This is a genomic window from Mycolicibacterium pallens (assembly GCF_019456675.1).
Classification (GTDB): domain Bacteria; phylum Actinomycetota; class Actinomycetes; order Mycobacteriales; family Mycobacteriaceae; genus Mycobacterium; species Mycobacterium crocinum.
This window is the reverse complement of sequence record NZ_CP080333.1, coordinates 4044041-4100972: the sequence shown is the minus strand read 5'-3', so window position 1 is coordinate 4100972 and position 56932 is coordinate 4044041. Positions and strand designations below refer to the sequence as shown.

The 56932-nt window shown below is 66.5% G+C and carries 53 protein-coding genes and 3 tRNA genes (2 of these 56 cut by a window edge); 38 read left to right on the top strand and 18 right to left on the bottom strand.

From position 1 onward, the window contains the following. Window positions 1-1394, top strand: partial view of a MobF family relaxase gene (gene mobF / locus K0O64_RS20070; RefSeq protein ID WP_096311869.1) — the final stretch only. 1411 nt of this gene lie to the left of the window's left edge; the window shows 1394 of its 2805 coding nt (coding positions 1412-2805); its start codon lies off the left edge, out of view; its stop codon occupies window positions 1392-1394. 223 nt (window positions 1395-1617) lie between these two features. Here mobF and K0O64_RS20065 read toward each other — a convergent pair whose 3' ends face one another. Together K0O64_RS20065 and K0O64_RS20060 are read right to left on the bottom strand one after the other, a co-directional pair. Continuing rightward, window positions 1618-2082, bottom strand: a complete 465-nt coding sequence (locus K0O64_RS20065) for a GNAT family N-acetyltransferase (RefSeq protein WP_096311868.1) — start codon at window positions 2080-2082, stop codon at window positions 1618-1620. Window positions 2083-2234: 152 nt separating this feature from the next. Continuing rightward, complete coding sequence (locus tag K0O64_RS20060; protein ID WP_096311867.1) at window positions 2235-2879, bottom strand: hypothetical protein; 645 nt, start codon at window positions 2877-2879, stop codon at window positions 2235-2237. 301 nt (window positions 2880-3180) lie between these two features. Here K0O64_RS20060 and K0O64_RS20055 point away from each other — a divergent pair, with 301 nt between their 5' ends. Together K0O64_RS20055 and K0O64_RS20050 are read left to right on the top strand one after the other, a co-directional pair. Continuing rightward, entirely contained in the window at window positions 3181-3393 is a 213-nt protein-coding gene (locus K0O64_RS20055) for a helix-turn-helix transcriptional regulator (protein ID WP_096312938.1), read from the top strand. A gap of 76 nt (window positions 3394-3469) precedes the next feature. Further along, the gene (locus tag K0O64_RS20050; protein WP_096311866.1) at window positions 3470-4651 is read left to right on the top strand and encodes a site-specific integrase; all 1182 of its coding nucleotides are present in this window, start codon (window positions 3470-3472) and stop codon (window positions 4649-4651) included. 58 nt (window positions 4652-4709) lie between these two features. Here the strand turns inward: K0O64_RS20050 and K0O64_RS20045 are convergent. Together K0O64_RS20045 and K0O64_RS20040 are read right to left on the bottom strand one after the other, a co-directional pair. After that, window positions 4710-4783, bottom strand: a tRNA-Arg gene (locus K0O64_RS20045). Window positions 4784-4878: 95 nt separating this feature from the next. Then, window positions 4879-5118: a hypothetical protein gene (locus tag K0O64_RS20040; protein ID WP_125477460.1), complete on the bottom strand. Its 240-nt coding sequence runs from the start codon at window positions 5116-5118 to the stop codon at window positions 4879-4881. A 362-nt stretch (window positions 5119-5480) separates the two neighbouring features. Here K0O64_RS20040 and K0O64_RS20035 point away from each other — a divergent pair, with 362 nt between their 5' ends. Beyond that, window positions 5481-6686, top strand: a complete 1206-nt coding sequence (locus K0O64_RS20035) for an alpha/beta hydrolase (protein WP_096311864.1) — start codon at window positions 5481-5483, stop codon at window positions 6684-6686. A gap of 2 nt (window positions 6687-6688) precedes the next feature. On the opposite strand, the gene K0O64_RS20030 is transcribed toward K0O64_RS20035, so the two are convergent. After that, window positions 6689-7363, bottom strand: coding sequence for an SDR family oxidoreductase (locus K0O64_RS20030; protein WP_096311863.1), 675 nt, complete (start codon window positions 7361-7363; stop codon window positions 6689-6691). Window positions 7364-7476: 113 nt separating this feature from the next. Beyond that, window positions 7477-8694 carry a cytochrome P450 gene (locus K0O64_RS20025; protein ID WP_096311862.1) on the bottom strand — a complete coding sequence of 406 codons (1218 nt, stop codon included), beginning with the start codon at window positions 8692-8694 and terminating at the stop codon, window positions 7477-7479. Window positions 8695-8851: 157 nt separating this feature from the next. Here K0O64_RS20025 and K0O64_RS20020 point away from each other — a divergent pair, with 157 nt between their 5' ends. After that, the gene (locus tag K0O64_RS20020; protein WP_096311861.1) at window positions 8852-9457 is read left to right on the top strand and encodes a TetR/AcrR family transcriptional regulator; all 606 of its coding nucleotides are present in this window, start codon (window positions 8852-8854) and stop codon (window positions 9455-9457) included. A gap of 6 nt (window positions 9458-9463) precedes the next feature. Here K0O64_RS20020 and K0O64_RS20015 read toward each other — a convergent pair whose 3' ends face one another. Continuing rightward, window positions 9464-9766: a hypothetical protein gene (locus tag K0O64_RS20015; RefSeq protein WP_096311860.1), complete on the bottom strand. Its 303-nt coding sequence runs from the start codon at window positions 9764-9766 to the stop codon at window positions 9464-9466. Next, window positions 9763-9987 carry a hypothetical protein gene (locus K0O64_RS20010; protein WP_047331514.1) on the bottom strand — a complete coding sequence of 75 codons (225 nt, stop codon included), beginning with the start codon at window positions 9985-9987 and terminating at the stop codon, window positions 9763-9765. Before K0O64_RS20010 ends, K0O64_RS20015 begins: the two co-directional genes overlap by 4 nt. 99 nt (window positions 9988-10086) lie before the next feature. Here K0O64_RS20010 and K0O64_RS20005 point away from each other — a divergent pair, with 99 nt between their 5' ends. The 11 genes from K0O64_RS20005 (at window position 10087) to K0O64_RS19955 (ending at window position 26834) form a co-directional block, all read left to right on the top strand. After that, the gene (locus K0O64_RS20005; RefSeq protein ID WP_096311859.1) at window positions 10087-10347 is read left to right on the top strand and encodes a hypothetical protein; all 261 of its coding nucleotides are present in this window, start codon (window positions 10087-10089) and stop codon (window positions 10345-10347) included. Window positions 10348-10461: 114 nt separating this feature from the next. Then, window positions 10462-11946 (top strand): wax ester/triacylglycerol synthase family O-acyltransferase, encoded by a 1485-nt coding sequence (locus K0O64_RS20000; RefSeq protein WP_096311858.1) that lies wholly within the window; start codon window positions 10462-10464, stop codon window positions 11944-11946. Then, a complete protein-coding gene (locus K0O64_RS19995; protein WP_096311857.1) occupies window positions 11946-13535 on the top strand; it encodes an HAD-IB family hydrolase/lysophospholipid acyltransferase family protein in 1590 nt (529 codons plus the stop codon). The genes K0O64_RS20000 and K0O64_RS19995 overlap by 1 nt, the downstream gene beginning before the upstream one ends. Continuing rightward, complete coding sequence (locus tag K0O64_RS19990) at window positions 13532-15859, top strand: glycerol-3-phosphate 1-O-acyltransferase (protein WP_096311856.1); 2328 nt, start codon at window positions 13532-13534, stop codon at window positions 15857-15859. Before K0O64_RS19995 ends, K0O64_RS19990 begins: the two co-directional genes overlap by 4 nt. 15 nt (window positions 15860-15874) lie before the next feature. Further along, entirely contained in the window at window positions 15875-17872 is a 1998-nt protein-coding gene (locus tag K0O64_RS19985; protein ID WP_220045703.1) for a bifunctional copper resistance protein CopD/cytochrome c oxidase assembly protein, read from the top strand. A 124-nt stretch (window positions 17873-17996) separates the two neighbouring features. Next, on the top strand, window positions 17997-18449 hold the full coding sequence (locus tag K0O64_RS19980; protein WP_220045702.1) for a single-stranded DNA-binding protein: 453 nt from the start codon (window positions 17997-17999) through the stop codon (window positions 18447-18449). A 118-nt stretch (window positions 18450-18567) separates the two neighbouring features. Beyond that, window positions 18568-20241 carry an energy-dependent translational throttle protein EttA gene (gene ettA / locus K0O64_RS19975; RefSeq protein WP_071949695.1) on the top strand — a complete coding sequence of 558 codons (1674 nt, stop codon included), beginning with the start codon at window positions 18568-18570 and terminating at the stop codon, window positions 20239-20241. Window positions 20242-20294: 53 nt separating this feature from the next. After that, window positions 20295-25112: an NAD-glutamate dehydrogenase gene (locus K0O64_RS19970; protein WP_220045701.1), complete on the top strand. Its 4818-nt coding sequence runs from the start codon at window positions 20295-20297 to the stop codon at window positions 25110-25112. After that, a complete protein-coding gene (locus K0O64_RS19965; protein WP_220045700.1) occupies window positions 25105-25518 on the top strand; it encodes an acyl-CoA thioesterase in 414 nt (137 codons plus the stop codon). The genes K0O64_RS19970 and K0O64_RS19965 overlap by 8 nt, the downstream gene beginning before the upstream one ends. Then, the gene (locus tag K0O64_RS19960; protein WP_220045699.1) at window positions 25515-26150 is read left to right on the top strand and encodes a DUF8185 domain-containing protein; all 636 of its coding nucleotides are present in this window, start codon (window positions 25515-25517) and stop codon (window positions 26148-26150) included. Before K0O64_RS19965 ends, K0O64_RS19960 begins: the two co-directional genes overlap by 4 nt. Before the next feature lie 9 nt (window positions 26151-26159). Then, window positions 26160-26834 carry a DUF1345 domain-containing protein gene (locus K0O64_RS19955; protein WP_220045698.1) on the top strand — a complete coding sequence of 225 codons (675 nt, stop codon included), beginning with the start codon at window positions 26160-26162 and terminating at the stop codon, window positions 26832-26834. On the opposite strand, the gene K0O64_RS19950 is transcribed toward K0O64_RS19955, so the two are convergent. Continuing rightward, on the bottom strand, window positions 26831-28387 hold the full coding sequence (locus K0O64_RS19950) for a glycoside hydrolase family 13 protein (RefSeq protein WP_096311851.1): 1557 nt from the start codon (window positions 28385-28387) through the stop codon (window positions 26831-26833). The genes K0O64_RS19955 and K0O64_RS19950 overlap by 4 nt on opposite strands. A gap of 9 nt (window positions 28388-28396) precedes the next feature. Further along, window positions 28397-28792 carry a globin gene (locus K0O64_RS19945; RefSeq protein ID WP_071942980.1) on the bottom strand — a complete coding sequence of 132 codons (396 nt, stop codon included), beginning with the start codon at window positions 28790-28792 and terminating at the stop codon, window positions 28397-28399. 130 nt (window positions 28793-28922) lie between these two features. On the opposite strand from K0O64_RS19945, the gene K0O64_RS19940 reads away from it, so the two are divergent. From K0O64_RS19940 to K0O64_RS19930, 3 genes are read left to right on the top strand one after another with little or no spacing between them, the layout of a single operon-like run. Further along, window positions 28923-29555: an HNH endonuclease gene (locus K0O64_RS19940; protein WP_071949697.1), complete on the top strand. Its 633-nt coding sequence runs from the start codon at window positions 28923-28925 to the stop codon at window positions 29553-29555. A gap of 17 nt (window positions 29556-29572) precedes the next feature. Beyond that, window positions 29573-29809: an aa3-type cytochrome oxidase subunit CtaJ gene (gene ctaJ, locus K0O64_RS19935; RefSeq protein ID WP_071942982.1), complete on the top strand. Its 237-nt coding sequence runs from the start codon at window positions 29573-29575 to the stop codon at window positions 29807-29809. After that, window positions 29796-30272: a DUF5130 domain-containing protein gene (locus tag K0O64_RS19930; protein ID WP_071942984.1), complete on the top strand. Its 477-nt coding sequence runs from the start codon at window positions 29796-29798 to the stop codon at window positions 30270-30272. The genes ctaJ and K0O64_RS19930 overlap by 14 nt, the downstream gene beginning before the upstream one ends. On the opposite strand, the gene K0O64_RS19925 is transcribed toward K0O64_RS19930, so the two are convergent. Genes K0O64_RS19925 through K0O64_RS19915 form a run of 3 tightly spaced genes read right to left on the bottom strand, consistent with a single transcriptional unit; the run spans window position 30273 to window position 33573 of the window. Next, window positions 30273-30620: an HNH endonuclease gene (locus K0O64_RS19925; protein ID WP_071942986.1), complete on the bottom strand. Its 348-nt coding sequence runs from the start codon at window positions 30618-30620 to the stop codon at window positions 30273-30275. 23 nt (window positions 30621-30643) lie between these two features. Next, window positions 30644-33202, bottom strand: coding sequence for an aminopeptidase N (gene pepN / locus K0O64_RS19920; RefSeq protein ID WP_071942988.1), 2559 nt, complete (start codon window positions 33200-33202; stop codon window positions 30644-30646). A gap of 23 nt (window positions 33203-33225) precedes the next feature. Beyond that, window positions 33226-33573 (bottom strand): DUF732 domain-containing protein, encoded by a 348-nt coding sequence (locus tag K0O64_RS19915; protein WP_083542572.1) that lies wholly within the window; start codon window positions 33571-33573, stop codon window positions 33226-33228. A gap of 188 nt (window positions 33574-33761) precedes the next feature. Between K0O64_RS19915 and K0O64_RS19910 the strand changes: the two genes are divergently transcribed. The 7 genes from K0O64_RS19910 (at window position 33762) to K0O64_RS19880 (ending at window position 40321) form a co-directional block, all read left to right on the top strand. Continuing rightward, entirely contained in the window at window positions 33762-34370 is a 609-nt protein-coding gene (locus K0O64_RS19910) for a mycothiol-dependent nitroreductase Rv2466c family protein (protein ID WP_071942992.1), read from the top strand. A gap of 57 nt (window positions 34371-34427) precedes the next feature. Further along, window positions 34428-35837: a purine-cytosine permease family protein gene (locus K0O64_RS19905; protein WP_071942994.1), complete on the top strand. Its 1410-nt coding sequence runs from the start codon at window positions 34428-34430 to the stop codon at window positions 35835-35837. After that, on the top strand, window positions 35834-36280 hold the full coding sequence (locus K0O64_RS19900; protein ID WP_071942996.1) for a nucleoside deaminase: 447 nt from the start codon (window positions 35834-35836) through the stop codon (window positions 36278-36280). Before K0O64_RS19905 ends, K0O64_RS19900 begins: the two co-directional genes overlap by 4 nt. Beyond that, window positions 36277-37230: an isopenicillin N synthase family dioxygenase gene (locus K0O64_RS19895; protein ID WP_071942998.1), complete on the top strand. Its 954-nt coding sequence runs from the start codon at window positions 36277-36279 to the stop codon at window positions 37228-37230. The genes K0O64_RS19900 and K0O64_RS19895 overlap by 4 nt, the downstream gene beginning before the upstream one ends. A gap of 88 nt (window positions 37231-37318) precedes the next feature. Beyond that, window positions 37319-37798 carry a ribose-5-phosphate isomerase gene (locus tag K0O64_RS19890; protein WP_071943000.1) on the top strand — a complete coding sequence of 160 codons (480 nt, stop codon included), beginning with the start codon at window positions 37319-37321 and terminating at the stop codon, window positions 37796-37798. A 3-nt stretch (window positions 37799-37801) separates the two neighbouring features. Then, window positions 37802-38593: an Fpg/Nei family DNA glycosylase gene (locus K0O64_RS19885; RefSeq protein ID WP_220045697.1), complete on the top strand. Its 792-nt coding sequence runs from the start codon at window positions 37802-37804 to the stop codon at window positions 38591-38593. A gap of 36 nt (window positions 38594-38629) precedes the next feature. Beyond that, window positions 38630-40321: a cation:proton antiporter gene (locus tag K0O64_RS19880; protein ID WP_220045696.1), complete on the top strand. Its 1692-nt coding sequence runs from the start codon at window positions 38630-38632 to the stop codon at window positions 40319-40321. On the opposite strand, the gene K0O64_RS19875 is transcribed toward K0O64_RS19880, so the two are convergent. Both K0O64_RS19875 and K0O64_RS19870 read right to left on the bottom strand, forming a co-directional pair. Further along, window positions 40318-41166 carry a DUF1542 domain-containing protein gene (locus K0O64_RS19875; protein ID WP_220045695.1) on the bottom strand — a complete coding sequence of 283 codons (849 nt, stop codon included), beginning with the start codon at window positions 41164-41166 and terminating at the stop codon, window positions 40318-40320. The two genes, K0O64_RS19880 and K0O64_RS19875, sit on opposite strands and share 4 nt — an antisense overlap. A 54-nt stretch (window positions 41167-41220) precedes the next feature. Next, window positions 41221-42402 carry a serine hydrolase domain-containing protein gene (locus K0O64_RS19870; protein WP_220045694.1) on the bottom strand — a complete coding sequence of 394 codons (1182 nt, stop codon included), beginning with the start codon at window positions 42400-42402 and terminating at the stop codon, window positions 41221-41223. Window positions 42403-42668: 266 nt separating this feature from the next. On the opposite strand from K0O64_RS19870, the gene K0O64_RS19865 reads away from it, so the two are divergent. The 4 genes from K0O64_RS19865 to K0O64_RS19850 are packed head-to-tail and all read left to right on the top strand — an operon-like array spanning window position 42669 to window position 47853. After that, window positions 42669-44297, top strand: a complete 1629-nt coding sequence (locus tag K0O64_RS19865; protein WP_220046516.1) for a metallophosphoesterase — start codon at window positions 42669-42671, stop codon at window positions 44295-44297. Between the two features lie 57 nt (window positions 44298-44354). Next, entirely contained in the window at window positions 44355-45938 is a 1584-nt protein-coding gene (locus K0O64_RS19860; RefSeq protein WP_220045693.1) for a S53 family peptidase, read from the top strand. After that, window positions 45935-47119 (top strand): zinc ribbon domain-containing protein, encoded by a 1185-nt coding sequence (locus tag K0O64_RS19855; RefSeq protein ID WP_220045692.1) that lies wholly within the window; start codon window positions 45935-45937, stop codon window positions 47117-47119. The genes K0O64_RS19860 and K0O64_RS19855 overlap by 4 nt, the downstream gene beginning before the upstream one ends. Beyond that, window positions 47116-47853, top strand: a complete 738-nt coding sequence (locus K0O64_RS19850) for a hypothetical protein (protein ID WP_220045691.1) — start codon at window positions 47116-47118, stop codon at window positions 47851-47853. The genes K0O64_RS19855 and K0O64_RS19850 overlap by 4 nt, the downstream gene beginning before the upstream one ends. 7 nt (window positions 47854-47860) lie before the next feature. Here K0O64_RS19850 and K0O64_RS19845 read toward each other — a convergent pair whose 3' ends face one another. Beyond that, the gene (locus K0O64_RS19845; RefSeq protein WP_220045690.1) at window positions 47861-49231 is read right to left on the bottom strand and encodes a flavin monoamine oxidase family protein; all 1371 of its coding nucleotides are present in this window, start codon (window positions 49229-49231) and stop codon (window positions 47861-47863) included. Between the two features lie 85 nt (window positions 49232-49316). Between K0O64_RS19845 and K0O64_RS19840 the strand changes: the two genes are divergently transcribed. The 4 genes from K0O64_RS19840 (at window position 49317) to K0O64_RS19825 (ending at window position 53044) form a co-directional block, all read left to right on the top strand. Beyond that, the gene (locus tag K0O64_RS19840) at window positions 49317-50678 is read left to right on the top strand and encodes a hypothetical protein (protein ID WP_220045689.1); all 1362 of its coding nucleotides are present in this window, start codon (window positions 49317-49319) and stop codon (window positions 50676-50678) included. Beyond that, window positions 50678-51031 carry a hypothetical protein gene (locus K0O64_RS19835; RefSeq protein ID WP_071949699.1) on the top strand — a complete coding sequence of 118 codons (354 nt, stop codon included), beginning with the start codon at window positions 50678-50680 and terminating at the stop codon, window positions 51029-51031. Before K0O64_RS19840 ends, K0O64_RS19835 begins: the two co-directional genes overlap by 1 nt. A gap of 144 nt (window positions 51032-51175) precedes the next feature. Further along, window positions 51176-52450: a PGRS repeat-containing protein gene (locus K0O64_RS30185; RefSeq protein ID WP_220045688.1), complete on the top strand. Its 1275-nt coding sequence runs from the start codon at window positions 51176-51178 to the stop codon at window positions 52448-52450. A 66-nt stretch (window positions 52451-52516) separates the two neighbouring features. Continuing rightward, window positions 52517-53044 (top strand): MBOE_33420 family protein, encoded by a 528-nt coding sequence (locus K0O64_RS19825; RefSeq protein WP_096311844.1) that lies wholly within the window; start codon window positions 52517-52519, stop codon window positions 53042-53044. Between the two features lie 6 nt (window positions 53045-53050). On the opposite strand, the gene K0O64_RS19820 is transcribed toward K0O64_RS19825, so the two are convergent. Continuing rightward, complete coding sequence (locus K0O64_RS19820) at window positions 53051-53710, bottom strand: hypothetical protein (RefSeq protein WP_125477459.1); 660 nt, start codon at window positions 53708-53710, stop codon at window positions 53051-53053. Window positions 53711-53783: 73 nt separating this feature from the next. Between K0O64_RS19820 and K0O64_RS19815 the strand changes: the two genes are divergently transcribed. Continuing rightward, entirely contained in the window at window positions 53784-54491 is a 708-nt protein-coding gene (locus K0O64_RS19815) for a hypothetical protein (protein WP_096311842.1), read from the top strand. A gap of 162 nt (window positions 54492-54653) precedes the next feature. Continuing rightward, the gene (locus K0O64_RS29955) at window positions 54654-55445 is read left to right on the top strand and encodes an SHOCT domain-containing protein (RefSeq protein WP_225933490.1); all 792 of its coding nucleotides are present in this window, start codon (window positions 54654-54656) and stop codon (window positions 55443-55445) included. A 98-nt stretch (window positions 55446-55543) separates the two neighbouring features. Here the strand turns inward: K0O64_RS29955 and K0O64_RS19805 are convergent. Further along, a tRNA-Gly gene (locus tag K0O64_RS19805) sits at window positions 55544-55614 on the bottom strand. A gap of 133 nt (window positions 55615-55747) precedes the next feature. Here K0O64_RS19805 and K0O64_RS19800 point away from each other — a divergent pair. Then, window positions 55748-55821: transfer RNA gene (locus tag K0O64_RS19800), tRNA-Pro, on the top strand. Window positions 55822-55870: 49 nt separating this feature from the next. Beyond that, window positions 55871-56932, top strand: the 5' portion of a protein-coding gene (tig, locus tag K0O64_RS19795) for a trigger factor (RefSeq protein ID WP_164520107.1). The gene runs 366 nt beyond the window's last position; only the first 1062 of its 1428 coding nucleotides appear in the window; its start codon is at window positions 55871-55873; its stop codon lies beyond the right edge, outside the window.

Below are 56932 nucleotides of genomic sequence, written 5' to 3'. Positions count from 1 at the left end.
CGGCCGGAGCGGGCAAGACCACCTCCCTACGCGCGCTTGCGAGCGCGACGCACCACCGGTTCGGTGCGACTGTTCTGGTTCTTGCGCCGACCGGTCAGGCTGTCGACGTCGCGATGCGCGAAGGCGCAGGAGACGACGGCCTGACGGTCGCCAAAGCACTGCAGTTGCTGCGCGACAACATGTTGACGCTCGAGGAGTCGACCCTCGTAGTGATCGATGAAGCCGGCATGGTCGGGACCGATGATTTGCGACAGCTCCTGACCGCCACCACGCGGGCGGGCGCGAAGACGGTACTTGTTGGTGACGCAAGCCAGTTGGCGCCGGTCAAGGCCCGCGGCGGCATGTTCGCGCAACTCTGCACCGACCTTCCGTGGACGCAACGACTCTCCGAGGTGTGGCGGATGAGAGACCCGGAAGAGCGCACCGCGTCCCTCGGGTTGCGCGATGGCGAACCGCCTGCGCGCCGCGATGCGGTGGAGTGGTATCGCAGCCACGATCGGCTGCACTGCGGCGACGCGATCTCCATGGCCGCCGACGCGCTTGCCGCGTATACGGCCGACACCGAGCTCGGCCGCGACGCCTTGCTGGTATGCGACACCACCGAGATGGCCGATGTGCTCAACCTCCGGATTCACAACGAGCGAATCGACCCGGACGCCGCCTCCGTCCTGGGCGCCCGCGGCCAGCGCCTCAGCGTTGGAGATCTAATTATCAGCCGCCGCAACGACCCCACTATCGCCTTCCACCACTCAACACCCAACGCAGGTTCGGTACCTTCCGTGCGCAACGGCAACCGATGGCGGGTCGCCGCAATCGACATCAAGACGAATCGTGTTGCCGCCGAACGCCTCGACGACAAAGCCCGAGTCGTCTTCGAAAACGACTACGTCCGGGAACACGTTAACCTCGGCTACGCGGTCACCGTGCACTCCGCCCAAGGGGTTACGGCCGACGCCAGCATCGCTGTCCTTCGCGAGGACACAAGCCGTAACTTGCTCTACGTCGCAATGACCCGAGGACGCCAAGCCAACCACGCGTACATCTACGAACGCAGCACCGAAGCGGGCGAATTTGGCCATGTGCTACCTGCTGAAACTCACATCGCCCAGCGGGGTGACCTTGGCGAAGCCGCCACCCTCATCCACGGAATCCTCGCGAACGACGAGCCGGCCATCACCGCGCATGACTACGCCGCCCATACGGCCAACCAGGCTCTACCAGAGCGGGTGCGGGGTCTCGTCAACATGCGCGCCGCCGCCACGGAGCTCCGACAAGAGAGCTACGGTGCATGGAAGGCCGACCGGCAAGGACATGACCGCAGCAGGAGCGAAGGTATAGAGCGGCGCGTCGACAGAAGCCAACACCGCAGCACCGACTACGGACTCGAAATCTGATCCGACAAATCTGGAGTCAACTTCGTACCCAGCCACGGTTATCCTCGGCTGGCGTGAGTACTTTCTTCAGTTTTCATTTAGTACGGCGTGCTGTCACCGGCTGAGAACTGGCGTCGCCATGGTTTTCGAACGTCATGTCCACGCAGCCGTCGCGTTGGGCAGCCGATCCATTTGAGTGTCATAGGAAATCGACTCTCCGGTCGATCTCCTCGCCGGAAGCTCTTCAGCAGGCCGACGACTGGATAAACAGAGGACGGTGGAACTGCGGACCCTCGGGGTGATCGAAGCGCTCCCATCCCAGCGACGACCAAAACTCATCCGCCGTCTCGCTGTACGCGAACAACCGGCGACCGCTGTGCCGCTCCATGAGTTCGTAGACAACCCGAGTGCCAACCTTGCGGCGCCGCTCTGTGGTGGCCACCTCGATGAGCTGGACTTCCAACCGTTCGTCGTCACCGATCACCGGGACGTCCAAATAGGTCGGGTTGATGCCACCGGGGTCATCCATCTCGATCCGTGCTACCTCCACTCCGTATTCCAGCACTTGGACAAACCACGGGTCGCTGACGTAGTACCGGGCGTCGTCCCACCACTGGTCGTTCTCGTAGGAGACCGACCAATCGAACGGTGGAACCCACGAGTATTTGTCCGCGGACGTTCGGCGGTGGTCGACGAAGTGGAGCGCCATGGCGCGCAGCCTACGGACGGGCACCGACACCGCCCATGGTCTCCTCGCGGCAGGACGCAGGCACCGTCGAGCTCCCGACGAAGACGTGCGTTGTCGGACCGGCCGTGGACATCTGTTGGACCTGTGTGGCCTGTAGTCCGAGGGACATTACGTCAAGAAAGCAGCGGCAGCGCCGCCTCGACGATTGCTCTCCCGAGGTCTGTGCCCGCCGCAGTGGCTATCGACGTAATCGCCGTGGTGGCCAGCGTCTTTAGCCGGCCTGGATTCGCCTCCTCGGAGCTCGACTCAGCACGGATCTCAGACACCAACTCTTCGCCGGTCGCGCGAATCCCGTCGTCAGCGACAGCAGACAACGCTCGTTCGATAGCTTCCGCGAGGGCATGTGCCTGTTCGATCTTCTGCCGGACGTTCACGGTTTGCATTGCACCTGGACTATGGAAAGCGACGGCGACTCCGCTGCTTCCCTCGATGTGCAGGTAAGGGCTCTGCACATCGGCGACGCCTGGCAGATCCCGAACGCTCTTGCCCGACGCCGCGTACTTCTCCCCGTAGGGGGTGAGCTGCGGCCGGACGACGACCCCCTGCATTGTGCGTATGCCATCGACGTAGCCCTCGTCCGTAAGCCACTCGACTGCCTCGTTTAGCTCGTCACGGGTCACCTCCGCGTCGGACCAGTCCGTCGCCTCCATGAACTCCGCGGGCTTCGCCTCAGCGATAGAGCTCCCGTTGATCCTCAGTTCGTACAGCCATGCCAGCACGCCGTCGCGCAAATTCCACAGACGCTCGGCCCTGTTCATCCCCGTCCTCCTCCACTCACGGTAACCGCCAGCGTAAGCGTGGAGTCCGACACTTGAACCTTGTTGGCCGCAGCGTTAGAGAAGTATTGGATTGAGATCGAGAACGGCTGAGGCGACTTGGGAATCGACAGGATTGTTTCGGCCCTAGTGGGTTCCGACTTCACCGACAGTGCTCGTCCACGCCCGGGTGTGCGCAGCTCAGTTAGAGCGGACTCACCCAAAATCACCGCAGCTAGTGCCTCTGGGCCCACTTACAGTTGAATTACCCGACCCTGGGGCGGACCAGAAGGAAGTGACCGCCATGGATGAGAACACCGAAGACAAGTGGCTAACGCGCCAAGACCTCGCAGATCGGCTTGGACTGCCGGTCAAGACGCCGGCCGAATGGGCGTCCAAGGGGACTGGTCCACGGTATGCGAAGTTCGGGCGGCACGTCCGATACCGGCTCAGCGACGTAATCGACTGGGAGCAACAGCAATTCACCGAAGGCAAGCGCGACTCCGCCGAAGTATGATGGGTCAATGATCGCTGTTCTAGTGCTCCAGCGGGCGCCGCAACGCCCGCAACGCCCGCAGGCCCAGGGGTAATCCATGGCCGGCCGGCCATCGCTGCGCATCGGCCAGCACGGCAAGATCACCCGCAAATACCTCGGTGGCGGAATCTGGTTGGCGCAGTGCCGCTTTCGCGACACCGATGGCGTCACACGTAGAATCCAACGACTCGGGCCGTCCGATGAGCACGACAAATACGGGAAGCTTGCCGCCGACGCGTTAATTGAGGCACTCGCCGATCGTCGACCACCCTCCGGAGCGGGCTCCATCGGCCTTGAAACTCCGGTCATGACTCTGGTGGACCAACACATCGAGCGGCTCGCCGAAGACGGTCGTTCGGCCCGCACCCTCGACACCTACCGCTACACGGGAGCCAAGCTGAGCAAGTTCATGGCCGGCGTGAAAGTGGGGGAGGCGTCGGCCGCCAGACTGGACGCGGCCCTGCGGTCGATGCGTACCGCTCACGGGGCAGTGATGGCCCGCCAATCCAGGACCCTGCTGCGGGGAGCTCTTCAACTCGCGGTTCTCAACAACGTCCTCGGCGCCAACCCCGTCCGCGACGTTCAGGCGATCAAGTCCAAGGAACAGCCCAAGGGCGCCCAGGCGCTCACCGCGGATCAATTGCGCGATCTGCTCGCCAAACTGAGGACCTCGGAGACGTGCCGCCAGCGCGACCTGACCGACCCGATCACGCTGCTGATCGCCACCGGACTCCGCCGCTCAGAACTGCTGGCGCTTCAGTGGACCGACTTCGACGCAGACGCCAGCACGATCTCCGTCTCCGGCAAAGTCATCCGCGAGAAGGCGAAGGGATTGGTCCGCGTCGATGAGACCAAGACTGCGGCGGGGCGCCGGGTGATTCCGCTTCCCGCGTTCGCGGTCGCCACCCTTAACGAACGTCGGAAGCTGCCCTATCTCGGAGAGCAGTCCGTCATCTTCCCGTCCACGAACGGGACGCTGCGCGATCCCGACAACTTCGCCGGGCAGTGGCGCAGAACCCGGGACGAGTTGGGCGTCCCCGACATCACCTCGCACAGCTTCCGCAAGACCGTCGCGACGCTCATCGACGACGCCGGACTGTCGGCTCGCATTGGCGCCGACCATCTCGGACACGCCAAAGTGTCGATGACGCAGGACCGCTACATGAGCCGCGGCCGGGTTCACAACGAGGTGGCGAATCTGCTGGATAAGGCCGTCGCCGACAACTCAGGTCCGCTATAAACGACGAATAAACGACGACTGACGTTATTCAGTATGGCTAAATACCACCTCTGACCAGCGCCCCCGGCAGGAATCGAACCTGCGACCTAGGGATTAGAAGGCCCTTGCTCTATCCAACTGAGCTACGGAGGCAGCGCGTCGACAGTCTAGCGGTGCAGATTTGCCAGAAGGGGCGCGTGTAACTCCCTGTGAATTGCAATCTCGTTGAGCAAAGATCCGCGGAAGTGTCAGGCGATGTCGAACCGGGCCCGCAGAGCCTCCTGCAGGCGGCGGACCTCCTTGAGCTTTTCCCGCAGCCGCAGCACTGGTTCGGGCGTGCGAGCGGCACCCCAGCCGGCATCGCACCGACTGGTCCAGCGGTCCTGCGCGACCGCGATCAAGTCCTCGAGATCGTCGATCTCGTCCTGCATCAGCTCGGCAAACCGCCTCGCTTGAGCTGCGTCGTTGGGATGGACGGGCCGCGTCAACGATGGACGCGGAAAAGGCCGCCTCAGCGGCGCAGGCGCACCCGCGGCGAAGGGCGACTCAACACGCGTGATCAGTCCTCCGGCGAAGGCGGGAGCGGGGTCCTCGAGAAGCATTCACAAATCGTCCTGTGAATCCCTCGACGTTTCCTGTCAGGCAAGTTGGAGGACAACGCGACGCCACCGCGCGTTCACTTTGCCAGCGGGATTTCCTAGGGCACAAAGGCCCAAGAAGATAGTTCCTAAGAATTCCTCAGGTTTGGCCGAAGTTAGGTTATGGTGTGACGACTGACACACGTCGACCAACCGCATCCGCGACTTGGCAAAGGCGTTAGGCGGGCTAAGGACAAGGGGGTCTGGAGCTCATGAGCATTCCCATCGGGCAGGTCACCGCGCGCTGTACGCAGGCGCTGAACACCGGGTCACTATTGCTGCGGGGCTCGCCGGCCGCGGCCGGTTGGGTGCTGGGGTGGCTGAACGCCGAGTTCGCTCCGCAAGTCCTCACCGGCCACGCACTCTCGACGGTGTCGCCGCTGCAGAGGGTTGCCTGCGCTCTGGCGGTCCAGAAAGCCGACAAGGTGCTCGAGGCCGCCCTGGAGAAGACCTTCGGCAAGGATTACACCGCCGAAGTGCGGCATCCTCTCGGGCAGGAGTCGGGCCATCGTCCCAACGTCGCTGCCGTCCTCGACGCCATGCACCATCGCCGCCGCTACGCGGCGACCACCCGGAACATCTCCTACGGGCCCCGCGGGCGCAACAACACGCTCGACATCTGGCGTCGCCCCGATCTGCCGGAGGGGTACCGCGCGCCGGTACTCATCCAGGTTCCCGGTGGCGCCTGGTCGGTCAATGACAAACGAGGCCAGGCCTATCCGTTGATGGCGCGGATGTCCGAGCTGGGCTGGATCTGCGTCACGATCAACTACAGCCGCAGCCCGCGTAACGCCTTCCCGTCGCACATCGTCGACGTGAAACGGGCCATCGCGTGGGTCAAGGCCAACATCGCCAAGTACGGCGGCGACCCGGACTTCGTCGCGATCACCGGGGGATCGGCCGGTGGGCACCTGAGCTCACTGGCCGCGCTGAGCGCCGGCGATGAAAGTCTGCAACCGGGTTTCGAGCACGCCGACACCAGCGTGCAGGCCGTCGCCCCGTATTACGGCGTCTACGACCTGACCACCACCGACAAGATGCATCCGCTGATGATGCCGCTGCTCGAGCACGTTGTGGTCCAGCGTCGGCTGGAGGACAACCCTCAGCTGTACCGCGACGCGTCGCCCATGCACCGCATTCATCGTGACGCCCCGCCGTTCTTCGTCCTGCACGGCGAGAGCGATGCCGTGATACCGAGTGCGCAGGCGCGCGATTTCGTTGCCGCACTTCGGATGTCGGGGCCCGCAACGGTGGCTTACGCCGAGCTCCCCAAGGCGCACCACGCCTTCGACACCATCGCGACGCTGCGCTGCCAGCTGGCAGCCGAGGCCGTCGCAAACTTCATGGGCATCGTGTATGGCCGCCACCTGGCGGCGCGGAACGGCACCGAGAAGATAGCGGTCGGCTCGGCGAGCTGAGGTCAGGCCACCGTCATCAGATAGTCGGCGCTGCCGATGTAGACGATGCTCGAGGCGCTCGGCACGACTGCGGCGTTGGCGATCGCGGTGCCGAATGCCTCGACTGTCGGCAGCGCGCCCGTGGTGCCATCCCCGGAGACCACCGTCAGGTGAATGCCCGCGTGATCGAACTCGGAACGCATTGTGTAAAGCGCGGTTTCGCCTGCGCGCTTGCTGGCGGCCACGCGCCCGTAGCCCTTCGGCACCGCCTTGTGTGGATAGAAGTGGGCCTGGTGGCTGGTGACGAACACGATCCGCGAGCCGGCTGGCATCAACGGCATGGCCAGCAGCGCCAGGCGGCGCTGGGCGTCGCGATTGAGTCGCATCGCATATCCCGGATCCGCGTCGGTTTCGAGTCCGCCTGAGGCGTTGAGGACCAACACGTCCAGCCTGCCGAAGTGCGCGGTGATGTACTGCATCATCGCTGCGACCTCGACGTCGTCGGTGATATCGGCAGCCAACGCGGTGGCATTGCCGCCCGCACCGCGGATGGCGTCGACGACCGCGTTGGCCCGCTTGGCTTTCTCGCGGTAGTTCACGATGACGTGGGTATCGGGAGAGGCGAGCTGACGGGCGACTTCGGCGCCGATTCCTCTTGATGCACCGGTGATCAACACGACGCGGGCGGGTGGCTGCATGGCGGGTTCCTTCCGTTGCTGCGGCACTACCCACCGTACACGAACTCTAAGAAAAATAAGATAAAAATAAGATAACGCTGAGGTGACAGGCGTGTCGTGAGAATCCCGTGGTCTTAGCCCGATCGCTTTCCCGGCGTGAATGTCACTGGCACCGTGCGGTATCCGCGGGTGACCGAGTTCCCGTGGAACTTCGCGTCGGTGTCGGTCGCCAGCGTGAAGTCCGGCATTCTGGCCAGCACCTGTTCGACCCCGATCCGAAACTCGAGGCGCGCGAGATTGGAGCCGAGGCAACGGTGCACGCCGGCGCCGAAGCCCAGATGGCGGTTCTGCCGTCGGTCGAGCATGCAGCGCTCGGGCTGTGGGAACTCGGTGGCATCCCGGTTCGCCGAGGCGTAGTTGACCTGGACGGATTCACCGGGGCGGAAGGTCTGCCCGTCGACTTCGACGTCACGCGTGACGGTTCTCGGAATGCCATGGATTGACCCGGCGAAGCGGATGAACTCCTCGATGGCGTAGGGCATGATGTCGGGCTCGCGGATCAGTCTGTCCCGCTCGTCTGGATGCATGGCGAGGTAGTGAAAGGCGAAGGACATCGCGTTCGCGGTCGTCTCCAGTCCCGCCTGTACCAGCAGCATGGCGTTGCCGACCACGTCTTGGAATGCAAGTTTCTGGCCGTCGATTTCCGCGCCGAGGAGCACGTCGATCATGTCGTCGGTCGGGGGGCCTTCGCAGTGCGCGACGACCGCCTCGGTGATGTGCTGGTAGAGGCCGCCCCATGCCACGCTCCGCACCTCCTCGGTCGCACCGTTGAGGGCGGTGTCGGTCAATTCGATGCACAGCGGGACATCGTCGACGGGCATGCCGAGCAGGTACTTGAAGAACACGATGCCCGGCTGTCGCCATGCCACTTCGGCAAGATCACCAACTCCAGACTCGATGAATCCGTCGATCAATCGGTCTGTCTCGTAACGTATTTCGGGCTGCAGCTGTTGCATCCGGCCGGGGGAGAAGTACGGATTGAGCACCTTGCGGAACTTCTGCTGACGCGGGGGATCGAGAGTGATCACGATGTCGCCGGGGAGTTGCTCAGCCCCCTGCGGCGTCGGGTTGCTCGAGAAGTGCTCCCAGTCGCGAAGGATCGCCGTGCACGCGCTGTAGCTCACCGCCACCCACGATCCGCCGGCGTCGGGCGTCAGAAAGGGTGTGTCGGTGTAGGCGAACGAGGACTTCGCGCGCATGACGTCGTACACGTCGTAGAGAAAGTCGTTGTCGTTGAAGTCTTCATGGCGCAGGTCCCACTGCTGGGCGTGCTCCTCGCGAGACTTGGGCAACGTCGGACTCCCTCCGCATGCTCGGCACCGCGGGCCGAGGTGGCCAGTACTTGCAGATCAACACGTTATATACGAGTTCGGATAAAATATCCGAACTGGAATATATCGAGTCGAGCCGAGTCGTACAACGGCATCAGGGATCTGACACCATCGACGCATGGTGGAGAGATGGACGCGCGAGCGGCGGCTGGAACACACCCGCACCCTGCTGCTCGACTCGGCAGAGGCGGCGTTCGCCGATCACGGCTTTGCCGGTGCCGCGCTCGACGACATCGCCGAGGTTGCCGGGTACACGCGCGGTGCCATCGCGTCACACTTCGGAGCCAAGGACGAGCTATTCCTTGCAGTTGTCGAGCGGCGCCTGCAACGGCTGGCCGCAAACTTCGACGACGTGATCGGCTCGTTCGAGGCGCTCAACGACGAACTCGTCGACGAACTGGTGAAGCGTTGGCGCGGCGTCACAACCGGAAGTCGGGCTGACGCGGCGCTCAATTACGAGTTCTCGCTGTACTTGCTTCGCAACCCGGACGCGCGGGAGCGTCTGGCGCCGCAGCGGGAACGGACGATTCAGTGGATCGCCGACTACATCACGAACCATGTCGATCGCCTTGGCGGCCAAATCCGGATGCCTGCCGAGACACTGGCTCGGCTGCTCGTGGCCAGCACCGAGGGCGTCTTGATGGGGAGCCATCTGGACGGCCAGGATCTCTACGAGCCCTACTTGCAATTTGTCATGGCGAACCTGGTGCTGCGCGGCAACTGACAATCGTCAGCCTGGCGAGCGCGCCTCCTGTGGTCGCAGTAGTGGCACCACCAGCACGATGACGATCAGCCAGCCCAGCGCCGCCACCGGGATCGCCCACATCCGCCGTACCGCCAGTGCGTGCTGGCACTGGTCGGCCTTGCCGGCGAAGGTCGCCTGAACCAGATCAGCGCTAAAACCGCTGCCGCACTTGATTTGTACGCCCCACGGATCGAAGTCGGGCAGGTACACCGGCCATCGCAGCGCAAGCAGGCCGAACGTCAGCAGCACCACTGCGACGACGGCCCACGCAATCTGCCGAACGGTCACGTCATGCAGACATTGGCGAACAGCAGCACCGGCCACGACACGATGGACCCCAGGAACGACACCACCAGGTCGGCGCCCCGCAGGGCATGCAGGTGATCGGTGTGGGTCGACGACCACACCAGACCCACAGCGAGATAAGGGATCCCGATCAACAGGTTGATGCCGATGAGTTCGGCGATCGTCAGCTTGTAGTTCAGCACCGAACGAATTTTCGTCAGCATTGAGGTCCTCCCGCCCCGAGTGAGCCCAATGCTAATGAGTACGGCCGCCCGCGAGAAGCATTTGTGAGAAACTGTGTTTTCAGATTTGGGGGAGGGCTTGTGGACCAGCTGATGACCCGGTTGCGCCGAGTGCTCAACTATGAGGTGACCGTCGAAGCGGTGATCGAGATCGCGATGTGGCTGGCGATTCCGTACTTGGTGATCGGACTCGTCTGGGGCTTCTTCCATGTCGAAGCGGTTCAGCAGCTTGAAGTTCAACTCAACCGGGTCCTTCCGGCCGGTGCTGAGGTGGGGGCGTACGGCCTGGCCGCACTGCTGTGGCCCGTTCTCCTACTGCTGCCGCCGCTCTGCTTGGCCTGAAGTCGTAACCGACTCACAATCGAGACCCGCCACCCCCGCGCGCCGACTAGCGTGGTTGTCGGCGTTCGCCGACTCGCGCACGCCGAGCGTGCCGTTGTCGATGAGGAGGGATCCATGAGCGGACCAGCCGATGTGAATGGTCTGCCGGACGAACTCGGTCCCCTCGACATGCTGCTGCACCGCGGCGAGGCCAACCCGCGGACCCGCTCGGGGATCATGGCGCTGGAAATCCTCGACCGCACCCCGGATTGGAACCGCTTCCGGACCGCGTTCGAGAACGCGTCCCGCAAGGTGCTCCGGCTGCGCCAGCGCGTCGTGGTCCCGACACTGCCGACGGCTGCACCGCGCTGGGTGGTCGACCCCGACTTCAATCTCGACTTCCACGTCCGCCGGGTTCGGGTTCCCGAGCCGGGCACCCTGCGTGAGGTGCTCGACCTCGCCGAGGTGAGCCTGCAGTCGCCGCTGGACATCTCCCGCCCATTGTGGACGGCCACCCTGGTCGAGGGGCTTGAAGGCGGCAAGGCGGCCACGCTGTTGCACCTCAGTCACGCGGTCACTGACGGGGTCGGCGCCACCGCGATGTTCGCCGAGATCTATGACCTCGAACGCGAGCCGGCGCCCCGGCCCGCGCCGCCCCTTCCGGTGCCGCAGGACCTGACGCCCAACGACCTGATGCGCGAAGGGCTCAACCATCTGCCGGGCGCCATCGTCGGCGGCCTGCTGGGTGCTGTCACCGGTGGGCTGGGCGTGGTCGGTCGTGTGGTGCGCAATCCCGGCACGGCCGTGTGGGACGCCGTCGACTACGCGCGCTCCGGGCGCCGGGTGGTGGCCCGGGCCGCCGAGCCGTCCCCGCTGTTGCGCCGCCGCAGCCTGTCCTCGCGCAGCGAGGCGATCGAGATGCGGCTGTCCGACCTGCGCGCCGCCGCGCACGCCGCCGGCGGTTCGGTCAACGACGCCTACCTGGCCGGGTTGTGCGGAGCGTTGCGGCGCTATCACGAGGCGCTCGGCGTTCCGGTGAACAGTCTGCCGATGGCGGTGCCGGTGAGCCTGCGGGCCGAGGCCGACCCGGCCGGCGGCAACCGGTTCGCCGGGGTGAACCTCGCCGCGCCGATCGCCGTCGTCGACCCGGCCGTGCGGATCCAGAAAATTCGCAAGCAGATGACGTCCCGGCGCGAGGAGGCCGCCATCGACCTGATGGGCGCCATCGCGCCCGTGGTCGGCCTGCTGCCCGACGCCGTGCTGGAAGCGATGAGCGGTGCGGTGATCGCCTCCGACGTCCAGGCCAGCAATGTGCCCGTCTATGCCGGCGACACCTACATCGCAGGCGCGAAGGTGCTGCGCCAGTACGGGATTGGGCCGCTGCCCGGGGTTGCGATGATGGTTGTGCTGGTCTCTCGCGGCGGCTTCGCCACGGTCACCGCCCGCTACGACCGCGCATCGATCACCGACGAGGACTTGTTCGCGCGATGCCTGCGCGAGGGTTTCGACGAGGTGCTCTCGCTGGCCGGTGATCCACCGCCGCGCGTGGTGCCCGCATCGTTCCCCGACCCGAAAAACGACTCACCCCAACCTAGCCCGAACGGATCGGTGGCTTACTGATGAGCGAGACGGAGATGCGCCTGCCCGGTTCGGTGGCCGAGGTGATGGCCAGCCCCGAAGGGCCCAAGATCGGGGCGTTCTTCGATCTGGACGGCACCCTGGTCGCCGGGTTCACCGCCGTCATCCTCACCCGAGAGCGCTTCCGCAGCCGCGACATGGGCATCGGGGAGTTGATCTCGATGATCGCCGCGGGCCTCAACCATCAGCTCGGCCGGCTGGAATTCGAGGAGCTGATCACCAAGGCGTCGCAGGCACTGCGCGGCCGGGCGTTGAGCGATTTGCATGAGATCGGCGACCGGATGTTCGTGCAGCAGATCGAGAAGCGGATCTATCCGGAAATGCGTGAGTTGGTGCACGCACACATGGAGCGCGGACACACCGTGGTGCTCAGCTCCTCGGCGCTGACCCTTCAGGTCGAACCGGTGGCGAAGTTCCTCGGCATCGAGAACACCTTGACCAACCGGTTCGAGGTCGACGAGAACGACGTGCTGACCGGCGACGTGGTCCGGCCGATCCTGTGGGGGCCGGGCAAGGCGAACGCGGTGCAGAAGTTCGCCGCGGACAACGACATTGACCTCAAACACTCGTACTTCTACGCCGACGGCGACGAGGACGTCGCGCTGATGTACCTGGTCGGCAATCCGCGCCCGACCAACCCCGAGGGCAAGATGGCCGCGGTCGCTCGCCGGCGCGGCTGGCCGATCCTGCGGTTCTCCAGCCGCGGTGGCGGAGGCTTGATGGGCCAGGTGCGCACACTGCTCGGCGTCGGTGCGCTGGTGCCCGCCGCGACCGGCGCGATCTGGTGGGGTGCGCTGACCCGCAGCCGCCGGCGCGGCCTGAACTTCTTCACCACCGCGTTCCCGAATCTGTTGCTGGCCGTAAACGGCGTGCGGCTCAACGTCCTTGGCGAGGAGAATCTCCGCAAACAACGGCCCGCGGTGTTCATCTTCAACCACCGCAACAACGCAGACCCCGTCATCACGGCATCGCTGCTGCGGGACAACTGGACCGGCGTCGGCAAGAAGGAACTCAAGGACGACCCCGTCGTCGGCACGCTCGGCAAGCTGGTCGACACCGTCTTCATCGACCGCGACGACCCCAAGGCCGCCGTGGAAACCATGCATGAGGTCGAGAACCTGGTGGCCAAGGGCCTGTCGATCATGATCGCTCCCGAGGGCACTCGCCTGGACACCCGCACCGTCGGCCCGTTCAAGAAGGGGCCCTTCCGGCTGGCCATGGCCGCCGGTGTTCCACTGGTGCCGATCGTGATCCGCAACGCCGAGGTGATCGCCTCCCGCGATTCGTCCACGATGAATCCCGGCGAGGTGGATATCGTTGTCTACCCGCCTCTTTCGGTCGAGGACTGGACGGTGGAGGACCTCCCGGAGCGCATCGAGGAGGTTCGCCAGCTGTATTTGGACACGCTGAAGAACTGGCCGACGGACAAGGTGCCGGAAGCCGAGATCTACAAGAAGACACCCGCGAAGAAGGCCGCCAAGAAGGCGCCGGCCAAGAAGGCCGCCGCCAAGAAGACGCCGGCCAAGAAGGCCGCGACAACCAAGCAGTCACCTGCCAAGGGCCGCCGATGACCCACACCGACCACCTGGCCGATTTCAGCACCACCGACGACGCGCTCGTACTGGCGTCGGTGTCGTCGAAGGCGGAGTTCGAACTCCTCAACGACTGGCTGCACGCGCAGCGGCGGGCACACCCCGACACCAAGGTCGAGGTGCTGCAACTGCCCGCGGGTGATCCGCCCCCCGGGGTGGTGGCCCAGCTGGTCGAGGAACTCGGCGGCGGGGAGGACCGACTGGTCGTTCCGGTGCGGGTGTTCTGGGTGCCGGGTGGCCTGCCCACCCGCGTCAAGATCGTCGGCCTGATCTCCGGGCGGGATACCTACCGTCCACCAGAGATGTTGCAGCGCAGGATCCTTCGCCGTGATCCGTCGCGGGCGCGCATCGTTGCCGGTGAACCGGCCAAGGTGTCCGAGCTGCGTCAGCAGTGGAACGAGAACACCGTCGGCGAGAGTCCGCGCGATTTCGCACGCTTCGTGCTGCGCCGCGCCCGCCTGGCGATCGAACGCATGGAACTGCGGCTGCTGGGGCCGGAATACAAGTCGCCGCAACTGATCACCGATGAGCTGATGGCCTCCACGCGGTTCATGGAAGGCCTGGAGAAGATCCCCGACGCCGACCCGGCCAAGGCCGAGGAGATGCTCAACGAGCTCGCCACCGGGTGGAGCAGATTCTCGGTGGACCTGATCCCCAACCTCGGGCGGGCGATCTTCAGCCGGGGCTTCGATCCGCGAATCGACTACGACAGTATGGAAATCGAGTCGATGCGGCGCGGCCTGGAAGACCACCCGGCAGTACTGCTGTGGTCGCACCGGTCCTACCTCGACGGCGTCATCGTCCCGGTGGCGATGCAGGAAAACCGGCTACCCCCGGCGCACACATTCGCCGGAATCAACCTCTCGTTCGGGTTCATGGGCCCGCTGATGCGCCGCTCCGGCGTCATCTTCCTGCGCCGCAAGCTCGACGATCCGCTGTACAAATACGTGCTGCGCCAGTTCGTCGGCTACATCGTGGAGAAGCGCTTCAACCTGAGCTGGTCGATCGAGGGCACCCGGTCGCGCACCGGAAAGATGTTGCCGCCCAAGCTCGGACTGCTCGCCTACGTCGCCGACGCGTATTTGGACGGCCGCAGTGAAGACATCCTGCTGCAGCCGGTGTCGATCAGCTTCGACCAGCTGCACGAGACCACCGAGTACGCCGCCTACGCCCGCGGTGGCGAGAAGACGCCGGAGAGCGCGGAGTGGCTGTACAACTTCATCAAGGCGCAGGGCGAGCGTAACTACGGCAAGATCTACGTCCGCTTCCCCGAGGCCGTGTCGATGCGCCAGTACCTCGGCGAGCCGGGCGGGCCGATCGCCTCCGACGAGGCCGCCAAACGCCTTGCCATGCAGAAGATGGCCTTCGAGGTGGCCTGGCGGATCCTGCGCGTCACACCGATCAACGCCACCGGCCTGGTGTCGGCGCTGCTGCTCACCACCCGTGGCCGCGCACTGACGCTCAACCAGCTCCACCACACCCTGCAGGACTCGCTCGATTACCTTGAGCGCAAACAGAACCCGGTCACCAACAGTGCGCTGCGGCTGCGCACGCCCGACGGCGTGCGGGCCGCAGTCGACGCCCTCTCCAACGGCCACCCGGTCACAAGGGTCGACGGTGGCCACGAGCCGGTGTGGCGGATCGCGCCCGAGCACGAGCACGAGGCTGCCTTCTACCGCAATACGTTGATCCACGCGTTCCTGGAGACGTCGATCGCGGAACTGGCTCTGGCCCATGCGGGTCGCGCGCCCGACGGCGATCGCGTGGAGGTGTTCTGGGATCAGGCGATGCGGCTGCGCGATCTGTTGAAGTTCGACTTCTATTTCGCCGATTCCGCCGCCTTCCGCGAACACCTCGCCGAAGAGATGTCGTGGCAAGATGATTGGGAGATCCAGGTCGCCGCCGGCGGTGACGCGGTGGACAGCCTGCTGCGCGACAAGAAGCCGTTGATGGCGCACGCCATGCTGCGGCCGTTCATCGAGGCCTACACGATCGTCGCCGACGTGCTGTGCGATGCACCGGCCGATATCGGGGAGAAGGAGCTCACCAAGCTGGCGTTGGGCGTGGGCGCCCAGTACGCGGCGCAGGGCCGGATCCGTAGCAACGAGTCGGTGTCGGCACTGCTGTTCGCCACCGCGCGGCAGGTGGCCGCCGACCAGAACCTGCTGCAGGCCGGCCCGGACCTGGAGGAGCGTCGACGGGCGTTCCTGCACGAGCTCCGCACGATCCTGACCGACATGGACCGCATCCACGAGTTCTCCAGCGAGCAGTTCTATGCCCGCGAGCTCAGCCAGCGCGGGTAGCCATACGCTGAAACGATGACCGCACCCGCCGCCCGCAGCACCGCGGTCTGGCCGGTGCTGTCGATGGTCGCCGTCCTCGCCGGCATCACGGCTGCCGGTATCGGTGCGCTGTCCTTGGCTGACGCCCTGACCGCGACCGGATTGCCCGATCCGGGCCCCGTCACCACCCTCGGTCTGCCGTTCGTTCAGGCAGCCGGGGAGATCGCGGCGGTACTGGCTGTCGGCTCGTTCCTGTTCGCGACGTTCTTCGTGCCGCCGCAGGACAACGGCGTGCTCGACGTCGCCGGCTACCGGGCGCTGCGCATCGGGGTCGTCGCCTCCGGAGTGTGGGCGGTATGTGCGGCTCTGCTGGTCCCGCTCACGGTCTCGGACGTCTCCGGTCAGCCGCTGCGCGACCACCTCAATCCGGTGCAACTGTGGTCGGTGGCGAGTCTGGTCGACACGGCCGGAGCCTGGCGCTGGACGGCGTTTCTGGCGCTGGCGGTCGCCGTCGCCGGCCGTCCGGTGTTGCGTTGGTCGTGGACACCGTTTCTGCTGGCAGGCTCGCTGATCACGCTGGTGCCGCTGGGGTTGACCGGGCACTCGTCGGCGGGCGGCTCGCACGACGTGGGCACCAACAGCCTGATGATTCACCTGTTGGCCGGCGCGGTGTGGGCCGGCGGACTGCTGGCGCTGCTGGTGCATGCGCTGCGCGGCGGTGAGCACGCCGACCTCGCGGCCCGACGATTCTCGGCGGTGGCGTTCTGGTGCTTCGTGGCGATGGGCCTTTCCGGGGTGATCAACGCCTTCATCCGGATCCGGCTCGGCGACCTGTTCTCGACCGAGTACGGCCGGCTGGTGGTGGCCAAGATCGTCGCCCTGTGTGTGCTCGGTGTCATCGGCTGGCGGCAGCGCCGTGGACCGGTGGCCGCGCTGCAGGCCGACCCGCAGGCCCGCGGTGTGCTGGTCCGGCTGGCCTCGGTGGAGGCGCTGATGTTCGGCCTGACATTCGGCATCTCGGTGGGTCTGGGCCGCACCCCGCCGCCGCCACCCCTGGTGGCGAACCCGTCACCGGCCGAGGTGGGCATCGGCTACGACCTCGCCGGACCACCGACGGTTGCGCGGATCCTGCTGGACTGGCGCTTCGACCTGGTCTTCGGAACGGCCGCGATCGTGTTCGCCGCGGTGTACCTGGCCGGGGTGATCCGGCTGCGCCGCCGCGGTGATGCGTGGCCGACGGGCCGGACGTTCGCTTGGCTGCTGGGTTGCGCGGTGCTGCTGTTCACCACGTCGTCGGGCCTGGGCCGCTACATGCCTGCCATGTTCAGCATGCACATGACCGCGCACATGCTGCTGTCGATGTTGGTGCCGGTGCTGCTGGTGCTGGGCGCCCCGGTGACGCTGGCGCTGCGGGCGCTGCCTGCCGCGGGCAAGGGCAATCCGCCGGGGCCGCGCGAGTGGTTGCTCGACGCCCTGCACAGCAGGTGGTCTCGGTTCTTCACCCACCCGGTGGTGGCCACGATCGTGTTCGTCGCCGGGTTCTACGGCTTGTACTTCGGCGGCATCTTCGATGCGGCGGTGGGTCTGCACGGCGCGCACGTGCTGATGAACCTGCACTTCTTGATCAGCGGCTACCTCTTCTACTGGGTGGTCATCGGCGTCGATCCGACGCCGCGCCCGCTGCCGCCGGTGGCCAAGATCGCGATGGTGTTCGCCTCGCTGCCGCTGCACGCCTTCTTCGGGGTGGTGATGATGGGCATGCAGCAGGTACTGGGGGAGAGTTTCTACCGTTCTCTGAAGCTGAGTTGGCACACCAACCTGCTCGACGACCAGCATCTGGGCGGTGGAATCGCTTGGGCGGCAGGCGAAATCCCCCTCGTGGTGGTGATGGTGGCGCTACTGGTCCAGTGGAGTCGCAGCGATCGGCGCACCGCCAAGCGGCTCGACCGAGCCGCCGAGCGCGACGACGACGCCGACCTGGCGGCCTACAACGCGATGCTGGCCAAGCTGGCGCAACGCGAGAACGACCGCTGAATCCATCCCCAGTCCGGTTTTCATCCACAGGCTGCCGCCTCCGCACCCGGTGCGGCGCGCGGCTGTCGGGGTCCGGCGGCTCACTGGAGGCGCACAACCCACGTGAATGGAAAGGACCCATGCCATGTTCGAAACTCATCTGACCGTCGTCGGCCGCATCGTCACCGACCTTCGCCGCCGAGTCGTCGGCGACCAGGAACTCATCAGCTTCCGGGTGGCCAGCAACTCCCGGCGCCGCACCGGTGACGGCACCTGGGAGCCCGGCAACTCGCTGTTCATCACCGTCAACTGCTGGGGCAAGCTCGTCACCGGCGTCGGCGCCGGCCTCTATAAAGGTGCGCCGGTGATCGTCGTCGGCGACGTTTTCACCAGCGAGTACGACGACAAGGAAGGTGTTCGGCGATCCTCGCTGGAGATGCGGGCCACCGCGGTGGGCCCCGACCTGTCCCGCGCGATCATCCGCTTCGAGCAGCCGCAGCCCAAGCCGGCCGAACCGGCCGACGAGCCGCCGCAGCCCGAGGGGCGCACCGGTGCCGACGACGTCGGCGAGACGACGGAGATGGCCCTCTCGGCGTGAGGCGACGGTGGTCGCGCTGGCCTCGGCCAGCGCGACCGCAAGGCCTATGCCCGGCGCGCCTAGGATGGTCGGCGAGCATTTCACGACGAAGACGAAGACGGAAGGCAATACCGCGGCAATGGCCGAATACATCTACACGATGCGCAAGGTCCGCAAGGCACACGGGGACAAGGTCATCCTCGATGACGTCACGCTGGCCTTCCTGCCCGGAGCCAAGATCGGCGTCGTCGGCCCCAACGGTGCCGGTAAGTCCAGCGTGCTGAAGATCATGGCCGGCCTCGACCAGGCCAACAACGGCGACGCGATGCTGGCGCCCGGCGCCACGGTCGGCATCCTCATGCAGGAGCCGCAGCTCGACGAGACCAAGACGGTCCGGGAGAACGTCGAAGAGGGCGTGGCGATCAAGGCCAAGCTCAACCGGTACAACGAGGTCGCCGAGCTGATGGCCACCGACTACACCGACGAGCTCATGGAAGAGATGGGCAAGCTCCAGGAGGAGCTCGACGCCGAGGACGCGTGGGACATCGACTCCCAGCTCGAGCAGGCGATGGATGCGCTGCGCTGCCCGCCGCCCGACGAGCCGGTGACCCATCTGTCCGGTGGCGAGAAGCGCCGCGTCGCGCTGTGCAAACTGCTGCTGTCCAAGCCCGACTTGTTGCTCCTCGACGAGCCGACCAACCACCTCGACGCCGAGAGCGTGCTCTGGCTCGAACAGCACCTCGCCGCCTACAAGGGCGCGATCCTGGCCGTCACCCACGACCGGTACTTCCTGGACAACGTCGCCGAGTGGATTCTCGAGCTCGACCGCGGCCGCGCCTACCCGTACGAGGGTAACTACTCGACCTATCTGGAGAAGAAGGCCGAGCGTCTCGAGGTGCAGGGCAAGAAGGACCAGAAGCTGCAGAAGCGCCTCAAGGAGGAACTCGCCTGGGTGCGGTCCGGCGCCAAGGCCCGCCAAGCCAAGAACAAGGCCCGCCTCGGTCGCTACGAGGAGATGGTCGCCGAGGCCGAGAAGACCCGGAAGCTCGACTTCGAGGAGATCCAGATCCCGGCACCGCCGCGGCTGGGCAATGTGGTGGTCGAGGTCGAGCACCTCGACAAGGGCTTCGAGGGCCGCACGCTGATCAAGGATCTGTCGTTCACCTTGCCCCGCAACGGCATCGTCGGTGTCATCGGCCCCAACGGTGTCGGTAAGACCACGCTGTTCAAGACGATCGTCGGACTCGAACAGCCCGACAGCGGCACCGTGCGGGTCGGCGACACCGTCAAGCTCAGCTACGTCGACCAGAGCCGCGCCGGTATCGATCCGAAAAAGACGGTGTGGCAGGTTGTTTCGGACGGCCTGGACTACATCGAGGTCGGCCAGAACGAGATCCCGTCGCGCGCCTATGTGTCGGCGTTCGGATTCAAGGGTCCCGACCAGCAGAAGCCGGCCGGCGTGCTCTCCGGTGGTGAGCGCAATCGGCTCAACCTGGCGCTCACCCTCAAAGAGGGCGGCAACCTGATCCTGCTCGACGAGCCCACCAACGACCTCGACGTCGAGACGCTGTCCTCGCTGGAGAACGCGCTGGAGAACTTCCCCGGCTGCGCGGTGGTCATCAGCCACGACCGGTGGTTCCTGGATCGCACCTGCACCCACATCCTGGCGTGGGAGGGCGACGACGACAACGAAGCGAAGTGGTTCTGGTTCGAAGGCAACTTCGGTGCCTACGAGGAGAACAAGATCGAAAGAATGGGAGCCGACGCGGCTCGTCCGCACAGGGTCACCCACCGCAGGCTCACACGCGACTAATGTTGGCGGCTGCGGACCAGCGTCGGTTCGCACGCTGATCAGGAGCCGCAGGTATGACGGTTGACCCGAAAGCTGCCGAGTCGCTCGGCGAGGCCTACCTCGCCACGTATCGCGGTCCGCACGGCGGTGCTCCCGACGTCGACGCCACCGACACCGGCCCACTGGTCGCCGCGGCTGCACAGCAAGCGGTCCCGACGGAGCTGATCGCCGCACAAGAGCGGCTGGCCGGCGTCCGGCCGGTCGGCGAAACCCTCGTCGCGATCTATCCCGCCGACGATCCCGGCGGGTTCGGGCCCGCGCTGCAGATCGTCACCGACCAGGCGACCATGCTGCTGGATTCGGTCACGGTGCTGATGCATCGGCTGGGTGTCGGCTATGTCGCACTGATGAACCCGGTGTTCCGGGTGCGCCGCAGCCCGACCGGCGAGCTGCTCGATGTGCGCACACTCGACGACGATCCGGCCGGGTCCGACTCGCAGGGCATCGACGAGTCGTGGATCCACGTGCAACTCTCGCCGTCGGTCAATCGCAAGGCGCTGGCCGAGGCCGAGCGGATGCTGCCGATGGTGGTGGCCGACGCCCGCCAGGTGGCCCTGGATTCGGCGGCGCTCAGCGCCGCCCTGGACGACCTGGCCCACGATCTCGACACCGACCCGGGAGAGCGGTTCGTCGGGCCTGACCGCAGTGATGCCGCCGATCTGCTGCGCTGGCTGTCCGAGGGACATTTCATACTGCTGGGGTGCCAGGACTGCACGGTGCGCGACGACGTCGCCACCGTCGTCGAGTCCAGCCGGCTGGGGGTCGCGCGGCTGCGCACCGAGGTGCTGCCGGAACTCACCCACCCGGGCGACCTGCTGGTACTGGCGCAGGCCACCATGCCCAGCTTCCTGCGCTACGGCGCGTACCCCTACATTGTTGTGATCCGCGAGCACACCCCTTCCGGTGATGTGGAGCATCGGTTCGTCGGGCTGTTCACGGTGGCGGCGATGAGTGCCAATGTGCTTGAGATTCCCTTGATCTCGCGACGGGTGCGCGAAGTACTGGCGATGTCGCAGAGCGACCCCAGCCATCCCGGTCAGCTGATGCTCGACATCATCCAGACCATCCCGCGCTCGGAGCTGTTCTCGCTGACCGCCGAGCAGCTGCTGGCGATGGCGACCGCCGTCGTCGATCTCGGCTCGCGGCGTCGGGCGCTGCTGTTCCTGCGCGCCGCCCAACTCGGCCACTTCGTGTCCGCACTGGTGTATCTACCCCGCGACCGCTACACCACCGTGGTGCGGCTGGCGATGCAGGACATCCTGGTGCGTGAGTTCGGCGGGCTGAGCATCGACTACACCGCGCGGGTCAGCGAATCGCCCTGGGCCGTCGTTCATTTCACGGTGCGGCTGCCCGACAGCTCCACCCGTGCGTCGATCGACGACAGCGAGGACAATCGCACCCGCGTGCAAGGCCTGCTGACCGAGGCGCTACGCACCTGGGGTGACCGGCTGATCGGCTCGGCACGATCCGGCAAGATCGACCTGGGAATCGCCGAACACTACGCCGAGGCGCTGCCGGAATCCTTCAAGCAGGCCGTCACCTCGACCGAGGCGATCACCGATATCGGGATCATCGAAGCGCTGCAAGAAGATTCGGTCAAACTGCAGTTCGAGAAGGGCGACGAGGGTAACGAGGCGTACCTCACCTGGTATCTCGGCGGGTCGACCGCATCGCTGAGCCACCTGCTGCCGATGCTGCAGTGCATGGGTGTCCTGGTGCTCGAGGAGCGGCCGTTCACCGTCGTGCGCCCCGACGGGCTGAAGGTGTGGATCTACCAATTCAAGATCCGGCCGGACGCCTCCATGCCCGACGCTGCCACCGAAGAGGAGTGGGACGCCACCGCGCAGCGGTTCGCCGATGCCGTCACCGCCATCTGGCAGGGACGCGCCGAGATCGACCGCTTCAACGAACTGGTGCTGCGCGCCGGGCTGACCTGGCAGCAGGTCGCCGTGCTGCGCGCGTACGCAAAGTACCTGCGGCAGGCGGCCTTTCCCTACAGCCAGTCGCACATCGAGTCGGTGCTCAACGGCAATCCGCGCACCGCGCATTCGCTGGTCACCCTCTTCGAGGCGATGTTCGATCCGGAGTCCGCGGACAAGGGTCTGGATGCGCTCGCTGCGGCCGACGCCGTGACTGCCGACATCGACGCGCTGGTGAGTCTCGACACCGACCGGGTGTTGCGGGCGTTCGCGACGATGATCCAGGCCACGCTGCGCACCAATTACTTCATCACCAGTCCGGATTCCGCGCACGCGCAGAATGTGTTGTCGCTCAAGCTCAATCCTCAGCTGATCAACGAATTGCCGCTGCCGCGGCCGAAGTTCGAGATCTTCGTGTATTCGCCGCGGGTGGAGGGCGTACATCTGCGCTTCGGTTTCGTCGCCCGCGGCGGGCTGCGGTGGTCCGATCGCCGGGAGGACTTCCGCACCGAGATCCTCGGCCTGGTCAAGGCTCAGGCCGTCAAGAACGCGGTGATCGTGCCCGTCGGCGCCAAGGGCGGTTTCGTCGTCAAGAAACCACCTGCGCCGCTCGGTGACGCCGCCGGGGACCGGGATGCATTCCGCCACGAGGGGATTGCCTGCTACCGACTGTTCATCGCCGGCCTGCTGGACATTACCGACAACGTCGACCGGGCCACCGGCCAGATCATCGTCCCGCCCCGCGTGGTGCGCCGTGACGGCGACGACGCCTACCTGGTCGTCGCCGCCGACAAGGGCACCGCGACCTTCTCCGACATCGCCAATGATGTCGCGAACTCGTACGGCTTCTGGCTGGGCGACGCGTTCGCCTCCGGCGGCTCGGTCGGTTACGACCACAAGGCCATGGGCATCACCGCCAAGGGCGCCTGGGAGTCGGTCAAACGGCACTTCCGGGAGATGGGTGTGGACACCCAGAGCGAGGACTTCACCGTCGTCGGCGTCGGCGACATGAGCGGTGACGTGTTCGGCAACGGAATGCTTCTGTCCCACCACATCCGGCTGATCGCAGCCTTCGACCATCGGCACATCTTCATCGACCCCGACCCGGACGCGGAGCGGTCCTGGCACGAGCGGCGCCGGCTGTTCGAGCTGCCCCGGTCGAGCTGGGAGGACTACGACCCCGCCCTCATCAGTGAGGGTGGCGGTGTGTTCAGCCGTCAGCAGAAGGCGATCCCGGTCAGTCCGCAGATGCGCTCGGCGCTTGGCCTCCAAGGCGACGCCACCGAGGTCACCCCGCCCGCCCTGATGAAGGCGATCATGCAAGCGCCGGTGGACTTGTGGTTCAACGGCGGCATCGGTACCTACATCAAGGCCGAGTCGGAATCCGATGCCGAAGTCGGTGACCGTGCCAACGACACCATCCGGGTGAACGGAAACCAGGTGCGCGCCAAGGTGATCGGCGAAGGTGGCAACCTCGGTGTGACCTCACTCGGCCGGGTGGAGTTCGACCTGTGCGGCGGCCGGATCAACACCGACGCCATGGACAACTCCGCGGGTGTGGATTGCAGCGACCACGAGGTCAACATCAAGATCCTCGTGGATTCGTTGGTCACCGCGGGCAAGGTGAGCGCTGACGAGCGCACCGAGCTGCTGGCCTCGATGACCGATGAGGTGTCGCGACTGGTGCTGGCCGACAACATCGACCAGAACGATCTGATGGGCACCAGCCGCGCCAACGCCGCGTCGCTGCTCAACGTGCACGCCCGCCAGATCGTCGAACTCGAAGAGCGGCGCGGACTCAACCGCGAGCTCGAGGCGCTGCCGTCGGTCAAGGAGATCGACCGCCGCCAAGAGGTCGGGATCGGGCTCACCTCACCGGAATTGGCGACGCTGATGGCCCACGTGAAGCTGGCCCTCAAGGAGGAGGTGCTGGCCAGCGACCTGCCGGATCAGGAGGTGTTCGCTTCCCGGCTGCCGCGCTACTTCCCGAGCCAGCTGCGCGACCATTTCGCCAGCGAGATCCGCAGCCACCAGCTGCGTCGTGAGATCACCACCACGATGCTGGTCAACAACGTCATCGACACCGGCGGCATCTCGTTCGCCTACCGCGTCACCGAAGACACCGGCGTCGGCTACGTCGACGCGGTCCGCACCTTCGTGGCCACCGACGCCATCTTCGGGATCGACAAGGTGTGGCAGCGCATCGTGGAGGCCTCCCGCACCGGCCTGCCGATCAATGTCTCGGACCGGATGACGCTGGATCTACGACGCCTGCTCGACCGGGCGGCACGCTGGCTGTTGAACTACCGCCCGCAGCCGCTGGCCGTCGGCGCCGAGATCAACCGATTCGCCGCAACGCTGGCCGAACTGACCCCGCGGATGTCGGAGTGGCTGCGCGGCGACGACAAGGCCATCGTGGCCAAGGAGGCCGGCGAATTCGAGGCCCACGGCGCGCCTGCCGATCTGGCGTACACGGTGGCGACCGGGCTCTATCAGTACAGCCTTCTCGACGTCATCGACATCGCCGACATCGTCGACCGCGACCCCGCCGAGGTCGCCGACACCTACTTCGCCCTGATGGACCACCTGAGCACCGACGGTCTGCTGACCGCGGTGTCCGGTCTTCCGCGCGATGACCGCTGGCATGCGTTGGCTCGCTTGGCGATCCGCGACGACATCTACGGATCGCTGCGGGCCCTGTGTTTCGACGTGCTGGCGGTCGGCGAACCGGAGGAGACGGGGGAGGAGAAGATCGCCGAGTGGGAGCACACCAACGGATCGCGGGTCGAGCGGGCACGTCGCACGCTGGCCGAGATCTATGCCGACGACGAACGTGATCTCGCCACCCTGTCGGTGGCGGCACGCCAGATCCGAAGCATGACCAGGACGAGTGGAACAGGATCAAGTGGCTAACGGATTCACCACCGGCGTGAATGTGCGCTGGTCGGACATCGACATGTATCAGCACATCAACCACGCCACCATGGTGACGATCCTCGAAGAGGCGCGGGTGGACTTCCTGGCCGAGCCGTTCGCCGAGGACATCACCACGATCGGCTTGCTGATCCATGAGGTGCAGGTGCTCTACAGAGGCCAACTGCGGCTGGCCGATTCGCCGCTGCAGGTGACGATGTGGACCAAGCGGCTACGCGCGGTCGACTTCACCCTCGGCTACGAGGTGCGCTCTCTGAACGCCGACCCGGACTCTCGGCCCTCGGTGATCGCCGAAACCCAGCTGGCCGCGGTGCACATCGAAGAGCAACGGCTGGTTCGGCTTTCGCCCAAGCACCGGGAGTACCTGCAGCGCTGGCAGCGATGAGCCTCACCATCCCCGATGCCGTCGTGCGCAGCGACCTGGCGGTGTTCCTCGACCACGCGCTGCGCCTCGACGAGGCCGCAGTCGTCCGATTGAAGCGGCGCGCCGACGGGCTGATCGCAGCGTGGGTCGGCACCGGTCTTGACGTGTTGGCGGTCCGGGTTGTCGCCGGTGAGGTCGACCCCGCCGACTTGTCCTGCGGGGCAGACGAATTGGCTCGGGGATTGCGTAACCCCGACGTGGCCGGGCACGTCGATCCCGGTTATCCGATGGACTCCGCGTGGCGCGGTGTGTTGCCGGGGGACACCGGCTTCACCCATCTCGACGACATTCCCGCCGCGGTGCTCACCGAATTGGCTCAGCGCGGAGCCGATCTGGCCAAGGAGCACAGCAGCGCACACGGACCACCCGCGTCGCTCCTGGATCAGGACGTGCTGCAGGTGAGTTCGGACGACACAGAGGTCGGCGTACCAATGCGCTGTGTGTTTGCGCTGACCGCAATGGGATTCGTGCCGGATCCGCCGGGCGAGGACGAGATCGTCCGGGTGCGGCTGTCGCCGACCTGGCTGCGGATCGACGCGCGGTACGGGTCGGTGTATCGCCGGCGCGGGGATCCCGCGCTGGTGCTGCGTTAGGATCCGCCCGTGACCGAGAAGGCACACGGCAACCTGTCGTTCTGGAAGCGCCCGGCCGCCCGGGTCACCGTCGGGGTGACCGTCGGCGCGGTGGTGACCGCGATTCTGTGGGGCCACAACGGCATGCTTTCGCTGCTCGGCGGGTGGACGGCGCTGGCCTTGATCTTCACCGGTTGGACGTGGGTGACGTTGTGGCCGTTCGACTTCAACGAGACCAAGCGGCACGCCAGTCAGGAGCAACCGTTGCCCTGGGTGGTTACGACGTTGGTGCTCGGCGGTGCGGCGGCCAGTCTGGTCGGTGTCTGGGTGCTGCTGGGTCGCAGCCAGGATGCCGCAGGCGGGGTTCGCCACGACTCAGGCGCGGGCTGGATGGCGGTCGGCAGCGTCGTGCTGTCGTGGCTGACCATCCACACGCTCTACTCGATCATCTACGCCAAACACTATTTCGACCCCGAGCAGCCCGGGGGAATCGATTTCAACAGCCCGCCGGGCCACAAAGACCAGCCGTGCTTCAAGGACTTCTTCTACGTCGGCTTCGCCGTCGGGATGAGCTTCGCGATCTCCGACACCAACCTGACCTCGACGCGGATGCGGGCCACCGCGCTCGGACATGGACTGCTGTCGTTCGTGTTCGGGTCGATCATCGTGGCCTCGGTGGTCAATCTGTTGGCCGCCGGCGTCTAACCGGTCGCGATCCACGCCGCCGAATCCGGCGGTAGCTTCCCACCGAGCAGTGGTGCGCTCGCGGCAAGCACGTCGCCGGCCGGTAATGCCAGCGCGGTGCGCCCGGCGTTCAGCACACACAACACCCCACCGGAGGAGAACGCCAGCGCGTCGTCACGCAGGTGTAGCCACTCGACATCGAACTCGGCGAAGTGAAACGTGCTGTGCCGCAACTGCAGAATTGTCCGGAAGAAGGTTAGCGTCGAATCCGGGTCGGCGAGTTGACGCTCGACCGTCAGCGCCGACCACTCCGGCGGCATCGGCAGCCAGGTGCCCGGATTCGACGAGAAGCCGAACGGTGGCGCATCACCCGACCACGGCATCGGCACCCGGCAGCCGTCCCTCCCGCGTTCGGTGTGCCCGGAGCGTTCCCACACCGGATCCTGTAACACCTCGTCGGGAAGCTCGACATTGGGCAGGCCCAATTCCTCGCCGTTGTAGAGGAACACCGCACCGGGCAGCGCCAGCATGACCATCGCCATGGCGCGGGCTCGCGCAAGCCCGGCGACTCCGTCGCCATAGCGCGAGACTTCCCGCTCGACATCGTGATTCGACAGCGTCCAGGTCGGGCTGGCATCGGCGAGGGCGGCCGCGGCCAACGCGTTCTCGATCGCGCCGCGGATGCTCGCCGGATCGAATTCGGCTCGTACCAACCGGAAATTGAAGCCGATGTGCAGTTCGTCGGGACGTAGATACTTGGCGAAGTCCTCGTTGTCGAACACCCATATCTCGCCGATCGTCACCGCATGGGGATAGTCGTCGAGCACCGAGCGGATACTGCGGTGGATGTCGTGCACACCCTCGTGGTTGAACCGCGGATCGTCGTCGTCGTGGGTCAGCATCTCGAGGTCTGGAACCGTCATGTCCGGCAGACCGGGCGGCTTGGCCATCCCGTGCGCGACGTCGATGCGAAAGCCGTCGACGCCGCGGTCCAGCCAGAACCGCAGCGTCTTCTCCAGGTCTTCGAACACTTCGGGGTTGTCCCAGTTGAGGTCCGGCTGCTCGGCGTCGAACAGGTGCAGGTACCACTGGCCGTCGGCGACCCTGGTCCAGGCCGGCCCACCGAACACCGACACCCAGTTGTTCGGCGGCTTCGCACCATCGGGACCCTGGCCGTCGCGGAAGATATAACGTTGGCGCGCAACACTTCCCGGTGCCGCAGCCAGCGCCTCTTGGAACCAGGCGTGCGCCGAGCTGGTGTGGTTGGGCACCAGATCCATCGTGACGCGGATATTGCGGGTATGCGCCGCGGTGATCAGCCGCTCCAATGCGCCGAGGTCACCGAAGAGTGGGTCGACGTCGCGCGGATCGGCCACGTCGTACCCATGGTCGGCCATCGGCGAGACCATCACCGGGTTGAGCCAGATCGCGTCGACGCCGAGCAGGCTCAGATGATCGAGGTGCGCCGCTATGCCGTCGAGATCGCCGACGCCGTCACCGTTGCTGTCGGCGAAGGAGCGGGGATAGACCTGATAGAAGATCGCGTTCGTCCACCACGGCGCTGGCTCGGTCATCGGAGTCCTCTAGAAGGGGGAGTTGACCATCGACTGCGCAGCCATCTCGAGATAGGCCAGCAGCTCCCTTCGGTGCGCGTCGTCGAGCGTGTGGGAGTCGATCGAGGCTACCGCGGTGTGCATACAGCGCAGCCATGCGTCGCGCTCGATGAAACCGATCTTGAACGGTACGTGTCGCATCCGAAGACGGGGGTGTCCACGCTGATCCGAGTAGGTTCGCGGGCCGCCCCAGTACTGCTCGAGGAACATCCGCAGACGGACTTCCGCGTCGTCGAGTTCGTCGGGCGGATAGAGCGGGAGCAGCACCTCGTCCTCGCGCACCAGCTCGTAGAAACGGGACACGATCTTGCGGAACGTTTCATGGCCGCCCACGGCGTCGTAGAACGTCTGCGGATCTTCGGTCACCCCACCATTGTGTACATCCGCCTCCGGGCAAGCCCACGTCACCCGATGTTCACGGATTTGACCTGCGAACACGGGCAAAATTGTCGTGCAGATGCGGCCGATCCATGGTGGACTGGTTGCCGGAGGACGCATGTCGCAGCGCAAACGGAACCGCGGTCACCGCGCCGCGGCGGGCCCGATCGGGTCCGTAGCCGGTTCCAGCCTGCACGCCGACCCTCACATAGTTGGCCCGGCCGACGGATCAGTGTGGGGACGTCGCCGGGTGTTGTTACTGAACTCAACCTACGAACCGCTCACGGCGCTCCCCATGCGCCGGGCGGTGATCATGCTGCTGTGCGGCAAGGCCGATGTGGTGCACGACGATCCCTCCGGCCCGGTCATCCACTCGGCGACGCGGGCGATCGTCGTGCCGTCGGTGATCCGGCTGCGCAGCTTTGTCCGGGTCCCGTACCGGGCGCGCATCCGGATGACCAGGGCCGCGCTGATGCACCGGGACCGGTTCCGGTGCGCGTACTGCGGCAACAAGGCCGACACCGTCGACCACGTGGTGCCGCGCAGCCGCGGCGGCGAGCACTCGTGGGAGAACTGCGTGGCTGCGTGCGCGACGTGCAACCACCGCAAGGCCGACAAGCTGCTGACCGAATTGGGCTGGACGTTGCGGCTGGTGCCGATGCCGCCGAAGGGTCAGCACTGGCGGTTGTTGTGCACCATCAAGGAACTCGACCCCGCTTGGGTGCGCTACCTGGGTGAGGGCGCGGCCTGACTGCTACGGTTGGCATCGTGAATGCTGCCGTCGTGCACGGGCTGTTTGTCGGCATCCCGTTGCTGCTCGTGGTTCTCCTGTCTTTGATGATCTTCCCCGGCCGGGGTAAGCATCCCAAGACGTACAAGCTGTCCGAGAAGTGGACGCACGCGCCTATCCTGTGGGCCTCCGACGAGGTGGTTCCCGGCGGTGGCCATCACGGCCACGGCGCGCACGAGGTGAATGTGGGAGGTGGAGCAAGTGGCAAGTGGTGAACACGGCACGGTAGCGACCGTCGATCCGGCCAACCTGCCCTACGGCTGGGCAGTGACCACCAGCGGCCGCCTGTCCGGGGTGACCGAGCCCGGTGAGCTGTCGGTGCATTACCCGTTCCCGATCAGCCAGCTGGTCGAACTGGACGACGCGCTGAAGTACGGCAGCCGGCAGTCCAAGGCCCGCTTCGCCGTCTACATCGGTGACCTCGGTGCCGACACCGCGGCCCGCGCCCGCGAGATCCTCGCCGACGTGCCGACCGCGAACAACGCGGTGCTGCTGGCCGTGTCGCCGGATCAGAAGGCCATCGAGGTGGTCTACGGCGCGGACCTGCGCAGCCGTGGCGCCGAGTCGGCGGCCCCGCTCGGGGTGTCGGCCGCCGCGTCGGCGTTCAAAGAGGGCAACCTGATCGACGGCTTGGTCAGCGCTGTCCGCGTGATGTCGGCGGCCATCTCCCGCCCGTAGTCAGATCGCCGCGAGCAGGTCCGCGCGGATCTGCACGTAGCGCTCGAGAAACCGGCGTTCGTCGAGCCGCTTGCGGCGCAGCCAGCCCGTCACCTCGTCATTGCACTTGCTCGCGTTGCATGCCCCGCACGCGGGCACGACGTTGTCGATCGTGTACCGGCCGCCGCGCGATATCGCCATGACGCAATCGCGCTGCAGCGGCTTGCCCGTCGCCCCGCAGTAGGCGCAGCCGTTCCAGGCGAGCTTGATCGCCGCCCACTGCTCGTCGGTCAGGTCGTTGACCGCCGCCTTGACGCGGCGGGTACGCCTGCGTGCCGCGCGGGCCCGACGAGTATTGGCTCCTGCCATGGCGTGATCATGGCAGCGCGCGCTCACCCAGCGTCGAAGGCGCGCGCTTTCAGCGATCGTTCGATACCGGCGCGACCTTCGAGCACCAGCCTGCGCAGCGCCGACGGCAGCTCGCCGGACAGGAATGTGTCGGCCGTCGCCAACGCCTCCTCGCTGACGTCCCACGACGGGTACAGACCGATCACCACGGTCTGCGCCACCTCGCTGGACCGGCGCTCCCACACTCCGGGGATCGCGGCGAAGTACTGCTCGGTGAACGGCTGCAGCAGCGCGCTCTGCCCCGCGGGTGCGAAGCCGCCGATGATCGCCCGCGCGGTGATATTCGCCAACGTGTCGTCCTCGATCACCTCACGCCACGCCGCCTGCTTGACCTCGATCTGCGGGCGGGCCGCCGACGCCGCGGCCGCGTGCCGGCGACCGGCGGCCGTCGGATCGTTCTGCGCTTCGGCGTCGAGGAACGGCGTCTCGGGGCCGTCGCCGTCGATGTCGCCGGATGCGGCCAGCGCGGTGACGATCCGCCACCGAAGATCGGTGTCGATCACCAGGCCGGGCAGATTCACCTCGGCCGGCTCGTTGTCGAGCAGGGTTGCCAGTACCGCGACGTGGTGCAGCTGCAGCACCGACGTGCACAGCGCGTTGACGAACGCCAGCTGGTGATCCGACCCCGGCGACGATTCGCGGGCCAGGTCCAGCAGCCGGTCGGCGAACGCCGGCCAGCCGGTGGAGCAGGCCCACGCCGGGTCGGCGTAGGAGTTCAGGGCGGTCTGTGCCTGCAGCAGCAGCCGCTGCGCCACCCCGACCTCGGTCTCGGCCTGCACGCCGCTCATCACCAGGGCCACGAAATCGCGCGCCTTGAGCTCGGCGTCGCGCGTCATCTCCCAGGCCGCCGACCACACCAGCGTCCGCGGCAGCGGCTCGGAGATATCGGCAATGCGGCTCAGCGCGGTCCGCAGCGAATCGTCGTCCAGCCGCAGCGAGCAGTAGGTGAGGTCGTCGTCGTTGACCAGCACCAGCTTGCCACGCGAAACCCCTTGCAGCGCAGGCACTTCGGTGACCGGACCGGAGACGTCGAGCTCCTCGCGGTGCACCCGCACCAACTTGCCCGTCGTCGGGTCGTCGTCGTAGATGCCGACCGCCAGGCGGTGGACCCGGGTCTCGCCGGCACCGGGCGCCGCACCGCCCTGGTTGATCGCGAACCGGGTGAACCGGCCCTCGCCGTCGACATCGAAGTCGGCGCGCAGAGTGTTCAGTCCGGTGGTCTTGAGCCACTGGCGGCCCCAGTCGGACAGGTCGCGCCCGGACGCCTTCTCCAGCGCGCCCAGCAGATCGTCGAACGTCGCGTTGTCGAAGGCGTGCGCGGCGAAGTAGTCGCGCAGGCCGGCCAGGAAGTGCTCCAGCCCGACGTAGGCGACCAGCTGCTTGAGCACGCTGGCGCCCTTGGCGTAGGTGATGCCGTCGAAGTTCACCTCGACGGCGTGCAGGTCCGGGATGTCGGCGGCCACCGGATGGGTCGACGGCAGCTGGTCCTGGCGGTAGGCCCACGACTTCTCCACGTTGGCGAACGTCGTCCACGCCTGGTCGTATTCGGTGGCCTCGGCCTGGCACAGCACCGAGGCGAACGTCGCGAACGACTCGTTGAGCCACAGGTCGTCCCACCAGGTCATCGTGACCAGGTCGCCAAACCACATGTGCGCCATCTCGTGCAGCACGGTCTCGGCCCGGCGCTCGTAGCTGTAGCGGGTCACCTTCGACCGGAAGACATAGTCCTCGAGGAACGTCACCGCACCGGCGTTCTCCATGGCACCGGCATTGAACTCGGGCACGAAGAGCTGGTCGTACTTGCCGAACGCGTAGGGGACGCCGAAGTTGCGGTGGTAGAAGCCGAAACCCTGTTTGGTTTCGGTGAACAGTCGCTCGGCGTCCATGTACTCGGCCAGCGACGAGCGGCAGAACAGCCCGAGCGGGATCTCGCCGTGCTCGTCGGTGTAGACGTCGTCCCAGCGGGCGTACGGGCCGGCGATCAGTGCCACCAGGTAGGTGCTCATCTTCGGGGTGGTGGCGAAGGTGTGCACGCCGCCGTCGTTCGACACCGTCGCGCCGTTGGAGATCACCTGCCAGTGCGACGGCGCTTTGACCGTCACGTCGAAGGTGGCCTTGAGGTCGGGTTGGTCGAAGCAGGCGAACATCCGCTTGGCGTCGGCGGTTTCGAACTGCGAGTACAGGTACACCTCGCCGTCGACCGGATCGACGAAGCGGTGCAGACCCTCGCCGGTGTTGGAGTAGCGGCAGTCCGCGTCGACCACCAGAACGTTGGTCTTCTCCAGACCGTGCAACGGAATGCCGGTGGACTCGTCGTACCCGGACACGTCGATGTCGCGGCCGTTGAGCACAGCGCTGTGTACGGTGTCGGCGGCCAGGTCGATGTAGGTGTCGGCGCCGGGCAGCGCCTCGAACTCGACGGTCGTCGTGGACCGGAACGTCGTGTCGGAGCCCGTCAGGTCCAAGACGATCGAGTAGTTGCCGACGGTGACCAGAGCTGCGCGCTCGATGGCTTCGTCACGAGTGAGGTTGGGTAGTGCCACGCGTCCAACCTAACGTGACTTACTCACATGTGCGGAGCTTGGATCCAGTCGAAGAAGGTGCCGTCGGTGACCGACTTCATCATCGCCGGACAGTAGAGCTTGACCGCCATGCCCGCGAAGAACGCGGCCATCTGCGGCGGGATGCCGCCGCCCTGCACCCGCGACACCGCGGCGCCGAACGATTTGCCCGGTCCGACGAGTTGCGGGCACACCTGCTTGGCCAGCTGCGTGGCGGCTTCGGCGTTGTCGTAGTGGATGCCGGCCCGGTTGAGGGCGGCGACGAAGGCGTCGTCGACGGCGTCGGCATGAGCCGGCGCTGCCATAGCGGTTGCACCCGCGACGAACGCCGCGGCGGTCACTACTCGGATCACTCCAATCACTTGTGGAACACTTCTGCACAGTGGTCACAACGACAGCACGGTTGGGTCAAGAATTGCCACCTATGCGTTTTCTGTGCCGGCAACCCAAGGTTTCTGGTGTTGGCGGGTGAATACGGGAACAGTGATCTCACGGCATGAGTTGAGTTGAAAGTCTGCGTCCGTCGCTGGGAGGAGCCCGCATGTCCGAGAAGTCAGTAGCCGGTTTCTGGTTCGACCCGCTGTGCCCGTGGTGTTGGATCACCTCGCGCTGGATTCTCGAGGTCGAGAAGGTCCGTGATATCGACGTCGACTTCCGGGTGATGAGCCTGGCCGTCCTCAACGAAGGACGCGACCTGCCCGAGGAGTACCTCGAGATGATGAAGAAGGCGTGGGGTCCGGTCCGCGTCGCCATCGCCGCCGAGCAGGCCCATGGCCGCGAGGTCCTCTCGCCGCTCTACACCGCGATGGGCACCCGCATCCACGACCAGAACAACAAAGACTTCGACGTCGTCATCAAGGAGTCGCTGGCCGAGGTGGGGCTGCCTGCCGAACTCGCGGAGGCGGCCACCACCGACAAGTACGACGATGCGCTGCGCAAGAGCCATCACGAGGGGATGGATGCGGTCGGCGAGGACGTCGGCACGCCGACGATCCACATCAATGGGGTCGCGTTCTTCGGTCCGGTGTTGTCCCGCATTCCGCGCGGTGAGGAAGCTGGCAAGCTGTGGGATGCCTCGGTGACGTTCGCGGCCTATCCGCACTTCTGGGAGCTGAAGCGGACGAGGACCGAAGCGCCGCAATTCGATTAAGTTTCCGGGAGGTTTCCTCCGGTTGCGCTACGGCTCGGTTGGGTCGATTTTTAGTCCATGACAGTGGCTGACCCGACCGAACCGAGCGTGCAGACCGACGGCACCTACCGCGACAAGCTGGTAGCCGTCGAACCCGGTGGCAACGAGTTCATCGCGCACGAGGATCGGCACGGCAAGCCCCGCCAGCTGTTCTGGACGTGGACGTCGCCGAACCTCGAGTTCGCGACGATCTTCGTCGGCGTGCTCGCGGTCGCCGTCTACGGCATGACGTTCTGGCAGGCCGTCGCCGGCATCGTGATCGGCACCGGGCTGGGTGCGATCGCGCACTACTTCCTGTCCGCCCGCGGCCCGCTGCACGGCGTACCGCAGATGGTGTTGGGCCGCTTGGCATTCGGGTTCAAAGGCAATGCCGTGCCGGCAGTCCTGATGTCGGTGACCGCCGGTGTGGGGTGGTTCGCCACCAACAGCGTCAGCGGCGCCTTTGCGTTGTCCACCCTGTTCGGAATCGGCCCGCTGCCTGCGTTGGTGATCGTCGTGCTGATCCAGACCGGGTTCGCCTTCTTCGGCCACAACCTGGTTCAAGCCTTCGAGCGCTGGTCGTTCCCGGTGCTCGCGGTGATCTTCGCGGTCGCCTCGGTGGTGATCCTCACCAAGTCGCACTTCGACGCGCCGGCGGTCGACGGCGGCGTCGGCGGCCTGGGTGGGTTCCTGCTCACCGTCGGGACCGCGTTCGGCTATGCAGCGGGCTGGACGCCCTACGCCGCGGACTACACCCGCTATCTCCCGGCCACCGTCTCGACCGCCCGCACCGGGCTGTTCGCCTCGCTGGGACTGTTCTTGTCCTGCACGATCCTCGAAATCGTCGGCGCCGCATCGGTGACCATCGGTCCGGCGCTGTCCGACAATCCCACCGAAGCGTTCACCAGTGAGCTGGCTTCGCCGTTGGCCAAGGCCACCCTGCTGGCCATCGCAGTGGGTGCCATCGCCGCCAACGCGATCAATATCTATTCCGGCGCAATGGCTTTCGTGACGATCGGGGTCAAGCTGCCGCATCACATCGCGCGCGCGACGGTTACGGTGTTCTTCGGAGTCGCCGGCTTCGGCATCGCCTGGTGGGCGCTGGCCGACGCCGCCGCAAGTTACGAGGCCTTCCTGCTGATCATCGCCTACTGGATCGGCCCGTGGCTGGGGGTGGTGTTCGCCGACCAATACCTGCGTCGAGGCCAGCCCATCGCCGGATTCCTCTACGACCGCGGCTACACCAACTGGGGTGGCTTCGCGTCGTTCCTCATCGGCTTGGTGGTGTCGGTGCTGTTGTTCTCCAATCAGGAGAAGTTCGTCGGCTACATCGCCCGCGCGCTGCCGCAACTCGGTGACATCACGTTCTTCGTCGGCTTCCTGATCGCCGGTGCAAGTTATCTTGTGCTATGCCGATCGAAGATCGCCGCCGAGCGCCTCGCGGTATGACGCCGGCCGAAATGCTCGATGTCGCGGTCGATGAGGCGCGAAAGGGGTTGGCGGAAGGCGGAATTCCGATCGGAGCGGCGCTGTTCAGCTCCGACGGGATGCTGTTGGGCAGCGAGCACAACCGTCGCGTGCAGCAGGGTGATCCGTCATTGCACGCCGAGACCGACGCCTTCCGTGCCGCCGGCCGCCAGCGTGACTACCGCTCAACGGTCATGGTGACCACGCTGTCGCCGTGCTGGTACTGCAGCGGGCTAGTGCGCCAGTTCAATATCGGCGCGCTGGTGATCGGGGAGAGTCGCACGTTCGTCGGTGGTCACGACTGGTTGGCCGAACACGGCGTCGAGGTCGCCCTGCTCGACGACGAGCGCTGCGTGGCGATGATGACCGACTTCATCGCCGCCAACCCGGAACTGTGGAACGAGGACATCGGAGTGGCGGAGTGATCGCGACCATCGACATCTCCCGCTGGTACGCGGGGGGAGCGGAGGCCGACGCCGTCGCCGCGGAACTCGACAAGGGGCTGCAGCAGGCGGGGTTCATCCTCGTCACCGGTCACGGCATCGATCCGCAGCTAGCCGCGGGTGTGCGCGCTGCGTCGCGACGGTTCTTCAGCCTGCCCGACGACGTCAAGCGCCGGTACGCCGTGCCGGTCGGCGGCCACGGCTGGATCGCTCCCGGTGCGGAGGCCAACGCCTATGCCGAGGGCACCGAGACGCCGCCGGACCTCAAGGAGAGCTACAGCCTGGGCGCCGAGACGGCCGTCGGCGATCCCGAGGTCGACCGGATCTGGTTCGCGCCCAACGTCTGGCCCGACGAGGTGGCCGAGCTACGGCCGCTGGTCGACGAATACACCGCGGCCGTGCGCCGGCTGGCCGACGATCTGCTGGCCCTGATGGCGCATGCGCTGGGCCTGGCGACCAATCCCTTCGCTGCCCTGGCCGACCGGCCGACCTGGACCATGAACATCAATCACTATCCGCCGGTCAGCGTTGTGGGGGAGCCCGAGCCCGGGCAGTTCCGGATCGGCCCGCACACCGACTTCGGCACCGTGACGATTTTGGATCGCGAGCCCGGAGCCGGTGGGCTGCAGGTCTTCTCCGAAGCCAACGGCTGGGAGGATGCCCCCTACGACCCGGCGGCGCTGACGATCAACATCGGCGACCTCCTGGAGTATTGGAGCGGACGACGCTGGCCGTCGGGTCGGCATCGGGTGCTGCCCCCGCAGCCGCACGCCCCAGAGGAGGACCTGATCTCGCTGATCTACTTCTACGAGGCCAACCACGATGCGCTCGTCACTCCGTTGCAACCGCCGGTCGGGCGGGTGGCCGGGCTGGCGCCGGTGACGTCGTCAGCGTTCATCAAGGAACGCCTCGACGCCATCACCGTGGGCTGACCCGCGCCGAGATCGACGTTCTGCAGCGATCTACTCGAAGTTTCCCTGCCAAACGTCGGTTTGGGCGGGACTTAGTAAGGTATCGGCCATGCGTGTCTACCTCGGCTCGGACCATGCCGGATACGAACTCAAGCAAGCCATCATCGAACACCTGAAGAACGGTGGTCACGAGCCGATCGACTGCGGCGCGTACACCTACGACGCCGACGACGACTACCCGGCCTTCTGCATCGCCGCCGCTCAGCGCACGGTCGCCGACCCCCAGAGCCTCGGCATCGTGCTGGGCGGCTCCGGCAACGGCGAGCAGATCGCGGCCAACAAGGTGCCCGGCGCCCGCTGCGCGCTGGCGTGGAGCACCGAGACCGCATCGCTGGCCCGCGAACACAACAACGCGCAGCTGATCGGCATCGGCGGCCGCATGCACACCCAGGAGGAGGCGTTGGCGATCGTCGACGCATTCCTGTCCACCCCGTGGTCGAAAGCCGAACGGCACCAACGTCGTATCGACATCCTCGACGAATACGAACGCACCCACGTCGCGCCGCCGGTCCCCGGCGCCCCGGCCTGAGTCGTGCCGGAAGGGCATACCCTTCACCGGCTCGCGCGGCTGCACCAGCGCCGGTTCGCCGGCGCCCCTGCGGCCGTGTCGAGCCCGCAGGGCAGGTTCAGCGACTCCTCGATCGTCAACGGCCGGGTGTTCACCCGTGCCTCGGTCTGGGGCAAGCACCTGTTCCATCACTACGACGGTGGCCCGATCGTGCATGTGCACCTCGGGCTGTACGGCACCTTCACCGAGGCGCCCGTGCCGATGCCCCTGCCGGTCGGCCAGGTGCGCATGCGGATCGTCGGCACCGAATGGGGCACCGACCTGCGTGGCCCGACGGCCTGCGAGGTGATGGACGAGGCGCAGGTGTCGGCCATCGTGGCCCGACTCGGGCCCGACCCGCTGCGCCGCGACGCCGACCCGTCACTGGCATGGGCCCGAATCTCCAAGTCCCGCAAGTCGATCGGTGCGCTGCTGATGGATCAGAGCGTGATCGCAGGTGTGGGCAACGTGTATCGCAGCGAGTTGCTGTTCCGGCATCACATCGACCCCTACCGGCTGGGCCGCGACGTCTCCGAGGTCGAGTTCGCCGACGCCTGGACCGACCTGGTCGAGTTGATGAAGGTCGGCGTGCGGCGCGGCAAGATCGTCGTGGTGCGGCCCGAACACGATCACGGGCCACCGTCGTACGCGCCGAACCGTCCGCGGACCTACGTCTACCGGCGCGCCGGCGAGCCCTGCCGGGTGTGTGCGACCCCGGTGCGGACCGCCGAATTGGAAGGTCGCAACGTGTTTTGGTGCCCCACCTGTCAGGTGTGATCGGCGCCGCCGGGCGCCACCCGCGAGAATGCTTGTATGGAACTGATTCTCGTCGTCGTCGGCGCCATCGTTGTCGCGGCGATCGCCAAGCAGCGAGGCGTGGAGCCCGCCCTGATGATCGTCGTCGTCGGCATCGTCGTGTCGTTCGTGCCGGGATTCGTCGCGCCTGAACTGGACTCGCACGTCCTGCTTTCCGTGGTGCTGCCACCGCTGCTCTACTCCGCGGCGCTGGACTTCTCGTTCCCCGCGTTCATGCGCAACATCAAGCCGATCCTCGGCCTCGGGGTGGGCCTGGTCGTGGTCACCGCCTTCACCGTCGCCGCGGTGTCGGCGTGGCTGGTGGTGGTGCCGCTGACGTTCGCGACCGCGCTGGTCCTCGGAGCGATCGTCGCGCCGCCCGATGCCGTCACCGCTGTCGCGGTGGGCCGCAAACTGGGACTGCCCAAGCGGGTGATGACGATCTTGACCGGCGAGAGCCTGATCAACGACGCCGCGGCGCTGGCATTGTTTTCGATCGCGGTCGCCCAGGTTGCCGGCACCCACGTCTTCATCAGCAACCCGCTGCTGCTGTTCGTATACAGCGCACTGCTCGGTCCGGCGGTGGGTGTCGCGCTCGGCTACGTAACGCTGTGGATCCGCGAGCGACTCAACAGCGCCAGCCTGGAAACCATCCAGGGCCTGGTGGTGCCGTTCGCCGCCTACATCACTGCCGAGCGTTTTCACGCGTCGGGAGTGCTGGCCGTGGTGGCCGCCGGATTCGTCGTCGGCAGCGGAACGCTGAGCGCCGGCTACCAAACCCGGCTGCAGGAGCGCTACGTCTGGAATTCCGTCGACGTGCTGCTGGAGGCGTTCGTCTTCGCCTACATCGGGCTTCATCTGCGTTTCGTACTGGAGGACCTGCGCGATGCGCACGAATCACTCATGGAGGTGGGCGTCGCCGCGGCGGTGGTGCTGGGGAGAGTCCTGGTGATCCGTCCGCTGTCGGTGTTCGTGATGTTCGGCCGTGGAGTCCTGTTCCGCCACGTCGACCGCAAACTGAGCGTGCCGATCCCCGAACGCGGCGGTCGGGGAGCGCTCGGTGTCCGGAAGCGGGACAAGCCAAAGGGCAAGTGGCGAGCGATGATTGACCACACAGCGCTGACCTGGCAGGAAAATGTGGTGGTCTCCTGGACGGGAATGCGCGGGGTGGTGACGCTGGCCGCCGCGGCCGGTATCCCGCCGACCATCGCCGGCGGCGAGCCGTTCCCCGAGCGGGCCACCATTCAGGCGATCGCGTTTGTGGTCGCCGTCGGCACGCTGCTGCTGCAAGGCTGGACGCTACCGCCGTTGATTCGCCGGCTGAAAGTGTCCTCGCCGGACGGCGACCGAGCCTACGACCGAGAGGAGACCGCGAAAGCCGAGAGCACCGTCCACGCGGCGGCCGACGAGGTGCTCGCCTATTTCGAGGCCAACCCGCCGAACGGCCTCGACCCCCACGTGCTGACCGACATCCGCACCTGGATCGCGCGGCACTCCAAGGACGCCGACGAAATGCCCGATCCCGAGGAACACGACCTGCGGGCCGAAGTGTTCGCGACGCTGTACCGCAATGTGCTGGCCGCTCAGCGTGCGGCGCTGATCAAAGAGCGTGATGAGGGACGCATCGACGACGAGGCCGTGCGGGCCATGCTGGGCCGGTTGGACCTGCAGGAGGCCAGCGTGACCGCCCGGATGGAGAGCCGGATCTAGAAGTCGCCGAACCCGCCGAAGTCTCCGCCGCCGAAGTCGCCGCCACCCCAGCCGCCGCTGTCGCCCAGGCCGCCGCCATCCCAGCCGCCGCCATCGCCGCCCCAACCGCCGCCGTCGCCGCCCCAGCCGCCATCCTGACCAGCCGCGTCCAGGCCTTGGTCATACCCCTGGTCGTAGCCCTGGTCGAAGCCCGAGCCGAAGCCGTTCTCGAATCCCGAAGCGCCGTAATCGACTCCGTGCATACCGGAGAACAGCGCGTCGAACAGCAACACCGACCCCACGCCCCAGGCGCCGGCCACCAGTGCCGTCTTCCACCACGGCTCGGAGTACCAGCCGGCGGGGACCGGACGGCCCGCGACCCGGCCGCCGGGGTAGTAGTTCGGCGTCCGCGGGCTCGGGGTTGGGGAGGCTTCGATCTCGCGACCCTCGAACTGGACCTTGCGGTCCTCGGTCACCGCACCGGCCGCCTTCTGGCCGGTCATCGATTCCAATTCCGGGCCGGGGTCCATGCCCATCGCGGTGCGCGCGGCGCGCACGTAGTACAGCCCTTCGATCGCGCTTTCCTTGGCCAGCATCGCCTGCTTGGCGGTAGTGGCCTGCTCGATCTGCGAGGAGGCGGCGGTAAACCGTTCGGAGGCGTCAGCCAACGCCTGGGTGGCGGCGTCGTTGTTGCCGGACAGGTTGAGCACCTGCCCACCGAGCCGCTCGATCACCCGCCGCGCATCCGCCTTGGCGTCGGCAAGCGAGGCGGCATTGCGATTGCCCGAGGCCCGCGACGAACTCACCACCGCCAGCACGATCACGGCGACGACAACCAGGATGAGCACGACCAGCACACCGTTCATGGCGTCCACAGTACCGATCCTGTGAAAGTGCTCCGGAGAACGGAAGTTTGCCTGTCAGAGCACGCCGAGAGCGCGGTAGACCTCGTCGCTGAGCGCGGTGCTGCGCGGGTCGGCGTTGCATTTGGTGGCGTCGAAGTAGTTCATCACGTAGGCGTAGCCGATGCGGTGTTCGAGGTCGACGAACCCGTACGAGCCGCCCGATCCGCCATGTCCGAAGCTGCGCAGGTTCGGCCCGGCCACCCCACGCTGGTTGAGCATGTAGCCCAACCCCCAGCCGTGATCGGCGACCCGCGGCCCGAGGACGACGTCGGTGTCGAAGCCGCCCTGCGACACCCGCGCCGCCTCCAGCTGTTCGCGGCTGAGCAGCTTCTCCTGCGCCAGACCGTTGTAGAAGGTGGCCAGCCCGAGTGCCGACACGTGGCCGTTGGTGCTCGGGAACTCGCTGGACCGCCACCGCTCGAGTTCGTTGGAGCCCAGTTCGTCATCGGGAACGAAGCCCATGGCCACCGCCATGCCTGCCATCGGATGCTCGGCAAGTGACGTCGGGTAGCCCGGCGCCTGGCCGTTGGCCAGCACATCGCGGATGTGCGGCTTGTTGATCATGTCCGCGCACCGCTGATGGTCGGCGGCCGACAGACCGATGTGCACGTCGATGCCCATCGGCTCCGCGATCTCGGTCCGCAGGTAGTGACCGATCGTCCGGCCGGTGACCCGGCGGACCACCTCGCCGAGAATGAAGCCGAAGCTGACCATGTGATAGCCCTGCGCCGTCCCCGGTGGCCACCACGGCTCGGCGGCGGCGAGATCGGCGCAGACCCGGTCCCAGTCGGTGGTGTCGCCCCAGTGCATCCGGGTGCGAGGTCCGATCACCCCCGATCGGTGCCCGAGCACCGAGGCGATCGTGATGTTCTGCTTGCCGTTCTGCGCGAACTCAGGCCAGTACTGGGCGACCGGCGCATACAGGTCGAGCTCGCCGCGATCGGCGAGCAGATGCACACACGTGCTCGTCAAGCCCTTGGTGCCGGAGAACACGCTGGCCAGGGTGTCCTGCCGCCACCGGCGGCGACGGCGGGCGTCGGCGTAACCGCCCCAGAGATTGACCACGAGGTCGCCGTCGACCCACACGGCGACGGCCGCGCCGACCTCATCGCGAGCGGCGAAGTTCTTTTCGAAGGCGTCGCGCACGGCGTCGAAACCCGCGGCGCACGCACCGCTGATGGGAATCTGGTCGCTCAACGCGCCTCCTGGCCGCCCGCTTCGTCCCCGGGTCGCTTCGCTCCTGCCCGCCGGGTTATCCGCATGAATCTACGGAGGTCACGGTAGCCAGCAAAGTTGTGAGGACGATTGGAGCGGAATCGCAACCGGCTCGTAATTAGCGCCGCCGCCCATAGCGACTGTTCACCTGCAGTTTGCGGCCGATTCCGCGTTCTCGCAGGTGCGTGCGTCACCATCGGTGAGTGGAGATCCCCGATACCGGCATCCCGCCGGCTCTGGCCGGCCGGATGACGATGGCTGAGCAGTACGAATGGCACCGGACGTACCTGCGCGCCCGCCCGGTCTCGCGGCGCAACTTCTTGCGGGGGTCGGCCGCCGCGGCAGCCGTCGCGGCGCTGGGCACCGCCCCCTTCGGGCACCGGGCCTACGCCGCGGACGCACCCCTGGCGGTGGCCGGCCGGCGAGTCGGATACGGCCCGGACGCCTCGAGCCAGCTACGGCTGGCCGCTCAGCTTTCGCGCAATCCCGGTGCCGCCAAGGTCTTCGTCGACCATGGCCCGACACCGGGGCTCGGGGCGACGCTCGAGGCGGAGGTCCGCAATCTGGTGACGCAGATCCCGGACAGCAGCGGCGGCGTCCTGTCGGCGGAGCAGTTCTATGTCCACGTACCCGTGGATGGACTGCCCGGGCGCACACCGCACTTCTACCGTTGGCGCACCGACGACGGTTTCGTCGGCGACGTGCTCTCCGCGACCACCGCCATGCCCAGCGCGCGAGATGCGGTGGGCTGGTTCCGGTTCACGATGATGGGGGATCAGGGCACCGACGAAACTCCGCTGGCTCCGCCGGGTCTCACCCGCGGTGACTACGACGACAGCTACTACAAGCCCGACAACGACCCGGCGGTGTCGCACACCGCCAATGTGCTGAATCAGATCGTCGCCTCGCGACCCGACTTCCACATCCTCGCCGGTGACATCGCCTACGCCGATCCGTCCGGAGCGGGCAAACCTGCGCAGTTCGTCCGAAAAGGTGACCCGCCCAAGGGATTCGACAAGTTCAACCCCTACGTATGGGATGTGTACCTGAACTCCATCGAGGCCAGCGCCTCGACGACACCATGGATGTTCGCCACCGGCAACCACGACATGGAAGCCGCCTATCCCGTGCACGGCTATGGAGGTCACCTCGCGCGCCTTGACCTTCCGGGCAACGGCCCCAAAGGTTGTCCGTCGGTGTACTCGTTCACCTATGGCAACGTCGCGGTGCTCTCCCTGGACGCCAACGACGTCAGCTATGAGATCACCGCGAACACGGGGTACTCCGGGGGCACCCAAAATGGTTGGGTAGACAAGACATTGGCGGCACATCGCGCCAACCCCGACATCGACTTCATCGTCTGCTTCTTTCACCACTGCGCCTACTCCACCACCGAGGCCCATGCCAGCGACGGGGGTGTGCGGGCGGCGTGGGTGCCGTTGTTCGACCGCTACCAGGTCGATCTGGTGCTGCAGGGTCACAACCATGTGTTCGAACGGTCCGACCCGATCCGTGGCGGCTCGCCCACGAGGGTGGCCGGGGACAATGCGGTCGTCTACCCGGAAACCGATGGCACCGTCTACTACACGGTGGGTTCAGCGGGCCGGCCACGCTATGCGTTCCAGCCCGGGGAGCCGGAAAGCTACCGGGGCAACGAGGCGCCCGACACGTTCGTGCCGAACAGCTACGTGTGGACCGCGGACGGCCACAAGCAGACCGAGGCGGTGGGCTGGTCGCGGGTGCGATTCCGCAACTACGCGTTCATCCGGGTCGATGTACGGCCGGGCAACCTCATGAGCGAGATGGACGTGACCGCGGTCGACGAATACGGCCGGGAGTTCGACAAGCTGACCTACCGCCGTCAGGTTCGCGGCTGACCTCTTCGGTCAGGCCCCAGCGCACCGCACATCGGTGCACTATGGTTCGGTTCAGCCATGACTCGTACGGTGTTCGCGCTGCTGACGGTGAGCGTGCTCACGCTTGCCGGATGCGCGATGCGGTCACATACCGATCTACCGTCGGCGCAACCTATTTCAGGGCCCTACGCGGTGCTGCTCCAGTCGTCGGCCGACCTCGGTGATTCCCGGGCGCACGCGGTGCAGCTGACGGCCGAGCTTCGAGGTAGGCAAGCCCCGGATCGCTTGCAGCGCTGGGCAACCGCCAACGGATTGTCGGTGCGCTGGGAACCGGGTGCCGGGTGGGCGGTGCTGCAGGGCTCACCGGTCAGCGTCTCCACGGCCTTCGGCGTGCCGGTGCGCGACTACCGCAAACCGTCCGGTGAGCAGTTCTACGCTTCGCCCGAGCAGCCGACGGTCCCTGCGGCGCTGCGTGATTCGGTGTCGGGACTGGGTCGCATCCTGAGTTACACGCCCTACCACTCCAGTAGCCCTTCGATCCCGCCGCTACCGATCGACGTTCCCGACCACGGCCTACCGCCGGACGCGCTCCGCACGATCTACAACGTCCGCCCGCTGGCCGACGCGGGCTACACCGGCAAGGGCACCACGATCGTGGTCTTCGCCTTCGACGGCTTCGACCAGGCCGACCTCGACATGTTCGCCGCGACATACCGACTGCCGAGATTCACCCCCGAAGTCGTCGGCGGGATGCCCGAGCAGCGCAACAACGAGGCGTCGATGGATCTGCAAGTCGCCCACGCGCTGGCGCCCGATGCGCGCACGGTACTGGTCAACGCCCGTCCGACCGTCGGCGGTGGCGGCACCTACGTCAAGATCGCCGACATGATGCGCGACGTCGATCGGCGATTCCCCGGCGCAGTGTGGAGTTTGTCGATCGGGTGGGGCTGCGACCGGATGATCACCGCCGCCGACTTGGCACCCGTGCGGGAAGCGGTGGCGGATGCGGTGTCGAGAGGCACCACGGTGTTCAACGCCAGCGGCGATCTCGCCGGCCTGGAATGTAAACGCGGCCATGACTGGTCGGCCCCGCCCGGTCCGTCGGACGTCGGACTGGACGCCGTCGCCTCGCTTCCGGAGGTGACCACGGTCGGAGGAACGACACTGTCGACCGACCAGAACTACCGATGGCTTGCCGAGCTTGGCTGGATGGACGGGCCGTTGACCCACGGCAGCGGTGGGGGAATCTCAGCGTTGTTCGAACGGCCGCCGTGGCAGAGCGCGGCGCCCGACACCGCATTGCGCCGCCTGACTCCGGACATCTCGGCGGTCGCCGACACCAACACCGGCGCCGTGATCGTGCTGAACCAGCAGTTGGTGGTCGGCGGCGGCACCTCGCAGGCGGCGCCGCTGTGGGCCGGTATCGCGGCGGTGATCAACGAGTTCTTGATCGACAACGGGGGACGTGCGCTGGGCGAGTTCAACCCGACCCTGTACCGGATCGCCGCCGGGGCGACGCGCCCCGCCTTCCATGACATCGTTCTCGGTACCAATGCCGTCGCGGTCGCGGGTCCCGGCTACGACATGGTCACCGGCCTGGGCACCCCCAACGCCGACAACCTGGCCCGTGACATCCTCGACGTGCAGCGGGGCATGGCATGACCGAGCCGCTCGAAACGATGCCGTGCCGGTTGTGCGGACACGACGTACCGGCCGGCCGATTCTGTGGGCGGTGCGGTGCACGCCTGGTGCGTGAACAAGGTGCTGGCCCGGACTGGCTGCGGGGCAACGCCTTTGTCGCCGCGCCCGGTGAGAACGTTCTGCAGCCTTCGCTGGTCAGCTCGCTGTTCCCGCACCTGCCCCGGCGCTCACTAAGCACATTCCGGGTTGGGCTTGGGCTGGTGTTCGTCCTGCTCGTCATCTCGTGCGTATTCCATTGGTACATACCGATGGTGGCGATCGCCACCTTTGCCCCACTGCTGCTCTTCGTGATCTATCTGACCGAAACCGGCGTCCTCTTCGACCTGCCGCGGCGGGTGTGGGGTGTGACCGTGGTGCTCGGTGTCGCGGTCGGATTGGCCTGGGCGCTGCTCACCGCGGCGATCGTCAAAGAGTCCTACAGCCTGGGCCTCGGCACGGCAGTGCCCACTGCGGTACTGGTGCGCGACGCCCTGGTGATCCCGTTCGGCGGACTGCTGGTGATGCAACTGCCCACTGTGCTGGTTCGGCTGAGCCGACCGCCGATCCGAGAGTCGCTGTACGGCTACGCGATCGGAGTGCTCGGAGCGACGGTGTTCGCGGTGACGGTGACGATGGTCCGGCTGGTGCAGGAGATCGACGCAGGAATCACGATCAGCGATCAGTCGGTCACCGATCTGTTGATCGAGGCCGGCGTCCGAGGGTTGACGATGCCGCTGACCGCGGCGTCGGTGAGCGGGCTGGTCGGGATCGGGCTGTGGTACTCGCGGCGACCCGGGGTCTCGCGCCTCCGTCATCTCGCCGCCGGCGGACTGGTGTTGGTGGTGGTCGCCGCGGCCTATGCCAACGTCGGACTGGTGGAGGTCCTGGCGATCGCCTCGGAATTGCAGCTGCTGGTGCATATTGCGTTGGCGCTCGCGGCGGTGGTCGCATTGCGGGTGGGCATTCAGGTCGCGGTGCTGCATGAGCCGCAGGATCCGCTGCATCCGGAATTGCCGATCCTGTGTCCGGGGTGCGGGCATGTGGTGCCCGACGTCGCGTTCTGCCCCGCCTGCGGTGTCGCGGAGCACACGGCATCGCGTACGTCGCGAGAGGCGCGCCGCCGGGACCGTCCGCACCCGAGCGTCGAGTTGGTGGAGCAATGAGCGCCCCGACGGTAGCGCGCGAACTCGCACCCGGCTATTCGGTTTTGTCCGGGTCGTATTCGGCTGTGCCACTGCGCTATACGCCGCTGCGCCGGTTGCTATTGCTCTTGAGCGCCGGGCTGGCCGTCGTGGTCGGCGCGATGACTGCGGCCTCGCTGCTGACCGCCGCTCCGGCGGTGCGGTACACCTGCCCGCCGGAATGCGGCCGACCGCCCACCGGCATCCCGGTGCAAGCGAACCCGCGCTTCACGGCGGCCGACGGCTCGTTCTCGGTGGCCTACCCCGGACCCGGGTCGGCGTATGAGATCACCAAAGAGGCTGACGGCGTCTCGGCCAAGTTCACCGCCGGGGACGGCGGCGAGATGGACCTCTTCTCTGTTCCGGCCAAGGGCCGCTCTGCCGAGCAGGTTGTCGACGACCTGCTTCGTGAGAAGCAACCCGATGCCACCGTGGCGTACGTCCTGCCGAACGCGACGGTGGGCTATCAGCTCGGCTACGGGGCGGTTCTCGACGTGTACCCGCAAGGGACCAGCGGCACCGTCCGGCGCAACCGCATCGTGGTGATGGCCGCGGTCAAGAATGATCTGGCGCTCATCGGTGGTGCGATCGGCCCGTATCGACCCTTCCGTCCCGGCGACGGCCCGAGCCTGCCGTCCGGTGCCAATCTGCAACTCGCTCAGGATTTGGGCAAGTACATCAACAGCTTTCAGTGGCGGGGCGATCCGCCGCGGTAGTGATCAGTCAGGTCTGCCCGGCCACCGCCGGCTCCCTCGCCATCACTTCCTTGGCCGCGCGCTCACCCGAGCGCACCGCACCGTCGACCCAGCCGTGCATGACGCCGGACGTTTCCGTTCCGGCCCAATGGATTCGGCCGCACGGTTCGGTGATGGCGGGTCCGAATTCGGTGAGCACACCGGGCGGGCAGTGGCTCAACATGCCGCCGCCGGAATACCTTTCGACGCTCCAGTCCTGATCGAGGTAGGCCACCGGGGTCGCGGCCTTCTCGCCGAAGCGCTCCACCAACTGCGCCAATACCTCTTTCTTACGCGCGTCGGGATCCATTTTGGTGTACGTGCGCGCTTCGGGGCCTTCGGTGATCACGCACATCACCCCGGGCCGCGGTGCGTCGGTGGATGCGTCGATGGTGAGGTTGGCCAGCGAGCCGGGTGCGAAGGTCTGGCCGGTCAGTCCGTCCTTTCGCCAGAACGGTTCGTCGTAGACGATGTTGATCTTGACGACGGCGCCGCTCGGCATGCGCTGATGCAGGAAGGACCGGTCCACCGGCAGCATCGGTTCGTACAGGATGTGACTGGCGATCGCGATCGGCACGGCGACGATCACGCGCTGCGCCCGAACCGTCATGCCGTCCGCCTGGACAGTGACCCCGTCGTCGTCCTGAATGATCCGCCGCACGGGCTGATTCAGGTGTAGCGAGTCCTCGATCTCGGTGGCCATCTTGCCCGAAACCGCACCCATCCCGCCGACGATGCGGGAGTCCTGCGACGAATCCTTGACGCCGAGTACGAACGACGGGCCACCACCGGAAGCCAGCTGACGCAAGACGAACAGCATCGAGGTCTCCGACGCCGCCGACGTGTAAAGGCCAGCGATCGCCGCTTCCAGCAACGTGTGTGCGGGTTTGGACAGCGTGCGGTCGTTGAGCCAGGAGGCGTAGGTGATGCGGTCCAGCTTGTCGGCGTTCTTGGCTTCCCACGGCGCCTCGAGCGGGATCGTCTTGCACAGCCGGGTGAGGTCGAGGAAGACCGCGCCCATGTTGAGCGCCGCCCACGGACTCATCGTCAGCGGGATCGTGCCCTCGTAGCGGTAGTGCTTGCCCTCGACGACCATCATGGCTTCACCGTCGACGTACTGCTTGTAGCTGCCGACGCCGAATTCCTTCATCAACCCGTAGATCGCGTCCTGACCTGGCCCGATCCAGGCGCCACCCCGGTCGATCCAGATGCCTTCGGGGCCTTCGACAGTGAATGTGCGCCCGCCGACACGGTCCCGGGCTTCGAGAAGGGCCACCGATCGGCCCGCTTGCTTGAGTCTCAGGGCGGCAGTCAGTCCAGCGAAACCCGCGCCGACCACGCAGAAATCCACATCAGCCATGGCTTATGGTGCGCCTGCTTGTGTTCATCCTGTGGGTGATTTGGCAAAGTATTAGCCTGCCCGCCACTTGGTTTCCGGGAGGACAATGAGCACCGACAGCGCCGTACGCACCGCCGTGGTCTTCGTGCACGGTTTGCTCGAACGCCGGCCGATGGATGTCCTGGACGATTTCGCCAAGACGGCGTTGACGCCCGAGGGTGGCCGCTGGGAGTACGACCCGCAGCCCGTCGAGATCACCGATTTGTATGAGGCGCGGCGCTGTAGCGCACCGTCGGGTGTCGATCTGTACGAGTACGACTGGTCGTTCCTGATGACGAGCGCCCGGTACGCGGGATTCGTCGCCGCTGTGGCGCGGACGTTCCTTCGCCGTCCGCATCACGTGCCGGACCAACTGTTCGGCATCTGGCGCGCGGTCTTGCTGACCGTGCTGATTCCGGTCGCCGTACTCGTGGGCTTGTTCGTTGTGGGCGGTTACTTCCTGCACACCGGGGTGGCCGGCTGGATCATCGGGGTCGCCACCAGCGTGGTGGTGCTGACCGTTGCGTTGGCGGTGTTTCGTCTACTGCCGCGAGCGCTGACCCGTAGCTTTCTGACCACCGGCTTCGTCAACGTCGCCCGCTACTTCGACCTGACGGCGCCGGAATCCCAAGCGGCGCGGCGCGCTATCCGTGGCGGCCTGGTCGACCTGCTGTACACGCTGCAGCAGGGGCGTTACGCGCGCGTCGTCGTGGTGGGTCACGGTATCGGTGGTTATATCGCCTATGACGCGCTGACGGCGCTGTGGGCCGAGACGCACGAACTCCGGGCAGCGCCCGGGGCCGGCCTGCCGTCGCCGACCGAGTCCGACATGCACGGCTCGGTCGCGGACTTCCAAGAACGGCAGTTCGCGTTGTGGCAGGACTTGCGTCGTCAGGGAAATCCTTGGCGGATAACGGATTTCCTCACGGTCGGAACCCCGATGGCGTTGGCCGATCTGTTCGTGGCCCGGCCGCCGATCCTCGGTGGTTGCGGACGGGTCGACCGACGACATGTGTTGTTCGACTCGCTGATCCGTCGCGGTGTGGTGTCATGTTGCCCGCCCCGGTCCGGTGAGTTGGACGGTCTGTCGGCGTTCGCGGTGACCCGGTGGACCAACATCTGCTTTCCGGTGCGGCGGGGCGGTATTCGCGGCGACTGGTTCGGCGGGTCGCTGACACCGTTGTTCGGCCCGGGCATCCGTGAGATCGCGGTGAGCGGAAACCAGCCCGAGCGGCTGGCCCCGGGGCTCGCGCACACCCGATACTTCAAGTATCCGGAGCGTGACGACGATGGTGACCTGGCGTATCACCTCCGGAAAGTACTTGCTGTGGAGGATCATTCGGGTCTCGACGTGTCGGTGAACGCACCTGAGCCCGACCCCGCGACCGTCGGCCGGGTGGTGTACCGGTCCTGGCAGCGAAGTATGTGATGACGGCTCGACGGGTCGGTGTCGTGCGCGTGGGGTGCGTGCTCTGCGCTGTTGCCGCGCTCCTGCTGGCCATCGTCGCGGGAAATGATCTGTACTTCACCGGCTTCCCGGACTCGCATCTCACCGACTACGACATCGCGGCCGAAACGCCCAAGCGGGTACTGATGTGGGTGGAGTGGGCATTCGTAGCGGTCTTCCTACTTCTGGCGTTCGCTCCGGTGAGCGCAGGGGTGCGCACGGTCGGGTTGTTCGCAGGCATCGTCGCCGTGATAGCCGTCGCCGCCGTTCAATGGGTCGGCATCCCTTGGTATTTCATCACCCACCTCGGTCTGGACAACGGAATCGGCGGCTGACGTCATATGTGATGTAGATCACTAAAATGCTGTGAACCATAGCGGCCGTCCCGCTCGTGAACCGAGGGAGTCGACGAAGACGAATCCCACGGAAGGGTCGGGGCGATGACGCATGCCGCAACGAGGGTGATCACGGTTACCGCGATGAATGTACTTGCCACGGCCGCAATGCATTTGCCGAGCGATCCACCGTCGGCACCGCCCCCGATCCACACCCGGCCGTTCGTGCTGGCGGCGTCGCCGGTTCTCGAACCTGTTCCGGCCGCGCCGAACAGGCTCATCGCCGCACGCAGCGAAGCGGCCCACGCCACTGACCTCTCGGTGGGCGCAGTATTCGCTTCGCGCATCATCTCAACGCCAACTGGCACGACACGAACCACCCGCGACGTCAATGCGTCGCCGAATCCGCTTGTCGCCGTGCACCCACATGCGAGCGCGGTGCATATCGGCAGCGATCGACAGGCCGCCGCGGTCACGGCCCTACCAACGCCGCAGGATGTGGGCGACCAACTCCGCGCGTTCGTCGCCGTCTACATCAGCAATGGCACGGCGGCCCATCCGGATGCAGGGTTTTTGATAGGCAACGGTTTTGACGGCGGACCCGGCCAGGATGGTGGCCGTGGCGGCATGTTGTTCGGCAACGGTGGCCGCGGCGGTGACGGGGTGATCACGGTCAACAATGGCAGGGCCGGCAACGGTGGTGATGCCGGGCTGATCGGTAACGGCGGTGCCGGCGGCCGGGGTGGGGATGTGGTTGCCTCGACGGGCGTCGCCGCCTTCGGTCGTGACGGAGGCGACGGCGGGCGCGGCGGCTTGCTCATCGGTAACGGCGGTAAGGGCGGCATCGGAGGTACCGGCCAAAACCCCGACACCGGTGGCACTGTCGGGGGTCGCGGCGGGAGCGGCGGCGATGCCGGTGTGTTCGGCCGCGGCGGCGATGGTGACCAGGGAGGGGCCGCTAACGCCGGAACCGGTACCGCGCGGGCGGGTAAGGGTGGTGACGGCGGTCGCGGCGGCCTGGTGGGCAATGGGGGCGCCGGTGGCGAAGGCGGAGCCGGCTCCAGCAACGGCAATGCGTTCGGCGGGGACGGCGGCACCGGCGCAGAAGGCGGACGGGTCGTCGGCACTGGCGGCGCGGGCGGCGCGGGCGGTTCGGCGGCGACCCACACTCAAGCGAGTACGGCGACCGGCGGTCATGGTGGAAACGGCGGCAATAGCCACGGTATTCGCCAGACCGGTGGTGCCGGTGGTGGCGGCGGCAACGGTGTGGCCGCACCGGGCACCGGCATCGGCGGCGATGGTGGCGATGCCGGCCGCAGCGGCCCCGGTGGCGGCCGAGGCCCTGCCGGTATCGGCGGCGTAGGGGTTGGAAACACTCCCGGCACGCACAACGGCACCGCGGGTAGCGGCGCTCCGTAGGCGCGATATGGGCTCCGTCGCGGAGAACCATGTTTGCGACCGCTCAGCCGGTTCTACTATCGGCGAATGGCCGATCTGTCGACGATCAAACTGGGTCTGGTCGGTCTCGCAGCGAGTGCCCTGTCGCTCCCGCCGTTCGCCCACGCGGATCGCGTTGAGCCACCGCCGATTTACGGCTACTACAACCTGCTCATCGACTTTTCGAAGCAGACGTTCAACGGCGCGCCCACGCCGATGAATCCGATCACCGTGCCGGTCCCGTTCACCACGCACTGCGACGCCGGCGGCTGCGTCGCCACCCTCGACAACGCGGACGACTACGCCCGCAACCCGGGCGCTCCGATGGCCTATGACTACCGGTGGACTGGCGATCGCTGGCAGACCAGCGGTGAGTATCCGTACTTCTGCGACCGCAACGACCCCAACAGCGTCGTGACGGCGCAACGTTCGGACTACTGGATTCCCCAACGAGACGGCGGCTTCGCCGGCGAGCGCACCCTCGTCATCGGGGGAGCAGGCTGCCCGGGTGAGGGTCCCGGCACCCACCGGGTGCCGATCTCGCTGACACCGATCGACCCGCCACCGGCGGGCTGAGCCGACTCAGCGGGCGGCTGCGCTCCGCACCCGCTTGCTGCTGCCCTTACCCGCCGCGGTCGGCGCCGATTTCTTCGGGCCACTGAGCTTCGCCGCCGTGCGGGTGGCGGCCGAGCGGCCGCTCGATGCGGTCGAACGCCCGGTGCCGCCCGTGGCGCGGTTGGTTGTCGCCACACCGCGGCCGGCCGGCTTCATCCGCGCCTGCGCCGTACTCGAACTGCCGCAGATCTGGCCGGCGAAGCAGACCGGGAATTTCGGCACCCGCGGAATGTGCAGGAATCGCAACCCCGGGTTCACCGTGTCCGCGAAGGCGTTCCAGGCGTATGCCGTCGCGGCGAATGCCACAACGAGTCCGGTGAGCCCGATGGCCGCAAGACCGGGGCCGGCGCCGAGACCGAGGCTGTTCAGGTACTCCAGGATCGAGGCGGCGAACGCGAGGAAGTCCGGGGGTGCGGAGGTGGCGTTGGCGGTCTGGCTTCCCGCCGCCGGCCGCTGCGCAGCCGTTGGGGCCGGGGCGATCGTGCTGGCAGACGCGAGTTGCACGGCATGAACTTCGGTGCGGGGGACCGCGACGTCCGGAGGCGCCGCGACCAACCCAACCGTGAGCATGCCTGCGGCTACCGCGGCGGTGAAACGAAGAATGGTGCTTCGGAGAGCTGGGCGCATCGAAGCGATCATTACATTCGCGTCCGTAAATTTCGGCGGTTTCAGTGCGCGCCGATTTGGTCATGATGTCACCGTGAAACTGCTTCCGGCGACCGAGCTCGCCGACTCCGACGTCGAAGACGCTCTGGGCCGAGCCGTCGCGGTCATCAACCCGCTGCTCGACGTGTTGTGGGGGACCGACCCGCTCGGTCTCAAGCGGCAGACCCCGCCCACCGCCGTCTCCCGGGTCCTCAACGCCGCCGACATCCCGGGCACGCTCGCGTGGGACGACATGAGCACCGACGACCGGATCAACTGGTGGGTGTGGCGGGTCGGGGCGCTGAACACTGTGGTCGTCGCGGTGCCTGGTGTGCTGGGTGTCATCGGACGACGACTGCCGATCCAGGATCTGCTCGGCTTCGCCAATCAGGCCATCGTGCTGTGCGCCGTGGCCCGCGAGCTCGGCGTCACCGACCATCGGCGCCAGGCCCGGATGCTCGCCTCGGTGTTGTGCGGGCGCGATCTGTCGGTGGTCGTCCACGATCCCGGTGACTCGCCGATGCACATTCCGTTCACCCCGAAGGGCATTGCCTCGGCCGTGTGGAAGCTCGTCGGGGTCCTCGACGCCGTCGGCGACGAACTCGAAAAACGCCCGCACCCACGCGCCCCATTCCGGTACATCGCAATGCTGCCCGCTGTCGGCGTCGTGGCCTCCTACCTCGGTGAGATCGGAGCGCTGTCCCGCGCTGCGAAGCGGGGCCGGAAGTGGGTCGAGCAGCAACAGGCGCCTGCTCGACGCTGATGAACGGCAGTCCGGGTCAGTCCGAGGCCGCAATACCGCTGGGAGTTTCCTGCGAGCGATTCGCGATGGCGCCTCCGTGAACGCCATGTCCTTCATAGTCTCTTGGGATCGGTATCCCGCTCCCAGAGGTGGAATCGAACGATGTTTGGTCTGTCAGGAAAAATGAAGCGGCTGTCGGACTCCGACATCCGCATGAACGAGCAGGCGGCGTCGGTCGCCGCCGCGGTCCTGGGCCAGCCGGTCGAGGCGGCCACCCGATGCGAGCAGCTGTCCACAAAGGCGACCCAGATGTACCCGTCGTCCGGGGGCGAGGTCTGGTCGAAGCAGGTACCCAACGGCACAGGCCTGCCGAAAACCTTCCTGCTGGCCGTCGCCCGGACCCACGTCTACGCGATCCAGTTCAAGGAACACCGCGGCGAACTCGCGGCGGGAGGAGTCATCAAGGCGTGGGACCGCGCGGGCTTCCGAGCTCACACCGGCAACAACGCCATGACGGCGCTGGGTCACGTGCCCGATGACCGGCAGGCGCTGATGTTGTTCCTGCCGATCGACGGCGACGCCAGCCAGATCGAACAAGCCATCGCCCAGCAGCGCGTGGCGGCGGGCGGGCGCGCGCCCAGCCGGCCCTTCACCTTCTTCATCGGGACGGACGCCGCGTCCGCACGCGTCGTCGCCGCGCTCGGTGCGCAACCGCTGAATTCACCTGGCGCGGGGCCGAAGATCACCATCGGCCAGAACGCCAACATCCGGATCAATCCGGGCGCCAACATCACCGTCGGCGGTCAACGCCTGCAGGATCTGATCGCCCACCAGACGCCCTCGGCCGCCGCCCCGATGACGCCGCCCCCGTCGACGGCTCAGCGCCTCCAAGAACTCGAGACGCTTCGCGCGACCGGCGCCATCTCCGACGACGAATACGGCCGCAAGCGGCAGCAGATCATCGCCGAAATCTGAGAAAACGCCCGAGCGGCACAGCAATCGAATAAAGGTCCAGTCGGGTTCTCTGACGGGCGTTCGACCTGTATGAACGCGCCTACCACCGACTTCTTCAGAGCGGGCGACGGGAATCGAACCCGCGTAATCAGTTTGGAAGACTGAGGCTCTACCATTGAGCTACGCCCGCGTGCATGCGCGTGCCCAAATGTACCGGTCGACGTGATCAAATCCGAATCGACCCACCTGGAAGCGCGTCGCCGAGGTCGATTGCCGCTGAGCAGTCATTGGGCCGTAGGATTCGGGCGCGAGAAATACAGCACCGGGGTGTAGCGCAGCTTGGTAGCGCATCCGCTTTGGGAGCGGAAGGCCGCAGGTTCAAATCCTGTCACCCCGACACGCCCGAACACGTCCCACGACCGAAGACTGAACCGAGGAGTACCGCAGTGAAGAGCACCGTCGAGAAGTTGAGCCCGACCCGGGTTCGCATCAACGTGGAGGTGCCCTTCACGGAATTGCAGCCCGATTTCGACCGGGCCTACAAGGAGCTCGCCAAGCAGGTGCGCCTGCCCGGATTCCGTCCCGGCAAGGCGCCGGCCAAGCTGCTCGAGGCCCGCATCGGCCGCGGCGCGGTTCTTCAGCAGGTCGTCAACGACGCGCTGCCCACCCGCTACAGCGAAGCCGTCACCGCCACCGAGGTGACGCCGCTGGGCCAGCCCGAGATCGAGGTCACCAAGATCGAGGACGGCGAGGAGCTGGTCTTCACCGCCGAGGTCGATGTGCGCCCCGAGATCGAACTGCCCGATCTGAGCGCGCTCAAGATCGAGGTCGACGCCATCGAGATCAACGACGACGAAGTCGACGCCGAACTGCAGTCGCTGCGCGCCCGCTTCGGCACCCTCAAGGGTGTTGAGCGTCCCGCCCAGACCGGTGACTTCGTTTCGATCGACCTGTCGGCCACCGTCAACGGCGAAGAACTTCCCGACGCCGCCACCGAGGGCCTCTCGCACGAGGTGGGTTCCGGTCAGCTCATCGACGGCCTCGACGACGCCATCGTCGGCCTGTCCGAGGGCGAGTCGAAGGTGTTCACCACCAAGCTGGCCGCCGGCGAGCACGCCGGTGAAGAGGCCGAGGTCACCGTCACCGTCAAGTCCATCAAGGAGCGCGAGCTCCCCGAGGCTGACGACGAATTCGCCCAGCTGGCAAGCGAATTCGACACCATCGAGGAGCTGAAGGAAAACCTCGTCGAGCAGGTGAAGCGGGTCAAGCGCATTCACCAGGCCGAGAAGATCCGCGACAACGCCCTCGAGTTGCTGCTGGAGAAGACCGAGGTGCCGCTGCCCGAGACGATCGTGCAGGCGCAGGTCGACCAGACCGTGCACAACGCCATCCACGGCCTCGACCATGACGAGGACAAGTTCGCCGAGGCGCTCGAAGCCGAGGGCAGCTCGCGCGAGAAGTTCGACGCCGAGACCCGCGAGGCCGCCGAGAAGGCCGTCAAGACCCAG

Bases quoted from the DNA above. Each gene is read 5' to 3' on its own strand.
- K0O64_RS19960 (WP_220045699.1), top strand. From the start codon at position 25,515: ATGAGCCTCACCATCCCCGATGCCGTCGTGCGCAGCGACCTGGCGGTG.
- K0O64_RS20060 (WP_096311867.1), bottom strand. From the start codon at position 2,879: ATGAACAGGGCCGAGCGTCTGTGGAATTTGCGCGACGGCGTGCTGGCA.
- K0O64_RS19970 (WP_220045701.1), top strand. From the start codon at position 20,295: ATGACGGTTGACCCGAAAGCTGCCGAGTCGCTCGGCGAGGCCTACCTC.
- K0O64_RS20055 (WP_096312938.1), top strand. From the start codon at position 3,181: ATGGATGAGAACACCGAAGACAAGTGGCTAACGCGCCAAGACCTCGCA.
- K0O64_RS30185 (WP_220045688.1), top strand. From the start codon at position 51,176: ATGAATGTACTTGCCACGGCCGCAATGCATTTGCCGAGCGATCCACCG.
- K0O64_RS19940 (WP_071949697.1), top strand. From the start codon at position 28,923: ATGTCGCAGCGCAAACGGAACCGCGGTCACCGCGCCGCGGCGGGCCCG.
- K0O64_RS19950 (WP_096311851.1), bottom strand. From the start codon at position 28,387: ATGACCGAGCCAGCGCCGTGGTGGACGAACGCGATCTTCTATCAGGTC.
- K0O64_RS19900 (WP_071942996.1), top strand. From the start codon at position 35,834: ATGACGCCGGCCGAAATGCTCGATGTCGCGGTCGATGAGGCGCGAAAG.
- K0O64_RS20065 (WP_096311868.1), bottom strand. From the start codon at position 2,082: ATGGCGCTCCACTTCGTCGACCACCGCCGAACGTCCGCGGACAAATAC.
- K0O64_RS19925 (WP_071942986.1), bottom strand. From the start codon at position 30,620: ATGGCAGGAGCCAATACTCGTCGGGCCCGCGCGGCACGCAGGCGTACC.
- K0O64_RS19875 (WP_220045695.1), bottom strand. From the start codon at position 41,166: ATGAACGGTGTGCTGGTCGTGCTCATCCTGGTTGTCGTCGCCGTGATC.
- K0O64_RS20035 (WP_096311864.1), top strand. From the start codon at position 5,481: ATGAGCATTCCCATCGGGCAGGTCACCGCGCGCTGTACGCAGGCGCTG.
- K0O64_RS19890 (WP_071943000.1), top strand. From the start codon at position 37,319: ATGCGTGTCTACCTCGGCTCGGACCATGCCGGATACGAACTCAAGCAA.
- ettA (WP_071949695.1), top strand. From the start codon at position 18,568: ATGGCCGAATACATCTACACGATGCGCAAGGTCCGCAAGGCACACGGG.
- K0O64_RS19995 (WP_096311857.1), top strand. From the start codon at position 11,946: ATGAGCGAGACGGAGATGCGCCTGCCCGGTTCGGTGGCCGAGGTGATG.
- K0O64_RS19910 (WP_071942992.1), top strand. From the start codon at position 33,762: ATGTCCGAGAAGTCAGTAGCCGGTTTCTGGTTCGACCCGCTGTGCCCG.
- K0O64_RS20020 (WP_096311861.1), top strand. From the start codon at position 8,852: ATGGTGGAGAGATGGACGCGCGAGCGGCGGCTGGAACACACCCGCACC.
- K0O64_RS19880 (WP_220045696.1), top strand. From the start codon at position 38,630: ATGGAACTGATTCTCGTCGTCGTCGGCGCCATCGTTGTCGCGGCGATC.
- K0O64_RS19840 (WP_220045689.1), top strand. From the start codon at position 49,317: ATGAGCACCGACAGCGCCGTACGCACCGCCGTGGTCTTCGTGCACGGT.
- K0O64_RS19980 (WP_220045702.1), top strand. From the start codon at position 17,997: ATGTTCGAAACTCATCTGACCGTCGTCGGCCGCATCGTCACCGACCTT.
- K0O64_RS20010 (WP_047331514.1), bottom strand. From the start codon at position 9,987: ATGCTGACGAAAATTCGTTCGGTGCTGAACTACAAGCTGACGATCGCC.
- K0O64_RS29955 (WP_225933490.1), top strand. From the start codon at position 54,654: ATGAAGCGGCTGTCGGACTCCGACATCCGCATGAACGAGCAGGCGGCG.
- K0O64_RS19845 (WP_220045690.1), bottom strand. From the start codon at position 49,231: ATGGCTGATGTGGATTTCTGCGTGGTCGGCGCGGGTTTCGCTGGACTG.
- K0O64_RS19865 (WP_220046516.1), top strand. From the start codon at position 42,669: ATGACGATGGCTGAGCAGTACGAATGGCACCGGACGTACCTGCGCGCC.
- K0O64_RS19825 (WP_096311844.1), top strand. From the start codon at position 52,517: ATGGCCGATCTGTCGACGATCAAACTGGGTCTGGTCGGTCTCGCAGCG.
- K0O64_RS20000 (WP_096311858.1), top strand. From the start codon at position 10,462: ATGAGCGGACCAGCCGATGTGAATGGTCTGCCGGACGAACTCGGTCCC.
- K0O64_RS20030 (WP_096311863.1), bottom strand. From the start codon at position 7,363: ATGCAGCCACCCGCCCGCGTCGTGTTGATCACCGGTGCATCAAGAGGA.
- K0O64_RS19855 (WP_220045692.1), top strand. From the start codon at position 45,935: ATGACCGAGCCGCTCGAAACGATGCCGTGCCGGTTGTGCGGACACGAC.
- K0O64_RS19985 (WP_220045703.1), top strand. From the start codon at position 15,875: ATGACCGCACCCGCCGCCCGCAGCACCGCGGTCTGGCCGGTGCTGTCG.
- K0O64_RS19835 (WP_071949699.1), top strand. From the start codon at position 50,678: ATGACGGCTCGACGGGTCGGTGTCGTGCGCGTGGGGTGCGTGCTCTGC.
- K0O64_RS20050 (WP_096311866.1), top strand. From the start codon at position 3,470: ATGGCCGGCCGGCCATCGCTGCGCATCGGCCAGCACGGCAAGATCACC.
- K0O64_RS19850 (WP_220045691.1), top strand. From the start codon at position 47,116: ATGAGCGCCCCGACGGTAGCGCGCGAACTCGCACCCGGCTATTCGGTT.
- K0O64_RS19990 (WP_096311856.1), top strand. From the start codon at position 13,532: ATGACCCACACCGACCACCTGGCCGATTTCAGCACCACCGACGACGCG.
- K0O64_RS19860 (WP_220045693.1), top strand. From the start codon at position 44,355: ATGACTCGTACGGTGTTCGCGCTGCTGACGGTGAGCGTGCTCACGCTT.
- K0O64_RS19905 (WP_071942994.1), top strand. From the start codon at position 34,428: ATGACAGTGGCTGACCCGACCGAACCGAGCGTGCAGACCGACGGCACC.
- K0O64_RS19820 (WP_125477459.1), bottom strand. From the start codon at position 53,710: ATGCGCCCAGCTCTCCGAAGCACCATTCTTCGTTTCACCGCCGCGGTA.